Consider the following 46818-nt stretch of genomic DNA (forward strand, 5'->3'; position numbering starts at 1 on the left):
TTTCGCCAAGCCGCTGCACCGGCACCCCGAGGAATGAGGAAAAGCGCTCCTCCCCCGTTTCCGGCATGAACCGGAACCCCTTGGCCGAAGGCGCATCCGCTGTGTTCACCACCTTACCGGATTTGGCCACCCGGCCCACAAGGCCTTCGCCCAGACGCATCCGGGTCTGGTGAACCGCCTCGGGCGAGAGGCCCTCGGTCGCGCAAAGTTCAAGGGTTTCTTCGTCCCGGAACAGGTAGATCGAGCAGACCTCGCAACGAATGCTATCCGCAATCAGCTGCGTGATGCGGTCGAGACGCTCCTGACCGGCCGCCTCGCTCGCCATTTCCTCGCGCAGCCGAACCAGCAGCTTGCGGGATTCTGTTTCCGTACCGTCCGCCATGGGCCAACCCAATTAGTGCGTCAGGCGAAACCTTTGGCCGATCAGCTCAGGCCGCCTTGTCCAATTCAAACGCATCATGCAGTGCCTGAACAGCAAGTTCCATGTATTTCCTGTCGACGAGGACGGAAATTTTAATCTCGGAGGTTGTAATGACCTTGATGTTGATCCCCTCATCCGAGAGGATCTTGAACATCTTGGCCGCGACACCCGATTGTGAGCGCATGCCAATGCCTACAACCGAGACCTTGCAAACGTCTTCATCGGCCACCAGCTCGGCATAGTTCAGCTCACCCGCTTCCTTGATCGCCAGCAGCGCTTTTTCGGCACGCGCAACCTGATCGGTCGGGCACGAGAAGGTCATATCGGTGCGCCCCTCGTCCGAGATGTTCTGGACGATCATGTCCACATTCACACCCTCATCGCTGAGCGCAGTGAAGATGATCGAGGCGATACCGGGGCGGTCGGCCACGGAAACGACGGTCATCTTGGCTTCGTCGCGGGAATAGGCCACACCGGCCACAACATTGGATTCCATGATATCCTCCTCGTCGCAGACCAGCGTACCGGCCTCGTCGGATTGTTCTTCGAAACTTGAAAGAACGCGCAGTTTCACTTTATAGCGCATCGCCAGCTCGACCGAGCGGGTTTGCAGCACTTTCGCGCCCAACGACGCCAGTTCGAGCATTTCTTCGAACGAAATCCGGTCCAGCTTGCGCGCCTTTTCACAGATACGCGGGTCGGTCGTGTAGACGCCATCGACATCCGTGTAGATATCGCAGCGCTCAGCCTCAAACGCGGCAGCAAAGGCCACGGCAGTCGTGTCCGAGCCGCCCCGGCCCAGCGTCGTGATCCGGCCTTCTGGGCTGAGGCCCTGGAAACCGGCGACAACAGCCACTTTCATGCCTTCGCCGAACTTCTGGTTCAGGTTGTCGGTCGGAATTTCCTCGATCCGGGCCGACGAATGCGCGCCATTGGTCAGTAGCGGCACCTGCCACCCCTGCCAGCTGCGCGCCGGGATATCCATCTCCTGCAAGGTCAGCGCCATCAGGCCCGCGGTGACGTTTTCGCCAGACGACACCACCGCGTCATATTCGCGGGCGTCGAACAGCGGCGAGGTCTCATTCACCCAGCCCACCAATTCGTTGGTTTTTCCGGACATGGCCGAGACGATGACGATGACGTCATAGCCCTTTGCCACTTCAACGCCGATGCGTTTCGCTGCGCGGCGGATGCGGTCAAGATTGGCAACCGATGTGCCACCGAATTTCATCACGAGTACGGGCATGGGGGCAAGTGTCTCCGCGCCTTGGATTTAAAGTCCCGAGCCTCATATGCGAGGGGGACTGCAAGAGCAAGGGGCGCTGCATAACAGATATTGCGTCAAGGGGCCGCTTTACTTTCCGAAAACGCAATGCCAGCCTAGCGCCAAAGCAATCCCAAGAGGTTATTCATGCTTCGTTTCGCAACCATCCTTGCCGTGATCGCAACCCCAGCCCTGTCCCAGCAAGCCAGCGTGGCTGGCACCGATGGACAGAACGCGCTGGGTACGGTTCCCTGCGCCGGCAGAGCCGGTGATCCGCTGCAAAGCTGCAACGCCGAGCTGCGCCGCCGCGATGATGGCACCGCAACATTGGCCGTGATGTTGCCTGGCGGTGATGTTCGCAGAATTTACTTCACCGATGGCATTCCGGATTCCAGCAGCTCGCCCTCGCCGATCAAACACGAGGTACGGGGCGACATCATGGTGATTTTCATCGAGCCCGGTGAAGTTTACGAATTGCCCAAGGCCGCGCTGAATACTCAGTAGGCGTGGGGCTTCCCATCATAGGTTTCAAAACAACCTGTGCTGTCCAGCGACAGCGCGTCGAAACGCTCCATCAGGCCAGCGACGGCCTGATCCACATGGATGTCCGCCGCTAAGCCGCCCATGTCGGTCTTCACCCAACCGGGGTGATAAATGCCCACTGCAATACCATCCGCCTTCAAGTCGGCCGCCAGATTACGTCCCAGATTCAAGGCCGCCGCCTTGGAGGCGCGGTAGATGTAGCTGCCGCCCGGCGCGCGGGTGTGCGATGCCATCTGAGAAGACATGATCGCAATCCGCCCCTCTGTCGCCCGCAGATTCGGCAGCAACGACTGTACGGTTAGGAAAACGCCAGTGACATTGGCCGCAAAACTCCGCGCCCACATCTCGGCGGGGTAGTCATCAATGCTGTGACCTTTGTCCAGATAAACGCCCGCATTGCAAATCAACAGGTCGACGGGCTGCCCTTTTAGCTGGTCAGCCATGGCCGCTTGATGCGCCGGATCGGCTACGTCTAATTGAACTTCGGCACTGCCATCCCGCGCAGTTCCCGTAACCTCATGACCCTGCGCGCGATAGCCTTCAGCCAGAGACCGCCCGATTCCCCGGTTGGCTCCGGTAATCACGATATGCATGGGTCAGTTTGTCTTTCTGCTGGGAATGAATGGCAGCGGTGCAACCGGCACCCCGTCTTCGATCAGGGATTTCGCCTCATCCGGTTTGACTTCGCCATAGATCGAACGTTCGGGTGTTTCGCCCAGATGCATCTTGCGCGCTTCTGATGCAAATTTCTGGCCCACATAGTCAGAGTTTTCTTCAATCTTGCGGCGAAGCTCTGCCAAAATGTGCTCGGCATCTGTGGACGCGCTGGTCACGTTGATGTCGTCTGAGGCAGGCTCAGGCACCTCCAACGCTTTGTGCGCCGCGCGCGCAGGCCTGACACGCGGAGTCATGATTGCCTTCTCGACATGCCCGCATCCACAGACCGCGCATGTCACGAGGCCCGAGGCTGCCAGCTTGTCGTAGGCTTCGGCAGATTGGAACCAGCTATCGAATCTGTGGCCCTTGCTGCACTTCAACGCGTATTGAATCATAATCCGTCCAAAATGTCGGTTAGCAAATAGATACCGACCGAAACTGCAATATCAAGCCTTTCCAGATTAAGACTAGTGCATCCTGGGTGCAAATTTGCACAAAATTTCGGCAAGCCCTGGGGAATTGACCTTAGATGCGGCGATTTCCAATGCACTCCACTTGCGTTTTCGCTGCCCTTTCTCGGGAAATTTTTTCTGCACCTCATCCACGTGCAACGGAAAAACATCCACCGCGCACAGAACCGTTCCACGCTTGGCGCAAGTCTTCACCATCGAGAACTGGCCCACACTGACCTGCGCACATGTGCCGATCACGCCCGCCTCTTCCCAGGCTTCCTGAGCGGCAGTTTCCGAGGCGCTGAGGCCATCAATCAACCAGCCCTTCGGGATGATCCAGCGTTGCGCCTTGCGCGATGTGATCAAAAGAACCTCAGGACGGCCATGCGACAGCCGGTAGCACAAGGCCGCTGCCTGAGGCAGGATCGGAACCTGCCCCGAATCGAGGCCTAAACTGGACGCCCGAGAAACTTTCATCGCGCCGCACTCACTTCCGCATCAGATCGGTGCCTGTCTACCGCATGTTTGTTTGACTTTTGTATCGCGGCCAATTGCGTTCAGTGTACCACATCATGCGGCCGCGACCAACCAAAACCGCTACATGCGTGAGCTCAACTTGCGCAGCAGCGCCTCGTGCGGGATATCTGCATCCATCGCCAACCGGCGCAAACCAAAGTGGACATGGGCAATCTGCTGGTAGTAGCGGGTGTAGATGTAATTCGTTCCACCGCCCGCCAACGCGCCCAGGACCGGCACAGACTGCGCCGCCAGTTTCTGCCCCAACACAACCGATAGCTTTGGGGCAACGGCCGCAATCAGTTTCTGCATCGCGGGGCCCGTGAGCGTCAGGCGCACAGAAAAGAACCCCAGATCCGCTCCGTCATCGTGTGACAAGGGGCCCGCTGCTGCCAATACCCGAACACAGTCGAACTTTACGTTGTCCTCAGCCGGGTCAAAGCCTTCGCGCGCTGCAGCCCCCTGGATTGAACGCAAAAGCATAGCCGTGGTCGCTGGCAACTCGACCAAAGCGGTGGACAGTCCTCCCAATCCGCCCGCTGCCCCCATCGCCGTTGTCACGGCGGTGTTCACCCATGGCGCCTGATCCGGCACGACCTGCCGAGAGCTTTGCGCCGCCTGCATGGCCATCCAGATAGCCTGTTCGGTCGCTCCGGTCAGGCCGTCGCGTATCGGCTCCGGCAATTGTTCCAACAGGGATTCTGCAGATCCCCCTAAAGCGTTGAGTAATTTGACCCCAGCCCCACCGGCCGAACGATAGTGTTTCGCCAGGCGATCCAATTCTGCGTCTGCGTCAACACTGTCAATTAATATTACATCCTGCATCCGAACCCTCCGTTCCACAAAAGATCGGTATTTCGGCGCGGTGTTTCAATAGCTCAGCGCGTCCAGCGGGTTACGGCTCCGGTAATGTTGTCCCACTTTCCGGGACTCAGACCCATGCCCAAAACACGCTCTGGGTTGGTTGGCGGAGGCATCTCAACCCCCTTCAATGGCGTGAAGCCAAAACGGGCGTAATACGGCGCGTCACCGACCAACATGACCCGGTCCCACCCCTGCGCGCGCCCTGCTTCGACACCAGAGTGGATGAGGTAGCCGCCAAGCCCTTCGCCCTGATGCGTGGGGTGAACTGCGACAGGCCCCAATAGCAGGGCGTCGTGATTGCCCACATGGACTGGCCAGAACCGGATAGCCCCGGCCAGAATTCCCTGCCCGTCGCGCGCGACCAAAGACAAACCGGCCACCGGCGGCACGTCATCGCGCAATCGGTAAGAGGAAAGAGCCTCACGCCCAGGTGCGAAGCACAAATCGTAGAGGGCCTCGACCTCCCACCAATCCTGTGGCTCTTCCGGCCTGATCGCGAAGTGCTGCACACCTGCCCTCTTTTCCTAGCTGGCAATCGCCCTAGCACTTCGTTACGCCTTGGGCAAACGCTTGGAGACCATATGTTCTATCGCCCCGAAGACGGCCACGGCCTGCCGCACAATCCGTTCAATGCCATCATCACCCCGCGCCCCATCGGGTGGATTTCGTCGCGCGATGTAGACGGGATCAACAACCTGGCCCCCTACTCCTTCTTCAACGGGGTCGCCTACACCCCGCCGCAGGTGATGTTCGCCACAACTGGAACCAAGCACGATCAGGACGGCGGCAAGGACAGTATCGCCAATATCGAGGCGACAGGCATATTCTGCGTGAACGTTGTCGCCTTCGCCCACCGGGATGCGATGAATGCCAGTTCTGCCGGATTGCCAAAAGAAACTGACGAATTTGCCCATGCAGGCCTGTCGGCTGTCGACTGCGAAACAATTGACTGCTCTCGCGTTGGGGATGCGCCTGCGGCACTGGAATGCAGGCTGACCCAGATCGTTACTTTACCGGGTGAGGCAAATCGCGTTGTGTTTGGCGAAGTGACAGGCGTCCATCTGCGCGATGACTGCTTGAAGGACGGCAAGTTCGACGTGACAACCTTCCAGCCTTTGGCACGCCTTGGCTACCGGGACTATTCAGTTGTCTCCGAATTGTTTTCACTGAACAGACCTGATGATTGAGGTCTGCGTTCAGGGGGGCGCTGCCCCCGCCGCCCTTCGGGCGACTCCCCCGAGGTATTTTCGGCCAGATGAAGCAGGGGATCCACACTTCATCTGGCTATAAATATCTCGGAGCGCGAGGCAGAGCCTCGCCAATGCCTCAGTGGCCGCCCAGAATGCCGGTGCGGACTGAGTAATCCACGGCCAGGCCATAGTCTGGGTCATCGTCGCTATCGACCATCAGATGACCCGCCTTGTTCAGCAGCTTGTGGCAATCATGGGTCAGATGTCGCAACATGACGCGCTTGCCTGCAGCTTCATACTTGGAGGCGACATTTTCAATGGCCTGAAGCGCCGATTGATCGACAACGCGGCTTTCGGCAAAATCCACGATGACTACTTCAGGATCGTTCGAAACATCGAACAGCTCGACAAATCCATCCGACGAGCCGAAGAACAGTGGCCCCTGAATTTCATAGACTTTTGCACCCTGTTCGGTTTCAGATTCGCGGGTGACGGCATGGATCCGTTTGGCATTGTTCCACGCATAGGCCAGCGCCGAGACAATCACGCCGACGACAACCGCGACAGCCAGGTCTTCCATCACCGTCACAACGGTCACCAGAACAATTACGAAAGCATCCATCAAAGGCACCTTGCGCATGATCTTGAACGAGTTCCACGCGAAGGTGCCGATCACCACCATGAACATCACACCGACCAGCGCGGCCAGCGGAATTTGTTCGATCAAGGGTGAGGCGAACAGGATGAAGATCAGCAGGAACAGAGCAGCCGCGATGCCCGCGATCCGGGTGCGACCGCCAGATTTCACGTTGATCATCGACTGGCCAATCATGGCGCAACCGCCCATGCCTCCAAAGAAGCCGGTGGCGACGTTCGAGACGCCCTGCGCGATACATTCCTGCGAGGCTCCGCCGCGTTTGTTCGTGATCTCGCCCACCAGGTTCAGAGTCAGCAGGGACTCGATCAGGCCGATGGCCGCCAGAATGACCGCATAGGGCAAGATAATCTCAAAGGTTTCGAGGTTCAGCGGAACCATCGGGATGTGGAAGGCAGGCAAACCGCCCTCGATCGAGGCCAGATCACCGACGCGCGGGACATCCAGACCAAAGCCGATCACAAGCGCTGCAACGACCAGAATACCGGCCAAAGGCGCCGGAATGGCACGCGTAATACGCGGCATGACCCAAATCACCGCCATGGTCAGCCCCACGAGACCCAGCATTGTGTAAAGCTGAATGCCCGAAAGCCATTCACCCCCCGTCATTCCATGCCCGGTGTTTTCCATGGTTCCGGGGACCTTGAACTGGCCCATCTGCGCCAGAAAGATCACAATCGCCAGACCGTTCACAAACCCCAGCATCACCGGATGCGGCACAAGGCGAATGAAACGTCCCCAGTGCATCGCACCTGCGATTACTTGCAGAATGCCCATCAACACCACGGTTGCGAACAGGTATTCGACCCCGTGCTGCGCGACCAGAGCCACCATCACGACCGCCAGCGCACCCGTTGCGCCCGAGATCATGCCTGGGCGACCTCCGATCAATGCGGTGATCAGGCCAACCATAAAGGCTGCGTAGAGACCGACCAGAGGATGCACGCCTGCGACGAAGGCAAAGGCCACGGCCTCGGGCACCAGTGCCAGCGCGACGGTCAAACCTGACAGCAGCTCGATCCTCAGGCGTGACACGGTCAGGCCCTCGTCAGGCACCCAGCGGAGATCGGGCTTGGCTATACGGTTGGCAAAGCTTGCCAGCATGGCTCGGGGCATGGGACGGTCCTGTCGGTCTTTTTGTTCGCGCGAAAGGGGGCGTTCTACCTGTCAAATCCCCATCGAGATACCGCACCTGTCGGGACCCTGCTATGCTTGAAACGCATAGCTCATCAACACAACACGCCGCGAAATGGTACAAATAGCTGACACCACTTGCCAATTTCGCCTGTGACCCGCAGTGTTTTCCCGTATGGATTGAGCAGCGGAGACCCAACGTGACCCAAACAAAAATCGCCATTATCGGCGGATCAGGCATTTACGACATCGACGGGCTGGAAAATGCGGAGTGGGTCCGGGTCGATACGCCATGGGGCGCGCCCTCTGATCAGGTTCTGACCGGCTCATTGGAAGGGGTCGACATGGTGTTCCTGCCGCGCCACGGTCGCGGGCATATCCATTCACCCACCGAAGTCCCCTATCGCGCCAATATCGATGCGCTAAAGCGACTGGGGGTAACGGATGTCATCTCGGTCTCTGCCTGCGGGTCGTTCCGCGAGCATATGGCGCCGGGTGATTTTGTGATCGTGGATCAGTTCATCGACCGGACCTTTGCCCGAGAGAAAAGCTTTTTCGGAACCGGCTGTGTGGCCCATGTCAGCGTGGCCCATCCGACCTGCCCGCGCCTGTCGAATGCCTGCGAAGAGGCCGGAATTGCCGCAGGTATCACAGTGCATCACGGCGGCACCTATCTGGCGATGGAGGGACCGCAGTTTTCGACCCTGGCCGAGTCCAGAATGTACCGCGAACAGTGGGGTTGCGACGTGATCGGCATGACGAATATGCCCGAAGCAAAACTCGCCCGCGAGGCCGAGCTTTGCTATGCCTCGGTCGCGATGGTCACCGACTATGACAGTTGGCACCCCGATCATGGTGAAGTCGACGTGACCTCGATCATTGCAACCCTGACGGGGAATGCCGAAAAAGGCCGGGCTTTGGTCAAAGGGCTGCCAGCCTTGCTGGGCCCGATCCGCACGCCCTGTCCGCATGGGTGTGACCGGGCCCTGGACCACGCCATACTGACGGCTCCGGAAGACCGCGACCTGACCGTGTTAGCAAAACTGGATGCGGTCGCAGGGCGGGTTCTTTGACCCGCTTTTCATCCTTTCGCAGGCAAAGCCACCCGAAGTTTTGGATGTCTTCACTGAATTCGCAGGTCAGGAGCAAGCCGCCCGGATGCGCCGGCTAGAGCGCGATTTCTAGCGGTGTGCAGCATAGGTCTGGCCGATTTTCGGATCGCCGTCCATGTTCTGCCCGAACAGGATTGGGTATTGGTCCTGCCCCTGTATATCGCGCATCCTCTGATCGGAGCGGGAATACTCAAAATGCTTGCTTTGCAGAGGGTTCTTTGCCCGCCCTGCAGATCGCCGCCTGTGCGGGGCCGTTCTGTGGCTTATCATCCCTATTTTGCACGGCAGTCGGCAAGCCATTTCACGCGCAACCAGATTGAGGGGCTAATGCGCAAGGTGACGCATCCCGGAAGGTCTTGACGTTCGCGCCGGTTCACGTCCTTGTTCACCCGAGCAAGAGGAACAACACAATGGAATTTGATCTCTGGCTGGCTTTCGTGGCCGCATCGACGGCGTTGCTGCTGATCCCGGGGCCGACCGTGTTGCTGGTTCTCAGCTATGCGCTGTCAAAAGGGCGCAGCGTGGCCATTGCCTCGGCTACCGGCGTGGCTGTTGGTGATCTTGTGGCGATGACGGCGTCTTTGCTGGGGCTGGGTGCTTTGGTTCTGGCGTCTGCCACGTTGTTTTCCGTGTTGAAATGGATCGGGGCCGCTTATCTGGTCTGGCTGGGCATCAAACTGTTGCGCAGCGCGCCGTCGGGCGGGTTGAACACGGTTGAAACAGGGCGCGATGTCACCGCGCGCGGGGTCTTTGGACACGCGGCGGCGGTGACCGCCCTGAACCCGAAATCAATCGCCTTTTTCATCGCCTTCGTCCCACAATTCCTACGCCCGGCTGACCCCTTGGGCCCACAATTCGCAATTCTGATTGCAACCTTCGTGGGCCTCGCGTGGCTGAACGCACTGGCCTATGCAATTCTGGCGGATCGGTTTCGGGTCATGATCGGGCGTGCCAGTGTGATTCAGGCCACAACCCGCGCAGGAGGTCTGGCGCTTATCGGTATGGGCCTAGCAACGGCGGTTCTGCGGCGACCCGCCTAGTCGTCTGCGTGCTCTTTCATGAATCCACGGATAAAACGGCGGATTTCACGTGCGGCTGATGTGTCCAACTCTTTGCACAATTCAACAAAGGCATCACGTTCGTCCTTGTCCAGACGCAATACCAACTGACTGTTTTTCTTGGTAGAACCCTTACCGTCTTTCTTCGCCACGCGCATTATTCCCGCAAATTACTTGATTCTTTTCGCGATGCAATGTATATACATAGCATATTGGATGTAGATATCGGGCACCTAACAACAAAAAAAGGACTTTGGCAATGAACCTTCATGCGGCTCAGGCATTTCTTTTGCAAGACCAGCGCAACTGGCGCAAACCCCACCTGTCGTGGCTGCCAGCGACGCTGTACCGTTACTATGGGCTGGCCAAGGCCGTGCCGAACCGGCGCAGATAGGCGCAGGCGGCATTCTACCCTTGCAAGGCCGACCCCAATGGGCGAAACACCCCGGCGTGTTTTGATGTCAAAGGGGTGCCTCATGTCCAGAAACAGCTCGGTCAAGGATTACATCCGAACCATCGTCGACTTCCCCCACGAAGGGATCATGTTTCGCGATGTCACCACCTTGTTCGCAGACCCCCGCGGATTTCGGATCGCCATCGACCAGATGCTGCACCCCTACGCGGGCGAGCGGATCGACAAGGTCGTCGGGCTTGAGGCCCGCGGCTTTATTCTCGGGGGCGCCATTGCACACCAGTTGAGCGTTGGTTTCGTCCCGATCCGCAAGAAGGGCAAGCTGCCCGGCACCACGATCAGCCAAGACTACAAACTGGAATATGGCGAGGCGATCGTCGAAATCCACGATGATGCCATCCAAGCAGGTGAAAAAGTTCTGGTTGTTGACGACCTGCTGGCAACCGGCGGTACCGCTGGCGCTGGCATCAAACTGATCGAGCGGCTGGGGGGTGAGATCGTCTCTTGCGCGTTTATCGTCGACCTGCCGGAACTGGGCGGGCGCAAAGTGCTTGAGGATATGGGCATGGATGTCCACGTCCTGTGTGAATTTGACGGTCTTTAAGATCAAAATACTCACATATTATTGTATTGAAATTTGAAACAGCGTGGGCTTAGCGCTGTTTCGTGAACGTTCAAGGCAATTCTTTTGGCGCAAAACGTGATCCGTAAGCGTTACGCGCCGTATCCCGGTTGATGCTGCTTGAAGCATTTCTAACTTGGGAGACCTCAAAATGTTCCGCAAACTCGCAGTCGCCAGCGTCGCAACGATCCTGTTGGGCACATCCGCAATGGCAGACGGTCACGGGAAAGACATTGTCGACACCGCCGTCTCAGCCGGTAGCTTCGAAACCCTCGTTGCCGCCGTTCAGGCCGCCGAGTTGGTAGACACGCTGAAAGGCGAAGGTCCGTTCACCGTTTTCGCCCCCACGGATGAAGCCTTCGCGGCCCTGCCCGAAGGCACAGTGGCCGACCTGCTGAAGCCCGAAAACAAAGACCAACTGGTTGCTGTTCTCACCTACCATGTGGTGCCGGGCAAAGTGATGTCAGGCGATCTGTCGGATGACATGACAGCCGCTACGGTGCAGGGCAGCGATATCACGATCGATCTGGATTCCGGCGTAATGGTGAATGACGCCAATGTCGTTCAGGCCGATATCGAGACATCGAATGGCGTGATCCACGTAATCGACAAGGTCATTCTGCCCGCCTCGTAAAGCCCCCTGACACGGTCCGGATCGTCCGGGCCGTGTCTACACTTTAAGGACCGCACCGGGATTCATGATCCCTTTTGGGTCCAAAGCGGCCTTGATTCCTCGCATTGCCTGCAATTTGATCGGATCGCCATAGCGCTCCAGATCATCGACCTTCAACCGCCCAACCCCGTGTTCCGCACTGACCGAGCCGTCAAAGGCGTGAACCAGATCATGCACGGCGTTCTTCACCGCTCTGCGCTGACCCTCAAAGGCATCGCGGTTCTGCCCCTTGGGCGGGAAAACGTTGTAGTGCAGGTTTCCATCGCCCAAATGCCCGAAACAGTTGATCCGGAACGGACCCAGCGCGCCAATTACCTCGGCACCATGTCCAATGAACTCGGGGATGGACGAAATCGGAACCGATATATCGTGGCTCGAGACGGACCCGACAAGGCGGTTGGCCTCAGGTATCTGCTCACGCACAGTCCAAAGCGCGCGGCGTTGCGTCTCGCTCTGGGCAATCACACCATCGTGGACAAGGCCCCGAGGCTCCGCAGCGGCGAAAATCGCCTCCAAACGCTCAGACGCGGTCTGCCCGGCCGCCAATCCAAGTTCGATCAGCACGCTCCATTCGGGCGGCGTTGCGAATGGCTGGCGCACATCCGGCAGCACCTCGGTCAGGAAATCCAATCCTTGCCGGTGGATCAGTTCAAATGAGCTGACCGTCTCGCCCACCAAATCACGCGTAAGCGCCAGCAGGTCGATCGCTGCCTCGGGCGAGGCCACCTGAAACATCGCCGTCCCGACCTCGGCCGGACGTGGAAACAGCTTGAGAGAGGCGGCGGTGATGATCCCCAGCGTCCCCTCGGACCCGATCAACAGATTGCGTAGATCATATCCCGTGTTGTCTTTTCTCAACCGGCTCAGCCCATGCCAGATTTCGCCGCTGGGCAACACAGCCTCAAGCCCAAGGCACAAATCACGCGCATTGCCATATCGCAGCACATTGACGCCCCCGGCATTGGTCGCAAGGTTGCCCCCGATCCGGCACGACCCCTGCGCGGCCAGAGACAGGGGAAACAGCCTGTCCGCCGCCTCTGCGGCGGTCTGTACGTCCTCAAGAACAGCTCCGGCCTCGGCAATAAGAACGTTTTCGGTGGGGTAAACCGCGCGAAGGGCGGTCATACGCTCCAGCGAGATCAACAAAGGTGCCGGACCGGAGGTCATGACCTGCCCCCCCACCAAACCCGTGCCACCGCCATACGGCACAACCGGCACGCGCGCATCCGAGGCAAGTCGTACCAGCGCCGCCACGTCTTGCACGGTACGTGGCAGGGCCAACAGCCCAATTTCGCCCGCAAATCGGTTCCGCGGCTCTTCCAGGTAACGCTCAGCAACCGGACGCAGCACATCATCGCCCAATTCAGCGCGAATGGCGTCGGCAAGCTTGGCATCTGCGGGGTTCAAATCCATAGCCCTTCCTTGCCCAACCCACACGCGAGCGGCAAGCCCTATTCCAGATCGATCAGATATTGCGGCTCCAGCACGACAACTGTGGGCCGATCCGGCAAACTGCGCAAAGACACTGTCAACTCTGACACACCTTCCCGTACAACCGGGAAATCACTGCGAATATCGACAAGAAAGCGATCCAGCGAGAACCCCGAAAACCAATGCATGGGGACAATCACAGAACTCTTCAGCCGCCTCAGGACCGAGATCATCTCGGGCAGAGGCATGGTTGTTCCGCCATCCACGGCGGCCATCACAACATCCAAACGCCCCAACGCGGCAAACTGTTCGTCCGAAGGCACATGATGCAAATGCCCCAAGTGACCGATGCACAGCCCTTCGACCTCGAACACGAAAATCGAGTTCCCCTTCTCCTCGACCCCACCATAGGACGACCGGATATCGGTCGAGACATTGCGCACCAGCATCTCGCCCAGATCCAAATGATGGTCAATCCCCTGCCCGAACTCACCCCACCCCGGCAGCACATACGGAATGGCCGGGTCCGGATGCGCCGTCCAATGGGTGCTATGCGCGTGGTTCATCGTCACCACATCCGGGATCAGATCAGCACTGCCGATGAACCCGGTGAAATCCGTTACCGCATTCAGCCCACCCGCAGTCTGGATCAAAAAAGAGGCATGCGCGACATAGCTGATCCGTACCGAAAACTCCGGCACCGGGTCCTGCCAAGCGGCCTTGTGCAAATATTCAATCCCAGGGGCTGCATCGGCGATGGCGATGCAGTGGCTCGGCCGCCGCTCCTGCGCCGCAGCCGCACCCGAGAGAAACACCAAAACAGCCACAACCCAGCGCATAGGATGAGTGTAGCGCATCCCTCCGCCAAGTCATGCCCCTTGTTCATCTGGCCAAAAATACCTCGGGGGAGGCGCGGCTTGCCGCGACGGGGGCAGAGCCCCCTACCCTGCGTCCGTCCTGCCTCGCCGGTCCGACCGCAAGCAGGCATAAAGAACATGCGTCCGCCACCGTCCATTGATCTGCAGATATGACTGCGCCACGCCTTCGTATTTGAAGGCCGAACTTTCCAGCAACCCGCGTGAGGGCTTGTTTTCAGGCAAACACGCCGCCTCGATCCGGCTCAGGTCCAGACGGGTGAAGGCGTGGTGAACAACTGCGCCGATGGCCTCGCGCATATAGCCGTTGCGCGCGAAGCTCTGTCCGGTCCAATAGCCCAGCGTCCCGGCCTGCGCGGGACCGCGGCGGATGTTGTCCAGCGTGATCGCTCCCACCAGCACGTCATCTGAACGGCGGAACAGAAACAACGGTATCGCGGTTCCGCTGGCGACCGAGCGCTGCGCCCAATAGACCCTGTTGGTAAAGGACTTGCGGCTTAAATGGTCCTGCGCCCAGATCGGCTCCCAGGGGGTCAGAAACTCTTTTGAGGCGCGGCGCAGGGCAGCCCATTCGTTGAAATCAGAATGCACAGGCGGGCGCAGCCTTAGCCGCGCGGTTTCAAGTTTCAGCTTGCGCCTGCCCAACAGCATCACGCCGCACGCCTCTCCTGCAGTTCTGTTAAGGATGGCGCGTCTGAGACCGGACCGTATAGCGCCAACGCGGCCGGGGCCTGAACCGCCATACGTTCAGCGAAGGCTCGGACATCCTCGGTGCTGACGGCATCAATCTTGGTGACGGTATCTTCAAGCGAAGGCACACCCCCCCAGATCTGCACCAGACGCGCCAGACGCTCGGCCCGGTTCGAGGGGCTTTCCAGACCCATCAGCATCCCGGCTTTCATCTGCGCACGGGCACGAGCGACTTCTTCTTCGCTCATGTCTTCGGCGGCGCGCTTCATTTCGTCTATCGTGATGGTTGCCAGCTCTGCGACCTGATCTGCAGACGTCCCCGCATAAATCGTGGTCGTCCCGGTATCCGCATAGGCCCCGGTCTGCGCAAAAATCGTATAGCACAGCCCGCGCGACTCACGCACTTCCTGGAACAGGCGCGAGGACATGCCGCCGCCCAAAGCAGTGGTGTAGACCTGCGCCGTATAGATCGCATCGTCGCGATAGCCGGGGCTTTCCAGTGCCAGCGCAAAATGCGCCTGCTCCAACTCTTTTTCCTGCCGCGCCTCGCCTCCGGTAAAGCGGGCGGCTTCGGGGATCAGGCCCTTGCAAGGTTGCAAGTGGCCGAACATCTCTTCTGCCATTTTCATCAGCGCGTCGTGATCCACAGCGCCCGCCGCAGACAAGATCATTTGTTCGGGGCCATAGTGCTCGGACACAAAACCCGAAAGATCCTCTCGCGAGAAAGAGCTGACCCGCTCGGTCGGCCCAAGAATAGTACGGCCGAGTGGCTGGTCGTGATAGCTTTGTTCCTGCAGCCAATCGAAAATCACATCGTCAGGCGTGTCATAGGCCTGACCGATTTCCTGCAGGATCACGCCGCGCTCGACCTCGATCTCGCGCGGGTCGAAAACCGGGTTCAGCACGATGTCTCCGATGACATCCATCGCCAGCGCCACATCGTCCTTCAGGACGCGCGCGTAGTATGCCGTCACCTCGCGCGAGGTATAGGCGTTGATATATCCACCTACATCCTCGATCGCCTCGGCGATTTGCAGCGAAGAACGCCGCTCGGTTCCCTTGAACGCCATATGCTCAAGGAAATGCGCGATCCCGTTCTGTTCGATCCGCTCGTTCCGCGCTCCGGCGGTCACCCAGATGCCGATGGCTGCCGATTGCAGCCCCGGCATATGTTCACTGACGATACGAAAGCCGTTCTTCAGCTGGTCTTGTCTGACTGTCACTCAGCGATATGCCTTCTGATATGATCCTCAAGGGCACCCAGATCATTGGCAATCCGCGTCACCCGTTCCGGACGTTCATACAGATCAGACATGCGGGATGGAAGAGGCGGATGTTCCCCGCTCGCCTTCTCGACCGCCGCTGGGAATTTCGCTGGGTGCGCGGTGGCCAGAGTGATCATCGGCACATCCGCCGCGCGGTGATCCTCGGCCACCTTGATGCCAATGGCCGAATGCGGGCAGACCAGCTCGGCACTATGGGCCAGCGTGTGTTTGATCGTCTCTAGCGTCTCATCCTCGGACACGCGGCCCGAATCAAAGCTCTCGCGCAGGGCCTCCATCGCGCCTTGGCTGACGTTGAAGCCACCGGATTTCAGCTCATCCATCAACTGAGCGACCGCGCTGCCATCCTCGCCGTAAGCATAGTACAGCGCGCGTTCGAAGTTTGAGCTGACCTGAATGTCCATCGACGGGCTGATCGAGGGGATGGTTTCGCCCTTGAAATACCCCTCACCCGACAGGCAACGATGCAGGATGTCGTTCTGGTTCGTCGCAACGACAAGCCGGTCGATGGGCAGGCCCATACGTTTGGCCAGATAGCCTGCGAAGATGTCCCCGAAATTGCCGGTTGGCACGGTGAAGCTGACCTTGCGATGCGGCGCGCCAAGACTGACCGCCGCCGAGAAGTAATACACGATCTGCGCCAGAACGCGGGCAAAGTTGATCGAGTTCACTCCGGCCAATTTGACCTCATCCCGGAAATCGAAATCGTTGAACATGTCCTTCAATGCTGCCTGACAGTCGTCAAAATCGCCATCCACTGCCAGCGCATGGACATTGCTGTCCGCTGGCGTCGTCATCTGGCGGCGCTGCACCTCGGACACCCGCCCATGCGGGTACAGGATGAACACATCCACCGCATCCAGCCCCCGGAACGCCTCAATCGCGGCCGAGCCGGTATCGCCACTGGTCGCGCCCACGATGGTCACGCGGTCATTGCGGCGTTTCAGGGCCACCTGGAACAGCTGACCAATCAGCTGCATGGCAAAGTCCTTGAAGGCCAGAGTGGGCCCGTGGAACAGCTCCAGCAGGAAGTGGTTTTCGTTTAGCTGCTTTAGCGGCGCGCGGGCGTCGTGGCCAAAGCCTTCATAGGCGCGGGCGATGATCTGCTTGAACTCATCCTCGGCGAAAGAGCCGCTGACATAGGGCCACATGACGCGAAATGCGATTTCCTCGTAGGACAGACCGGCCATGGCGGCGATTTCGTCATGGCTGAGCGTCGGGATTTCAGCGGGCAGGTACAGGCCGCCGTCACGGGCCAGCCCGGTCAACATCGCCTCTTCAAAGCTCAGTTCAGGCGCCTGGCCACGGGTCGAGATGTATTTCATTGCGGGTCACTCTCAGAAGGGGCGCGATTGCGCCACAGGAAGTATACGGTCATCGCGGCCCAGACGAGGGCCAGTCCAAACCATGTGATTGCGTATTGCAGGTGATCATTGGGAATCCCGGCCGTGTCGACGGGCAGCGGCGTCACGCCCGGATCGGTTCGAGACCGGGCAATCAGCAAGATCGGCTCGGCCCCCAGAGCGGCAGCCAGATTGGGCACATCGCGGGCGAACCAGATGTTGCTGTCGATATCCGCCTCGGGCGTGTAGCTGTCGATCTCATCAGGCCAATGCAGGTTGCCGGTCACCTCCATCGGGCCGGTCAAACGGTCGGTCTGTTTGGCTGTGGTTGGCACAAAACCCCGGTCCACCAGAATGGTACGATCCTCGGTGCTGAACGATTGGATGATGCGATACCCGGCACCGACCTGCTTGACCGAGACCAGAACGTGAATCTCGCCCGGCTCCATATCACCCGAGATTGTAACAGGCAGATATTTGTCGGCATCCTCTGACACCTGTTGCGGCAGAGGAACCGGTTCGGTCGCGATGCGGCTGTCAATCTCGGAGAGGATCTCTTGCTTCCACGCCAGACGCTGGACTTGCCACGTGCCCAGCCACAGCAACACGCCCAAACCGGCGAGGCTGAAGATCAACAGAAACAGAGTGCGGCGCATGGCAGGACTATCGCTCGTTGCAGGAACCGGCGTCTTGTTAAGGGGGGCGGGCACGAGAATGCAACCACGCAATTGTATGGGGCGCAATCTTGCCTTCGAAAATGCGAAAAAGCCGCCCCGAAGAGCGGCTTTTGTAGTTCAAAACCAGTGTCGCTTAGAACAGCGGCGCCTGTCCCCAGATGTAAACTGCGAAGAACAGGAACAGCCAGACCACGTCAACGAAGTGCCAGTACCAGGCCGCGGCCTCGAAACCGACGTGCTTCTCGGGGGTGAAGTCCCCTTTCAGCGCGCGGATCAGACAGACAGTCAGGAAGATCGTGCCGATGACGACGTGGAAGCCGTGGAAGCCGGTTGCCATGAAGAAGTTCGAGTAGAACTGGTCACCACCAAACTGCCAGTCCTCATGCGCCAGAAGTTCATAATATTCAAACGCCTGAAGCGCAGTGAACAGGACACCCAGCACGATACCGATGGCCAGACCGTTGATCAGCGCCTTGCGGTCGTTGTCATGGACCAGCGCATGGTGCGCCCATGTGATCGCACAGCCCGACAGCAGCAAGACCAGAGTGTTGATCAGCGGCAGGTGGAACGGGTCAACCGCGTGGATATCCGGCTGGATGTATTCGGTACCCGCATAGTCGTACATCGGATACATGCGATGCTTGAAGAACGACCAGAACCAGGCGAAGAAGAACATCACCTCGGACATGACAAACAGGATGAAGCCATAGCGCAGGCCGATGCGCACGACCGGTGTGTGATCGCCCTGACGGCTTTCGACCACAACCTCGGACCACCAGGCGAACATGGTGTAAAGAACGGCGACGAGGCCGGCCCAGAACAGCCACGGCGTCACACCGTGCATCCAAAGGACGGCTCCGAACAGCATCACAAAGCCACCGACAGCGCCGATCAGTGGCCAGATCGACGGGGCCAGAATGTGATAATCATGGTTTTTAGCGTGTGCCATCAGCGTCCCTCACCTAAAGGCGTTAGTTCGTGTTTGTGTCTTCCTGCGTTTCAAGGGCGGCATAGCCCTCGGGCAGGTCAATTTCGTAGAATGTATACGACAGAGTAATCGTATGCACATATTTCGCTTCAAGGTCTTCGACCATTTCCGGGTCAACAAAGAAGCTGACCGGCATCTCTACCCGCTCACCGGGTTGCAGAACCTGCTCTTCAAAGCAGAAACAGGCGATTTTCTGAAAATACCCGCCTGCCGAGTACGGCGCGACGTTGTAGGATGCCTGTCCGGCAATCGGGCGATCGGTCGGGTTGTAGGCCTCGTAAAAGGCCAAACCGGTTTCACCGATGCGCACCTCCATCTCGCGTTCGACGGGTTTGAACTCCCACGCCATGTCCTTGGCTTTGGACGCGTCGAAACGGATGGTCACTTTGCGATCAAGGATATCTTCGGGCGCGGCTTCGGCGACGCCGGTCGTGCCTCCGAATCCTGTGACACGGCAGAACCAGTCGTAAAACGGCACGGCCGCCCAGGCGAGGCTGCCCATCAGGACAACCACACCCACGGTTTGCACAACAGTTTTCTGGGGACCGGACAGAGCCATCAGTTCTGCACCTCCTGCACGGGTTGCCCCAGGCTGGTGCCCGAGACCTTGACGATCGTGAGGCCGAAGATGATCACGATGAAAGCCGCAAGCGTCAGGCCAACACCCAGATTTCGGCTGAAACGACGTTCGTGAATTTCGTGGCTTTTGCGCAGGCTCATCACCACCCTCCCAAGCCGTAGGGTTTCAGCAGCGCCTCAACCAGAATCGCGCCGAAATGCAGGAACAGGTACAGCAGAGACAGCTTGAAAAAGCTCCGCTCGACCTTGAAATTGTCCATTTCGGCGTCGTCTTCGGTACGGCGCGAGATTTGCCATGCGCCGCGCAGGAACAGGGCGTTCAGCACCAGAGCTACCGCCAGATAGATCGGCCCGCCGATGCCCGAGAACGCAGTGCCAACGGCCAGAACAGCAAGAAGGCCAGTGTAAACGAGAATATGCTTACGGGTCGCGCGGCGGCCATGGGTCACGGTCAGCATGGGCACGCCCGCATCGTCATAGTCCGAACGCATGAACAACGCCAATGCCCAGAAATGCGGAGGCGTCCACATGAAGGTCAGGGCAAACATCAGCCACGGCTCAAGCGTCATCGAACCCGTCGCGGCAACCCAGCCGATCACCGGAGGGAACGCCCCTGCCGCGCCGCCAATCACGATGTTCTGCGGCGTCGAACGCTTCAGCCACATCGTGTAGACCACAACGTAGAAGAAAATGGTGAATCCCAAGAATGCGCCTGCAAACCAGTTGGTCGCAAGGCCCAGCATGATCACTGACAGGCCCGAAAGTGCCAGACCCAGCGAAAGCGCCTCGCCTTCCTGTACCTTACCGGCGGGAATCGGGCGGGCTTTGGTGCGCTTCATCACCCGGTCGATATCCGCATCCCACCACATGTTCAGCGCACCTGACGCGCCGCCGCCAATGGCGATGAACAAGATGGCGCAGAAGCCAACGAAAGGATGCACCGACACCGGAGCCGCAAGCAAACCGACCAGAGCCGTAAACACGACCAGAGACATCACGCGTGGCTTCAGCAGGGCAAAATAATCGCCAAAGCTGGCCTCATCCGCGTATGCCTTGGCGGTCGATGTGCTGGCATTGATGCTTGCGTCGGTCATCTCGGGTCCTTTTGGGGCGAAAGCTGCGCGGTTTAGCGCGCAGCCAACGAGTATTCTAAGGCGCGAACGCCCAGTCTACGCTCAGTTCGAGGCAACCTGAAAGTTCTGCGGGGTGCCCGCATATTCCTCAATTGCGCCGTTCAGCCACTGCTCATAGGCCTCTTCGCTGACCACTTTGACGGTGATCGGCATATAGGCGTGATCCTTGCCGCAAAGCTCGGAACACTGGCCGAAATAGATGCCCTCTTTTTCTGCTTCGAACCACAGCTCGGCCAGACGACCGGGAACGCCGTCCTGCTTCACGCCGAAAGACGGGATCGTCCACGAGTGGATCACGTCAGATGCGGTGACCTGCATTACGATGACCTTGCCGACCGGGACCACAACGGCGGTATCGGTGGCCAGCAGCCATTCATCATCGCTGTAACCCGAATCGGCCAATTTGGCGCGCATGGCGTCATCCAGAACGAAGGGGGTCACATCCGCATCTGCAGCGCGCGCACCCTCGTCAAGCGTGGCGGGGTGGCCTAGCAGGTAGCTGTCGAACGCGAAATCGTGATCAACATATTCATAGGTCCAGTACCACTGGTTGCCGACCACTTTGATGACAACGTCACCTTCGGGAATTTCCTGCTGCTTGAACAAAACCGGCAGAGAGAAGGCGCCGATGAACACCAGAACCAGGATCGGTCCCAAAGTCCAGGCAATCTCGACCGGGGTGTAGTGCGAGAACCGCGCCGGTGTCGGGTTGACGCGCTGGTTGTAGCGCACGATGCAATACACCAGCAGGCCGGCAACAAGCAGACAGATCACGGTGATGATCACCAAAATCATGTTGTCCAGCCGCTGAATACCGTCCGCAAGCTCGGTCGCTGCAGGCTGGAACCCAACGCCACCGTCAACCGGCTTACCAATTATCTCAAGCTCCTGGGCCATGGCGGGAAGGCTGGAGAGGGCCGTAGCAAGCCCGGAAAGCATCAAAGCATTCTTCATGTCTTGTCCTGATCGTTTGATCTTTGCGTCTCTGGCGAAAAGGTATGAATCGGTGAAACCACACCCGTTGTCTTTGGCCGCGTTAAAAACCATATTCCTGTCGGTAGATAAAGCAAAATGCTTGCGTCAAACAGACGCTATTTTTGATCTGGATCAAACCGGAAAGGCCGCAACCCATGACTCAAGCCCCGTTTCACCCCTTTGAAAGCGCCCTGCCGCATGATGAAGCGCTTGCCATTTTGCAATCTGCCACTGCCGGCGCCGAAGACGGAGAGCTGTTCGTTGAACGCCGGAAATCCGAATCTCTGGTCTTTGATGACGGGCGATTGAAGACTGCGTCCTACGATGCGTCCGAGGGATTCGGGCTGCGCGCTGTACAGGGTGAGGTCGCAGGCTATGCACATTCAACCGACGTTTCGATACCCGCGTTGAAGCGCGCGTCCGAGACGGCCCGGCTGGCCGTTGGCAATGGGGGCGGCACTCTGGCCGAAGCCCCGATGGCGACCAACAAGCGCCTCTATACCGATGAAGACCCAATCGAAACCGCCAGCTTTCCGGTCAAGGTCGAGACCCTGCGCGAGATCGACGCCTTCGCCCGCGATCTGGACCCCCGCGTCGTGCAAGTCAGCGCCACGATCGCCGCTGCGGTGCAAGAGGTCGAGATCCTGCGCCCCGACGGCGTGCTGGTGCGCGACGTGCGCCCGATGACTCGAGTGAATGTCTCGGTCATCGTCGAGCAGAATGGCCGCCGTGAAAGCGGCTCGGCGGGTGGTGGAGGTCGCGTCGGCCTGAGCGGGCTGATCGACCCCACCGACTGGCAGAACAAGGCGCGCGAGGCCTTACGGATCGCGTTGGTCAACCTCGAAGCTGTCCCCGCCCCTGCCGGAGTGATGGAGGTCGCCTTAGGCCCCGGCTGGCCCGGTATCTTGCTGCACGAAGCTATCGGGCACGGGCTGGAGGGAGATTTTAACCGCAAGGGCAGCTCGGCCTTTGCGGGTCTGATGGGGCAGCAGATTGCCTCGAAAGGTGTGACCGTTGTGGATGATGGCACGATTGCTGACCGGCGCGGCTCGATCTCTGTGGATGACGAGGGAACGCCAAGCTCTCGGACTGTGCTGATCGAGGACGGTATCCTGACCGGGTACATGCAGGACCGCCAGAATGCGCGCCTGATGGGCGTCTCCCCAACTGGCAATGGACGGCGGCAGAGCTACGCGCACAAACCGATGCCGCGCATGACCAATACGGTGATGTTGGGTGGCGATGCCGACCCGGCTGCACTGGTTGCTGATATCAAGGACGGGATCTGGGCCGTTGGCTTCGGCGGCGGTCAGGTCGACATCACCAACGGCAAGTTCGTCTTTTCCTGCACCGAGGCCTACCGCGTTGAAAACGGCAAGATCGGCGCGCCGGTCAAAGGCGCGACGCTGATCGGGGATGGCCCTTCTGCGCTGAACCGCATCCGTGGGTTGGGCAACGACATGGCGCTGGATCCGGGGATGGGCACCTGCGGCAAGGATGGTCAATGGGTGCCCGTGGGCGTCGGCCAGCCCACGGTTCTGATGGACGGGCTGACCGTCGGAGGCTCCGCCGCCTGAGACGGAATCACATGACATTGGAAAGGCGCAGGGTTAACACTGCGCCTTTTTTGCGTGAGAGGTTGGCGTCGGTTGAAAATTCGGCTTACGCATCTCGGTAAAAATTTTTATCCAAACAATTCATTTTGTTAGCGGCATTCTTCAAGAAACCCACCAAGAAAATTGCACCTAATTTTCAACGATTCACAGGCTGTTAACCCCGACACCCGTAAACCAGTTCTGCAATCAGGCGGAGCATCGGATGACCGAAGAGCAGCATTCTTCCAATCACCCCCCACTCCCACCCACCACGGAAGAGGATCGGTTTTCATGGCTCCGCCTGTTGCGCTCACGCAAGGTTGGTCCGGCGACGTTTCGTCGGCTGCTAAGCGAACATGGTTCAGCGCAGAACGCGCTGGCCGCGCTGCCGGAAATGGCACGCGCCGCCGGAATAAACGGGTACGAAATCTGCCCTCCCGGCGTGATTGAGGCGGAACTCAAGGCCGCACAAGCCGCCAAAGCGCGGCTTGTCTGCCTTGGGTCCGCTGATTTTCCAAAAGCTTTGCAGGATATATCTGACGCGCCGCCACTTCTATGGGCTGTTGGCGATCTTACGATGCTGCAGAAACCAGCCATCGCAATGGTGGGCGCGCGCAATTGTTCCTCGCTCGGGGCGCGTATGGCCCGTGGTCTGGCGAAAGAACTGGGGGATCTGGGCCATGTCATTGTCTCAGGCCTTGCCCGAGGGATCGACACTTCGGCCCATCTGGCCGCGCTGGACACCGGCACCATCGCCGTGATGGCCGGAGGTGTCGATGTGATCTACCCGGCCGAAAACGCTGAACTGGCGCATAAAATCGGCGAATCCGGCCTGCGCCTGTCGGAACAACCCATGGGACTGACACCACAAGCCCGCCACTTCCCGCGCCGCAACCGGATTATATCCGGATTGGCGCAGGCGGTTGTGGTGGTTGAGGCCGCAGCTAAATCAGGCAGCCTGATCACCGCTCGGGACGCGTTGGACCAAGGGCGCGAGGTTCTGGCCGTTCCCGGCCATCCATTCGATGCGCGGTCCTCTGGATGCAACCTGTTGATTCGGGACGGAGCGACCCTGGTCCGTTCCGCCGAAGATGTGATCGAAGCCCTGCCCAAGAGAGAAGACCTTTTCCAAACGAGCAGTGAGCCCCCTGCACTGGCAATACCGACGCCCGCTGTGGCACTGCACGATCAGATCCTGCAACGACTCGGCCCATCGCCCATCGCCGAGGACCAACTGCTGCGCGATATCGCAGCTTCGGCCGGTGATCTTGGGCCCGCTTTGGTAGATCTGGAACTTGAGGGCCGAATCCAGCGCCAACCCGGCGGACTTTTGTCGCTGGCAAGCTGACTTTGGTATTCGGCCAGGCGGCCCCCCTGTAAGGCTTTGCCTGCCTCAAAGACGCATAGGACGCTGAAATCTTGGGTTTTTTCACACTGCAAAAGGAACGCATTGACATTCCGGCCTTGCCCCACACATTTTGCACGACCATAACAGGCGTCCTATTCGTCGAGCGAGGTTTTCCCTTAAATGCCCGTAGTTGTTGTAGAATCTCCGGCCAAAGCAAAAACAATCAACAAGTATCTCGGCCCCGACTACACGGTTCTGGCCTCCTATGGCCATGTGCGGGACCTGCCGCCCAAGGACGGATCCGTCGATACCGACCACGAATTCGAGATGAAGTGGGAGGTCGGCAATGACAGCAAAAAGCACGTCAAAGCGATTGCCGATGCGCTGAAAGAAGACAACGCGCTGATCCTCGCAACCGACCCCGATCGCGAGGGGGAGGCAATCAGCTGGCACTTGCAGGAAGCTCTGACCAAGCGGCGCTCGATCAAGAAAGACACCCCGGTCAGTCGCGTGACGTTCAACGCGATCACCAAAGAGGCCGTCACCCAGGCGATGCAAAACCCGCGTGAGGTCGACATGCCACTGGTCGAGGCCTATCTGGCCCGCCGCGCACTGGACTATCTGGTGGGCTTCAACCTGTCGCCGGTTCTGTGGCGCAAGCTGCCCGGCGCAAAATCAGCAGGTCGGGTCCAGTCTGTCTGCCTACGCCTGATCGTTGAACGCGAGATGGAGATCGAGGCCTTCAAGCCAGTTGAATACTGGTCGGTCAAGGCCCTGTTCGAAACCCCGCGCGGCCAAACCTATGAGGCGCGGTTGGTCACCTATGCTGGCAAAAAGCTGGACAAGCACGATCTGAAAGACGCGACACAGGCGGAACTGGCGGTGCAGGCCATCACCAGCCGCGCGCTGAGCGTGACCTCGGTCGAGGCGAAACCTGCAGCACGCAACCCCAGCGCACCCTTCATGACCTCAACCCTGCAACAGGAGGCCAGCCGCAAGTTCGGCATGGGTGCGCGGCACGCGATGCAGGTGGCGCAACGCCTCTATGAGGCAGGCTACATTACATATATGCGAACCGACGGTATCGACATGGCCCCCGAAGCGGTCGCCGCCACGCGCGATGCGATCTCGGACCGTTTTGGCGCCGAATATGTGCCGGACAGCCCGCGCATCTACAAAAACAAGGCCAAGAACGCGCAGGAAGCGCACGAGTGTATCCGCCCGACGGACATGACGCGCGATGCAAAAGAACTGAGGGTGACTGATGAAGATCAGCGCAAGCTTTATGATCTGATCTGGAAGCGCACCATTGCCTGCCAGATGGCTGCTGCGCGCCTGGAACGCACAACCGTTGAAATCGGCAGCGACGATGGTCAGGTTGGCCTGCGCGCGACCGGTCAGGTAGTGCTGTTTGACGGCTTCATGCGCGTCTACGAAGAAGGCCGTGACGATGTGGCTGACGACGACGAAAAGCGCCTGCCTCAGATCATGCAGGGCGATCCCGCGCGGTTTGCCAAGGGCTCATTGGTAAGCCAATTCGAAAAGGCGACGGGTGAGGCTCAGGTCACAGAGAGCGCAAAAACTGCAAAACAGGCGATCCTGTCTGAAAACGAAGCGGTTCTGGCGCTGCAGCACCACACGCAGCCGCCTCCGCGCTACACTGAGGCAACATTGGTCAAGCGGATGGAGGAGCTGGGGATCGGCCGTCCTTCGACCTATGCCTCGATCGTGACCACGATTCAGGACCGCGAATATGTGCGCAAGGACAAGAACCGCCTGATCCCTGAAGAAAAGGGCCGGATCGTCACCATCTTCCTGCTGAATTTCTTCCGCCAATACGTGGGCTATGAATTCACGGCGAATCTGGAAGAAGAGCTGGACGATGTCAGCGCCGGCGAGCGCGACTACAAGGATCTGCTGGGCAAGTTCTGGCGCGATTTCTCGGCTGCGATTGGCGAGACGTCTGAACTGCGCATCTCGGAAGTGCTGGACAAGCTCGACGATGCACTGGCGCCGCAATTGTATCCGCCTCGTGAGGACGGGTCGGACCCGCGGGTCTGCCCCAAATGCGGTGTCGGGCAACTGCACCTGAAAACCTCGCGCACCGGCGGGTTTGTTGGCTGCGGTAACTATCCCGAATGCACCTATACCCGCCCCATCGCGGGCGAAGGGGCCGAAGGGGATGAGCGTCTTCTGGGTGACGATGCAAGCGATGAGATCTGGCTGAAATCTGGTCGTTTCGGTCCCTATGTCCAGCGCGGAGAGCCGACGCCCGAGAACAAAAAGCCCCCGCGCGCCTCTCTGCCCCGTGGCTGGAGCAAGGATGACATGGACCTTGAAAAGGCCCTGACCCTATTGTCCTTGCCTCGCCAGATCGGCGAACATCCCGAAGGCGGTATGATCAGCTCGAACTTCGGGCGGTTCGGGCCGTATATAATGCACCAGCTGCCGGAAGAGGCGAAACCGGTCTACGTCAACGTCAAAGACCCCAATGACGTGTTCGAGATCGGCATGAACCGCGCGGTCGAGATGCTGGCAGAAAAGCGCGCCAATCCGGGACGTGGCAGGCGCACGGCGGCGGCCCCCCTCAAAGAGCTGGGCGAACACCCAGATGGTGGTGCGATGCAGGTTCTCGATGGGCGTTATGGGCCATATGTGAAGTGGGAAAAAGTCAACGCCACCATTCCCAAGGACATCAAGCCCGAAGATGTGACACAGGAAATGGCCATCGAACTGGTCAACGAGCGCGCCGCCAAGAAGGGTACGAAGAAAAAGGCTGCCCCAAAGAAAAAGGCCACTGCCAAGAAGACAACAAAGAAGACGGCAAGCTAGGGTTGGATAGGTAGAAATACCACCAGCCCCTTGGATTCGTTGACTTCCCCCTGACGCGGCGGCACAACCTGCCCATCACCATGTCATTGGGGGAGTTTTCCATGAAGAAAATCTATGCCAATGCCTCTGACGCGCTCGACGGAGTGCTGTCGGATGGCATGATGATCGCGGCGGGCGGTTTCGGCCTGTGCGGCATCCCGGAACTGCTGCTCGAGGCGATCAAGGAATCGGGTGCTCAGAACCTGACCTTTGCGTCAAACAATGCAGGCGTCGACGATTTCGGTATCGGCATCCTGCTGCAGACCAAGCAGGTCAAGAAAATGATCAGCTCTTACGTGGGCGAAAACGCGGAATTCATGCGTCAGTACCTAGCCGGAGAGCTTGAGCTGGAATTCAACCCACAGGGCACTCTGGCCGAGCGGATGCGCGCAGGTGGCGCAGGCATCCCTGGTTTCTACACCAAAACCGGCGTGGGGACTGTGATCGCGGAGGGCAAGGAACACAAAGACTTCAACGGCGAGACCCATATTCTGGAAGAAGGCATCTTTGCCGATCTGGCCATTGTCAAAGCCTGGAAGGCCGATGATACCGGCAACCTGATCTTCCGCAAGACCGCCCGGAACTTCAACGTGCCTGCTGCGACATGCGGCAAGATCTGCATCGCCGAAGTCGAAGAGATTGTCCCCCGAGGCTCAATGGACCCGGATGCGATCCACCTGCCGGGCATCTATGTCCATCGGATCATTCAGGGCGATCACGAAAAGCGCATTGAACAGCGCACCACCCGTAAGAAGGAGGAAGCATAATGCCTTGGGATCGGAACCAGATGGCCGCCCGTGCGGCGCAAGAGCTTGAAGACGGCATGTATGTAAACCTCGGCATCGGTATTCCGACGCTGGTGGCAAACTATGTGGGTGACAAGGACATCACCCTGCAATCCGAGAACGGCATGCTGGGCATGGGCCCCTTCCCGTTTGAAGGTGAAGAAGACCCCGACCTGATCAACGCGGGCAAGCAGACCATTACAGAATTGTCACGCACCGCCTATTTCGACAGCGCGACCTCTTTCGCCATGATCCGTGGCGGAAAGATTGCCGCCGCAATTCTGGGCGCGATGGAAGTGGATGAAGAAGGTGACCTTGCCAACTGGATGATTCCCGGCGTGCTGGTCAAAGGCATGGGCGGCGCGATGGACCTTGTGGCTGGCGTGGGCCGTGTGATCGTTGTGATGGACCACACCAACAAGCACGGCAAATCCAAGCTGTTGAAGAAATGCACCCTCCCGCTGACCGGGAAAAAGGTGGTGAATCGCATCATCACCAACCTTGGGGTTCTGGATGTGGTTGAAGGTGGCCTGAAGATCGTCGAAATCGCAGAAGGCGTCACCGAAGACGAGATTCGCGCCGCGACCGAGGCAAACCTCGTCAACTGATGCACGACTAGGGCCTGCTGCGACAGGCGGGCCCTATAGCGTTTCGGGTTAGTTCAGCGTCTGAAACACGCACCCGTCCGAGGCATAGACCGGCGGCGTCGCGCAAAGCGCGCGCGCAACCTGAAAGGCCGCAAGCACTTTGGGCACATAGTCCCTAGTCTCTGCATATGGCGGTACACCGCTGTGTTTGCGAACGGCCCCCTCACCTGCGTTATACCCAGCCAGCGCCAATATCGGGTCATTGCCGAACTCACCCATCAGCCAATCCAGGTATTTCACTCCACCCGAGATATTCTGAGAGGGCTGGAAACTGTCCTGCACGCCAAACCGCTCGGCTGTTGCGGGCATCAGTTGCATCAACCCCTGCGCCCCGGCCGAGCTGACCGCGTCGGCCCGCCCGGCCGATTCCACCGAGATTACCGCCAGCACCAGCGCAGGAGACACGTTGGTCCCGATGGTCGACCGCAGGATATCGCGGCCCTGATTGCTCACGATGCCCTGTAATGTCTGCAACCGGGGTGTGGACACGCTTGTGGCCGCCAAGGCATCGATCGCCGAATCCAGCCGCCCCGGCCCAGCCTGTGCGAGTTCGGGCGAAATCTTCTCCCAAAACGCTTGATGAGCACCTTTGGGTGGCGCTTTGGCCACAACTTCGGGGGCATCAGGCGACGGCACTTTGGCGCGTTTGATGATATCGGGGACCACAAGCTCTGATCCCGTGCTGGGGGCCGATGGGCGGGCTGCATGCTCTTCGGAGGTAATTCGAATGTTGACCTTTGGCCGCTGACCCGGCTGAGGCGCCTTGACCCTTTTATAGACACCACGCGGTTCGACCTCATCGGCGCGTACGGTTTCTGGAGTGCATACCAGAAAAGCCAATACGCCGGCGCATGTGACTGCGTCCCGGAGATTCATTTGCCTGCCTCATGTTTTCGTTTTGATTGATTTGAACCCCGAATCTGCGCGCAAAGCCAGAAAATCCAGGCAAATTGGGGCAGTTTTGCCTCATTTGCCGCAAATTTGCATCGCTACAAAACGGCCAACAACAACTCGATGAACTTTTTTTTATTTATATTCAATAGCTTAACAATTTAATGACCGAAAAGTTAAGCATCGGGCGAAATTTTCCCTGTTTGGCCCAATTCCTGCCACGCACAACAGGCAAACATAGATGCATACCGAGACGATCGGGAGCGGACTGAGAGAGGAAGCTCTGAAAAGACGCCGAGGTTTAGAAGACTTTTTTAGATCCTTTAGGAGGGACATAACATGATCAAGTTCATCAAGAACTTCCGCAAAGACGAAGACGGCGCAGTAACAGTTGACTGGGTTGTTCTGACCGCAGCAGTCATCGGCCTGGGCACCGTTGCTTACACCCAGATTTCGGGCGGCGCAGTTGGCCTGGCCACAGACGTAAACTCGGCTCTGTCGGGCGCAACCGTCAGCACTGGTACTAACAGCGGCACCGCAGGTGGTATCACCACAGCTGGTACCAACACCAACTAATACAAGATTACTCAATCTTGCGAGCATAGCGTCGCGCCGGAAATCGGCGCGACGTTTTTTTTCTTCTGGAATACATCGGACGAATATCTAAGCAAAACACTTGCACCCTTCTACTTTTTGCTTTGCCACCGCAAATCCAGCAGAGAATGCGGCATACAAATCACTTTTTCGCCCAAATCGCGCCACTAGGACGCAGCAAAAATGGAAGGCGCGTCTGGAAACGTGTATCTTCGGATGCTCATTCGTATGCCAAAGTCAAAACCCGACGGCCCTAGTAGGTGTAAGATGAAAAAGTTATTTGGGACATTTAAGACCTCTGAAGATGGTGCGGTTACCGTCGACTGGGTTGTTTTGACAGCGCTCATCATAGCCCTGGCTACACTTCTTTACTTCGCCATCCAAACGGCAACAATCAGCCTGAGCGGGAATACGAGCCAGGCGCTTAGCAGCTCAACCGTCAGCACAGGCACATCGACAGGCGGCGGCGGTGGGTTTTCAACGGCTGGCACCGCGGGCGGCAACTGACCGCTACTCATCTCGACTATACGTCTGAATCTATCAATCGTTACCAACTGGTAACGGTTTCAACTATTGCGTGCGCCCAACCCGCAATGGTCAAACACAGCCAGACATCGGCGTATCTCACCCTCAAAAATAGGCGCGAAAAACCTGATTTGTCCCACATTTCGACACAATTACGATTTACGCATTGCAAGACTGAAATTTATCCTCTGGCCTTTGAAAAACAAAGCCGGACAGAAATATGAGGTGGATGTATGCGAGCGGTATTCGGACTTGTCCTAATTGTTGGGCTAGCTCTGGCTGGCGGCGCTGTCTACATGGCGCGAAACTATATCTCAGCTTATCAGAACGAACTCGCCCGCGAGCGGCAGGCGACGGCCGCCGCGTTGGAGGCAGCTGCAGCCGAAAAAGCCGAGGTCGAAGTGATCCCGACAGTCAGCGTTATCGTTTCCAATCGAACCCTGAAATACGGCGAGCGCCTGGCAGAGGAAGACGTGCGCGTCGTTGATTGGCCGGAAAACGCGATCCCGGAAGGCAGCTTTACAGACTTGGCGGTTTTGTTTCCGCCATCCAGCGGCAAAGACCGTTTCGTTCTTCGCACGATGGAAAAAGACGAAGCCCTGATGGAAGTCAAAATTACCAAGCCCGGAGCAGGTGCAGGCCTGACCTCTCAGTTGGAAAAAGGCATGCGCGCGTTCGCGATTCGGGTCGATGTCGCCTCGGGCGTATCGGGCTTCTTGCGTCCGGGTGACTTTGTCGACGTCTACTGGACCGGCTCGCGCCGCGGGACAACCGCCGAAGCGAACGGCGAAATCACCCGCCTGATCCAGCCCCGGGTCGAGCTGATCGCTATTGACCAGCTCGCCGGGACGGACGTGACTGGCACAACTATTGCGCGCACGATCACCGTTGCGGTCACACGTGAACAGGTTGCCGTACTTACTCAGGCACAGAACACAGGCCGATTGACGTTGGCCCTTGTCGGAGTCGAAGATGAAACCGTGTCATCGGAAGTCATCGAAATCGACCAACGCGCACTGCTGGGAGTCGTCGAGGAAGAAGCCGCCCCGACCCCTGAACGTGTGGAAAAACCAGTGTGCAAGACCCGTATTCGCCGCGGCAACAGCGACGTTGCCGACAGTGTGATCGCCTGCACAAACTGACGCCAATTCAGGACGTTACACCTGCTGAGCCGCGCACTTTGCGCGGCTCTTTTCATTCTTATGTTGCCGATTACCCACATAAGGAAACTTCCGGAAACCCTTGATTATTGCAATAAATTCGGTTTTCGCGCAGAGTTTCGCCTATAGGGCATAAGACCCAAAAAAATGAGGCGTGATCGGAGAGGCAGGTCACATGAAAATACGTTCCTGGATCAGCGCAACCCTGCTGGGGTTGTCGCTTGTAGTTAGCCCAATCGGCGATGCCGCTTGGGCAGAAACTCTTCGCGTGGTTAAAAAGGGCACAGTGGAAACGCTGGAAGTTCCTGTAAACCGCGCGATCGTTGTTGAAAGTGAAGAACCGTTTGCCGAACTCAGTATCGCGAATGCCGGCATTGCCGACATCTCGTCGCTTTCAGAGCGCACGATTTATGTGTTGGGCAGAGCACCCGGCCTGACGACACTTACACTGTTCGATGGCGCCGGTATGCTTTTGGCGAACGTCCGCGTGCGTGTATCGCCGGACGTGACTGAATTCAAAGAGCGCCTAAGGCAGATTTTGCCTAACGAACAAATCGAAGTGCGCACTGCCAACGACGGCATCGTATTGTCCGGCACAGTTTCCGGGGCGGCCAAACTGGCCCGGGCATTGGAACTGGCCGAACGCTATGCCCCCGACCGGGTCTCGAACCTGATGTCGGTCGGCGGTGTGCAACAGGTCATGCTGAAGGTGCGTTTCGCCGAAATGAACCGCTCGGTTGCCAAAAACCTGTCGACATCGCTTGGCTTCGGTGGCGGTGATGTTACAGCGGGTTTCAACACCCTCAACACTCAGGGTGCGTTGTCCAACGCACTAGCCAACAACATTCCGATTGCTCAAGCAAATACGGGCGCAATTCTGTTCGGTTTTGGGGCTGGATCAACGCAAGTAAGGCTGCTGATTGAAGCCCTTGAAACCAAGGGATTGGCACGTACTTTAGCAGAACCAAACTTGTCTGCCCTTTCGGGTCAGCAGGCGACCTTCCTCGCCGGTGGCGAGGTCCCGATCCCAGTGCCCGCAGATGACGGTGTTGTCGCCATCGAATACCGCGCATTCGGCGTTGAAATCGACTTCATTCCGCGCGTGGTCGACGGTGATCTTATCAACCTGGAACTTGGTACAGCGGTATCGAGCATTGATGAATCCTCGAACTTTACGATCAACGGCGATTCGGTCCCAAGCTTCATTACCCGACAGACCTCAACCACCATTGAACTACGCGACGGTGAGAGCTTTGCAATCGCCGGCCTGATTCAGGATGACTTCTCGGATCTGAGCAACCAGGTTCCGTGGCTGGGAGACGTACCTGTTCTGGGTACCCTGTTCCGCAGCGCGCAGTATCAGCGTGAACAGAGTGAGTTGGTTATCATCATAACCGCGCATCTGGTCTCACCCACCCGTGGGGAAACGCTTGCTTTGCCGACAGATCGGGTAAAACCACCAAGTGAGTTTGATCTGTTCTTAAACGGTCAGGTCGCTCGGACCGAGCGCGCAGGCGCAGGTGGCGCATCGGAAGTGGCCAAGCAAGATTTTGGCAGTTCCTACGGCTATATTCTGGATTGATGAGGAGGTTAGGACCAATGAAAACGTTGATACTCACCTTAGGTCTTTCGGTCGCAGTCGCCGCATGTACGCGCGAAGCCGGATATGAAATTGATACGGGAACCTTTGGCAACGCGACGCTGAACAACTCGCAGGTCATGAACGGTGAACTGACATACGCTCAGATTCTGAGCCGCAGGTTCGCCGCCGAAGTCCCGAGCCAGGTGAACTTTGCCTTCAACAGTTCGCAGTTGGATGCATCGGCGCAACGCATTCTGTTGCAACAGGCGGATTGGATCAAACAATTCCCCGAAGCACGGTTCCGTGTATATGGCCACACTGATGCGGTCGGCTCCGCCGGATACAACAAGAGCCTTGGTTTGCGCCGGGCGCAGGCCGTTGTGTCCTTCTTTGCGCAACAGGGGATCTCGCGATCTCGGCTTGAGGCGGTGGTTTCTTTCGGCAAAACCCGACCGCTGGTTGCAACAACGAATCGCGACCGCCGAAATCGCCGGACAGTGACCGAGGTTTCGGGTTTTGTGGACCGCGCACCGCAGACACTGGATGGTAAGTACGCCGAGGTCATCTACCGCGAATACGTCGAAAGCGCTGTCGCCGGATCGAGTATCGAGCAGGTCGATGCGACTGATGGCAGTGGTGGATAATCCCATCTGAACGGGCGACATCGTCGCCCGTTTCCCTACAATTGGTTCTTTTGCGCCAAATTCTCGCCCAACTTCCAAGCCACATTGTGAACAATAGGGTGACCTGCGGCCAAAATTGACCGCATTGGGGCGACAGCAAATCTACCCGAGCGTTCACGTTCGCATGAAATGCCAAGCCCTCTCTACGAGGACTGTGTATATGAGTAGCGCGACGCCGCAAGACAACGACTCGGGAATTCTGGCCTGTACAATCAGCCGGGACGTCCAGAACTTTGATCTATTGATCGAAGACATGGAAACCATTCTGGGTGAGCGTTGGGGCGATCTTGGTTTTGCCGAAGCTCTCGCGTTTTTCAGCCAACCCGAAGCGGAAACACTGGAATTCGTTGCTCTGGCTATTGATGGTGAGGATGAAGACAACCTCTCGATGATGGGTGAAATCATCACCCAGGCAAAAGACAAGAAGATCAAAGTCGTGCTGATTGCCGAGGACGTGTCCCCCGCCTCGCTACACCAGCTTTTGCGCAAAGGCGCGGATGAATTTGTCCCCTACCCGCTTCCCGAAGGTGAGCTGAACGAAGCGATCGAGCGAATGAACAAGCCCGATCCTGTCGTTGCAGCTCAAGCAGCCGCTGCCACTCTGACCGGTGGAGAATCAAAAGAAGGCGCTCTGTTCGTTGTGCAAGGGCTGGCGGGCGGCGTTGGCTCCACGACACTGGCTGTGAATCTGGCTTGGGAACTCGCAACGATCTCGGACAAGGATGCGCCTTCTGTCTGTCTGATTGACTTGGACCTGCAATATGGCACGGTCTCGACTTATCTGGACCTGCCCCGCCGTGAAACCGTGTTCGAGATGCTGTCCGACACGGCGTCAATGGATGATGAGGTCTTCTCGCAGGCCCTTCAAAGTTATGAAGAAAAAATGCAGGTTCTGACCGCTCCGTCCGACATGGTGCCGTTGGATCTGATCACACCCGAAGACATCCAGCGCGTGATAGATACGGCACGCAAGCACTTCGACTATGTGATCGTGGACATGCCCAAGACATTAGTTTTGTGGTCAGAAACCGTTCTGCAAGCCGCACATGTCTATTTCGCCATGATCGAGCTTGATATGCGTTCGGCCCAGAACGCGTTGCGCTTGAAACGCGCCTTGCAAGCCGAAGAGCTGCCGTTCAACAAGCTGCGGTTCGCCCTGAACCGGGCCCCGAAGTTCACCGATTTGAACGGAAAGGGACGCATCAAACGAATGGGCGAAAGCCTTGGAATTTCAATCGACCTGCAATTGCCCGATGGGGGCAAGCCGGTGATGCAAAGCGGCGATCATGGCCTGCCACTGGCCAGTTCCGCCGCCAAAAACCCGCTGCGCCGCGAAATCGCCAAGCTTGCAAAATCGCTCCACAGTCTCGGCAGCAACGACGCCGAAGCCGCGTAAAACAATCCCAAAGGGAAGTAGCCGCCATGTTTTCCAGATATAAGAAAGCGTCTGATGCGCAGCCGGTCGAAACACCAGCCAAAGCGCCCGAGGCGGCCCCTGCAGCACCGACTGCAACAGCGGTTGCGCGCAAGCCCGTTCAGAAGAAAGCTGGCGAGGTCACGAGCGCGGACCGCGATCGCAAACGCAAAGAGCGCTTGAGCGAAATCAAGATTGAGCTGCACCGAGAGTTGTTGGAAAACCTGAACCTGGCGGCCCTTGAAAACGCAGGTGAGGCTGAGCTTCGTACCGAGATCAGCGCAATTGCCAGTGAGGTGCTGGAAGCAAAAAGCATCGTTTTGAATCGAGACGACCGGGCACAGCTGAACAAAGAGCTTTATGACGAGGTTACAGGCCTCGGACCACTTGAGGCTCTGCTACGCGACGATACCGTCAACGATATTCTTGTGAACGGCCCGCAACAGATTTTTGTCGAACGTGCGGGTAAGCTGGAAATCAGCGACATCACATTCAAAGACGAAAAGCACCTGATGCGGATTATCGACAAGATCGTCTCCGCAGTGGGTCGTCGTGTCGATGAATCCAACCCTTATGTTGATGCCCGCTTGGCGGATGGTTCGCGTTTCAACGCGATGGTTCCGCCGATTGCGGTTGACGGGTCGCTGGTTTCCATTCGTAAATTCAAGAAAGACAAGCTCGGCATCGACGATCTGGTTAATTTTGGTGCCTTTACTGAAGAAATGGCCGCATATCTGCAAGCCGCCGTGTCGACGCGCCTGAATATCATCGTTTCGGGCGGTACAGGTTCTGGTAAAACCACCACTTTGAACGCCCTGTCCAGTTTCATTGACGACGCCGAACGCATTCTGACCATCGAGGACACGGCGGAACTTCAACTGCAGCAGACTCACGTCGGCCGCATGGAAAGCCGCCCCCCCAACGTCGAAGGCAAGGGCGAGGTTAGCCCTCGCGACTGTCTGAAAAACGCCCTGCGGATGCGTCCCGACCGAATCATCGTGGGCGAGACGCGTGGCGCCGAGGTGATCGATATGCTTCAGGCCATGAATACCGGCCACGACGGCTCGATGACCACGATCCACGCGAACTCAGCACGGGACGGGATCTCGCGTCTGGAAAACATGATTGCGATGGCCGGGATCGAGATGCCGATCAAGGCGGTTCGCAGCCAGATCTCAAGCGCCGTGAACCTGATCGTTCAAGCCAGCCGTTTGCAGGATGGCTCGCGTCGCATGACCTCGATCACGGAAATTACCGGGATGGAAGGCGATGTGATTTCGATGCAGGAAATCTTTCGTTTTCAACGTGTTGGCCTGACACCCGACAACAAGATCATCGGTCACTTCACCGCCACCGGCGTGCGCAGCCACTATTCCGAGCGCTTCCGTCTGTGGGGCTTTGACCTGCCCTCGTCCATCTACGACCCAACTACAATGTAGGAGATCACGACATGCAATTGCCTACAGAGGCTCTCATCTATGTCGCCATCTTCGTGGGTGTCCTCGCCCTGGTGGAAGGCATCTATCTTGTGGCATTCGGCAAGTCCATCAGCCTGAACAGCCGGGTCAACCGACGTCTCGACATGCTCGACAAGGGCGCGGGCCGCGAGCAGGTTCTGGAACAGCTGCGCAAGGAAATGCAGCAGCATATGAAAACACAGAGCATCCCTCTGTATTCGCTGCTCGCAGACAAAGCCCAAAAAGCCGCCATCGCGTTTACCCCAAGACAGCTGATCATGATCATGGGTCTTGTGTCAGCTGCGGCTTTTGTCGGCCTAAGCATTGGTACGTCAACAGACACGGTTTTGCGCACCGCCATTTCAATCGCTATCGGCGTCGGCGCTGTTTTCATGTGGGTTAGCAGAAAAGCCAACAAACGCATGAGCATGATTGAAGAGCAGCTTCCCGACGCAGTCGAGCTGATGGTTCGATCCCTGCGGGTCGGCAACCCTTTTGTCTCGTCTGTTCAAATCGCAGCGAACGAGGTTCAGGATCCCCTTGGGACTGAACTGGGCATCATCGCAGATGAATGCGCCTATGGTCGCGATGTCGGCGAGGCACTTAAAGACATGGCCGAGCGGTTGGACATGCAGGATTTGCGCTTTCTCGCGGTCGCCGTCGGTATTCAACAACAATCAGGTGGCAACCTGGCCGAAATTCTGGCCGGTCTGGCACAGGTGATCCGCGCTCGTTTCCGCCTATTCCGCCGGGTCAAAGCAATCACGGCCGAGGCGCAATGGTCCGGAAAGTTTCTGTCGGGATTCCCACTAGCGTGCCTTGTCTTCATTCTGGTCAAGGACCCCGGCTACTATGACGATGTATTGGATCACCCGTGGTTCATTCCGCTGTGTTTCTTTGTCGGCATCATGCTGACACTGAACCTGATCGTCATGAAGATCATTACCAACATCAAGGTCTGAGGTCAGTTCAATGGAATTCCTATCCTCCATCAACAATGTCCTAACGCAACACCTTGGTGAGTTCGGCCCCCTGATCGTGGTTGGCGTACTTGGTTTTGTGTTGATTGCCGTGGCTGTTCTTCTGATGCTGAACCAGCCAGAAGATCCACTAAAGAAGCTGCAACGCAACACGACGGCTCCGCGGAAAGAGAAAAAACCCAAGAAAGACCAACTGCGAAACGGCGGTCGAAACGAGCAACTCGAGAAGTTCGCCACCTTTCTTGAGCCCAAGAGTGAAGAGGAACTTTCCGCTGTTCAGTTGACGATGCGGCAGGCTGGTTACCAGTCGAAAGATGCGGTTCGTTTCTATCACTTCGCACAGTTCGCGCTTGGCATCATGGGAATTTTGTTCGGAGTGCTGTGGGTAACAGTGTTCTCGGGTGGTCAGGAATTTACCGGAACACAATTGATTATCCGCGTTCTGATCCCCGGTGCGATTGGCTACTACATCCCCAAATATTGGATAACCCGCCGCGTGGAAGAGAGAAAACAGGCTATCACAGCGGCCTTTCCGGACACGTTGGACTTGATGCTGGTCTGCGTCGAAGCCGGGCAGTCTTTGGATCAGGCCATTGTGCGCGTAGCGGCCGAAATGAAAAGCTCCTACCCCGAGATTTCGCAGGAATTCGAGGTTGTGGCTTACGAAATGAAAGCTGGTAAAGACAAAGACACAGTCCTGCGTGATTTCGGAACCCGCTGCGGGGTTCAGGATGTCAGGGCTTTTGTGACCGTGATGATCCAATCCGCTACTTTCGGCACCTCCATTGCCGAAGCTCTTCGGGTCTATGCCGGTGAAATGCGTGACAAGCGCGTGATGCGCGCGGAGGAAGCCGCAAACAAGTTGCCTACCAAGATGACTCTGGTCACAATGGGACTGACGGTACCACCGCTACTTGTAATCCTGGTCGGACCGTCTGCAGGTGTGATTGCTGACTTCGGAAGATGAGTTAACTTCGATGCGACCAAAAAAAGGCTGCGCCCTGCGTGGGCTTCGCCGAAGTTTTCAGGCCATCATGGTTTTCGCCATGGTGGCCTCTTGCACGGAAGGGAACCTGTCTGATGACCTCGACGCGCCGGGTATAGATCCGACAGGGCAGGCCGAAGACAACATCACCGTTGGAAACCGCCTGATGGCCGCCGGAGAATATGAGCTGGCCCTCGACAGCTTTACCCGCGCCGCGCTGGAACAAGGGATGACACCGCAGGTCCTGACCTCATTGGGGACGGCCAATCTCGGGCTGCGTCGTTTGGGTCAGGCGGAAACTCTGCTACGCCGCGCGGTCGAGGATGACACAGACTGGCCGATCGCCTGGAACAATCTGGGTGTTCTACTGATGGAAACCCGACAATACCCCGAAGCAGAACTGGTGTTTCGACGGGCCTTTGCGTTGGACAATGGCGAAAGTGACGCAATCCGCGACAATCTTCGCTTAGCTATCGCAAAAATGGAAAACCCTGTTAATAATACTGTCCAAGAACAAGAATATACGCTGGAGCAGCTAGGCGACGGGCAATTTTCGCTACGCAAAATCCAGTAACCGAGGCAAGAGCAGTAAAAGGACGCAAAAATGCGCCAACAATTCTTGATTCCGTCACTCGTGGTCACTGGGTTGATCCTGTCCGCCTGTGCAAAAGAAACCGAAGAGGAAAAGGTTGAACGTACGTTTCAGGAAGTGAACGTCATTGACGAAACCAACCTGAACGACGTGCTTCTGACCGCGGCCGACCCTAATGAGGCGGTCACCTATTTCCATAACGCCGCCGCTAAGAATCCGGACCGGATTGACCTGCAGCGCGGGCTTGCGATCTCGCTGGGTCGCGCCAAGCGCTCGACCGAAGCGGCCGCCGCGTGGAAACGCGTAACGGCCATGAAAGGGTCCAATGCAACCGACCGGGTCGAATACGCGGATGCGCTGGTGCGCAATGGGGATTGGAACACAGCACACACGGTTTTGAACTCGGTCCCGCCGACGCATGAATCGTTCAAGCGCTACCGGCTTGAAGCCGTCGTCGCCGATTCACGCAAGGAATGGAAACGCGCCGATCACTTCTATGAAACGGCCGTGGGTCTGACCACGCGCCCGGGTGGAGTGATGAACAACTGGGGCTATTCCAAGCTGACCCGCGGACAATATGCCGAGGCCGAACGCCTGTTCACCGAAGCTGTTCGGCAGGACAAAAGCCTGTTTACAGCCAAGAACAATTTGGTTCTGGCCCGGTCGGCGCAGGGGAATTACAGCCTGCCGGTGGTGCCCATGACACAGGTTGAACGCGCCCGGCTGTTGAATACGATGGCGATTTCCGCGGTGAAACAAGGGGATACGACAACCGGCAAGAACCTCCTCCGCGAGGCGATTGCAACCCATCCCCAGCATTTCGATGAAGCCGTCCGCTCGCTTCGGGCGCTTGAGGAAAGCTGAGACATGGCGATCCCAGCCTATGTGGCGGCGTGGTTTCTGCCCTTTGTGTTGCCGATCTGCTTTTACGTCGCCTTCACGGATATGCGTGAAATGAAGATCAAGAACCACGCCGTCACGGCGCTGGTTCTGGTCTATATCGTTGTTGGGTTGTTTGTGCTGCCTCCGTGGTCGACGGGGCTGATTGGCGGGCAGATCGGGCCTTTCAACGTCGCATTACCGATCTATATATGGCAATTCCTGCACATTTTCGTCGTTCTCCTTGCCGGTATCATCCTGAACGCCGCCGGTGCGATGGGCGCGGGCGATGCCAAGTTTCTGGCGGCAGCCGCCCCATTCATCTGGCTTGCGGATGTGGTTCTGCTGATGGCTGTTTTGATGGCCTGCGTTCTTGGTGCCGTGTCGACCCACCGTTTGGCCAAGCACACAAGGCTGCGCACGATTGCCCCGCATTGGGATAGCTGGGACAAGGGCAAACAGTTCCCGATGGGGCTGGCCCTGTCCGGTTCGCTGGCCATGTATCTGATTCTCGGGACTGTTCTCGGATCGTAAACTATCATCTGCGCGCCTTGTCGCTGCCTTGGTCCCGCCACAAAGCTGCGCCAGATTTCACACAACTGGCCCGCTTTGGGGCCTTTGGTGCGACATCAGAACAGACGAGTCCCGCTCATGAATATGCAGACCTCCGCAGTTATGGCGCCCCCTACCCCTAAGGGTTTGGGTGAAATGCAGCTCCCGTTGGTGATGATGCGGGATATTTTGCTGAAGACGATCTTTCGCAAGAATGCCAGCACCGTAACCGAAGTGGCCGAGGCTATCTGCCTGCCCGGTTCTGTCACGCAGGAACTGATCGACATTGCGCGTGACCAAAAACTGCTTGAGGCCACGGGTACCCTGAACGCCAATAGCGGCAACGAGATGGGATATCAGCTGACTGACGCCGGCAAGGCCCGTGCGTTGGACGCGCTCAGCCAGTCGGAATATTTCGGCGCAATGCCCGTGCCACTGGATGTGTATCGAGAGCAGGTCAAACGCCAGTCGATCCGCAACATTCAGGTCACACGGGACCAGCTGACCAATGCGATGGGACATCTGGTTCTGCCCGACAGCCTGCTGGATCACCTCGGCCCCGCGGTCAGCGCAGGCCGTTCAATCCTGATGTATGGCCCTCCGGGGAATGGTAAGTCCTCGATCTCGAACGGTATTCGGGATGCGTTGGGTGACAATGTCTATGTCCCCTACGCCATCGAATATGCCGGTCAGGTGATCACCGTTTATGACCCGATCGTACATACCGCGATTGAGCAGGAGCCTGACGACCCCAACAGCCTGCGCCGCCGCAAGAGGTTCGATTCGCGCTATGTTCAGTGTGAACGTCCAACCGTTGTGACCGGTGGTGAACTGTCGCTGAGCATGCTGGACTTGGTCTACAATCCAACCGCGCGGACTTATCAGGCCCCGCTGCAGCTGAAATCGACCGGCGGCATCTTTATCGTGGACGACCTTGGACGTCAGGCCGAACCCCCGCAGGCCCTCGTCAACCGCTGGATTGTTCCGCTGGAAGAGAACAAGGATATCCTCGGCCTGCAATCGGGTGAAAAGTTCGAAGTTCCCTTCGACACGCTGGTGATCTTCTCGACCAACTTCCACCCGAATGAGATCTTCGACCAAGCGGCCCTGCGCCGGATCTTCTTCAAGATCAAGATTGATGGTCCGAACCAAGAGAATTTCCTGAAAATCTTTGCCATGGTCGCGCGCAAACGCGGTATGCCGCTGGATGAGGCCGCTCTGGTTCATCTGTTGAAAGTGAAATACCCGACTATCGACAACATCTATGCGAACTACCAGCCGATCTTCCTGATCGACCAGATGATCTCGATCTGTGAGTTCGAGGGCATTCCATATCAGATGACCCCCGATCTGATCGAACGTGCCTGGGCCAACATGTTCGTCAAGGACGAGAAAATCGTCAAATAACGCCGTGCCATTTGCGGGATGACAGGGGTAGTCTGCGCACATGACGCAGATTCCCGCCCGGATCGGCACTTGGTTCAGCACCAGGGGCTGGACCATCCATCAACATCAGCAGGACATGTTCGACCGGGCACAGGACCCTGCCACGTTGCTGATTGCACCCACGGGCGGCGGCAAAACGATGGCGGGGTTTCTGCCCTCATTGGCCGAGCTTGCGGACGGTACGCATACCGGATTGCACACGATCTATGTCTCGCCTCTCAAGGCCCTTGCTGCGGACATCAAACGCAACCTGCGCACACCCGTGGACGAAATCGACCTGCCCATCCGCATCGAAGATCGTACCGGCGACACCTCGGCCACGCAGAAAAAACGCCAACGTGCCGACCCACCGCATATCCTGCTCACCACGCCCGAGAGTCTGGCTCTGCTGACGTCATATGAGGACGCTCCGCGCATGTTTGATGGGGTGCAACGTGTGATCGTCGATGAAATCCACGCTTTGGCCGAAAGTAAACGCGGGGATCAATTGATGCTGGCGCTGGCGCGGCTCCAGACCCTGTGCCCGAACATGCGCCGTGTGGGTTTGTCGGCCACGGTCGAGGACCCCAAGGCCATTGCCCGCTTTCTGGCCCGTCACCCCGACCCGTGTCAGATCATTCAGGCCGATCCCGGCCCCGATCCCGACATCGCGATGCTGGAAACTGCCGAGATGCCGCCATGGTCGGGCGGAGGTGCGGCTTATGCGATCCCGGCGGTGCTGGACCAAATCCGGCGACACAAGACGACACTGATCTTTCACAACACCCGCGCGCAGGCTGAGATTTTCTTTCATAATCTATGGCTTGCCAACGAAGACAGCCTGCCTATCGGCATCCATCACGGCAGTCTGGATCGCCAGCAACGCGAAAGGGTCGAGGCCGCCATGGTCCGGGGCGACCTGCGTGCCATCGTTTGCACTGGCTCTCTCGATCTGGGGATCGACTGGGGTGACGTAGATCTGGTGATCCAGATCGGCGCGCCCAAGAACGTCAAACGGCTGGTGCAACGAATCGGACGGGCAAATCATCGCTACAACGCGCCATCCAAAGCCCTGCTGGTACCGGCCAACAGGTTTGAAGTGGTCGAATGCGTGGCCGCCCTTGAGGCCGCAAAAGCCCATGATCTGGACGGAGAACCACGCGGCGCAGGCCCCCGAGACGTACTGTGCCAACATATCCTGATCGCAGCATCTGCAGAGCCGTTCGACGCGGATGCTCTGTTCACCGAGATGACCTCGGCTGGGCCATTTGCGCATCTGACGCGGCCCGAGTTTGACGACTGTCTCGATTTCTGCGCGACCGGCGGCTATGCCCTGCGCGCCTATGACCGGTGGCAACGGCTGCAGCAATGCGCCGACGGTTTGTGGCAGCTAAGAGACCCGCGCGCTGCGGCCCGCATTCGGATGAACCTCGGCACCATTCAGGACACCGATACCCTTAAAGTTCGCCTGAAACGCAGCAGAGGCGGCAAGCCGCTGGGCGAAGTTGAGGAGGCTTTCGCAGCCACTCTGACCCCCGGCGATACCTTCCTGATTGGCGGCCAGATCGTCCGCTACGAGGGTCTGCGAGAGCTTGTGGTCGAAGTCAGCCGCCGTGCTGACAAGAAACCCAAGATCGCCACGTTTGCAGGGACCAAGTTCGCCACCTCAACACAGTTGAGCGACCGAATCCTGCGCATGTTCGCGCAGTCCGATTGGCCCCAGTTGCCGCAGCACACGGCCGATTGGCTGAAACTACAGCGGCATGTCTCTCGCCTGCCCCAACGCGACCGCCTGCTGGTCGAAAGCTTTCCCAGCGACGGGCGCGAGCATATTTGTGTCTATGGCTTCGCCGGACGCAACGCACAACAAACCCTGGGCCTGCTCCTGACGAAACGGATGGAGGAAACTGGCCTTGCCCCTCTTGGCTTTGTTGCAACCGACTACGCGACCCTCATCTGGGGCTTGGACGCAGTGACCGATCCAACGCCTCTGTTTCGGCTCGATGCGTTGCGCGACGGATTGGACACATGGCTGGCTGGCAATGCCGTCATGAAGCGCACCTTTCGCGCCTCGGCCACCATCGCCGGCCTGATCGAGCGCAACACCGGCGGGCAACGCAAAAGCGGGCGGCAGGCCACGTTTTCGTCAGATATCCTCTACGATACGCTGCTGAAATACGACCCCGATCACCTATTGATGCAGATCACCCGAGAAGAGGCTATGCGCGGCCTGGTTGATTTCGGTCGGATCGAGGCGATGGTCGAACGGATTGGTGACCGCATTGATCTGATGCGGCTGGACCGTGTGTCACCGCTGGCTGCGCCCTTGTTCCTTGAGGCCGGAAAAGTTCCGGTCAAAGGGGCCGCCGAAGAACGCTTGCTGGCAGAGGAAAGTGCGCGATTGCTGCGGGAAGCCGGGCTGGATACACTCTGATCCACCTTGCGCGGATGCGCAAAATGCGCGAAGAACGTTCCATGAACAAGGTTGAGTTTTCCTTTGCTGGGCAGAACCTGTACGCTCTGCCCTCGGGCGCATTGTGGTGGCCCGAGCGGCAATTGCTGTGCGTATCCGACCTTCACCTTGGCAAGTCCGAACGTATGGCCCGGCGCAGCGGTGCGATCCTACCGCCCTATGACAATCGGGACACATTGGACAGGCTGGCCCAGGATCTAGAGCATACGGGCGCCACAACGATGATCTGCCTGGGGGATAGCTTTGATGATCTGGATGCGTCCCGGTCGCTATCCGATCCCGAGAGGTTGCGTATTGCCACCTTGCAAGCCGGGCGTCGCTGGATCTGGATCGAAGGCAATCACGACCCCGGCCCAGTAGAACTCGGCGGTGCGCATCTGGCCGAGTGGACCTGCAACACGCTCACCTTTCGCCATATTGCGCAGACCAAGGCGCAAGGCGAGGTTTCGGGCCATTACCACCCCAAGGCGACACTACGCGCACGGGGTCGCAGCATCACGCGACCGGCTTTCCTGTGCGATTCACATCGTCTGATTCTGCCCGCTTTTGGCACCTATACCGGTGGCTTGCGAAGCTCGGATCAGGTTCTGAGCGATTTGATGAGGCCCAGAGCGCTGGCTATCCTGACCGGTCCTAAACCACAGATGATCCCAATGCCTCGATCACACGGCTAGAGCGTTTCGGATTTTACCTGAATCGCCAAGTGATACAAATGTCCCGAGAACGCTGAAAGCGCCGCAGAGTATTCGTGTCGCAGGTTTAACCCGAAACGCTATAGGCGTCATGCTGCGCCTCAGATCAGGCCATCCTCTTCCAGCTTCGGCCGGTATTTTCGGCTGACCGGCACCACATCGCTATTGGCCAGACGCAGGAAAACCTTGCCCTTGGACCGCTCGACGTCCACCACAGCCGCATCGCACACCCAATGCGACCGATGGGCACAATGGCCTGCGACAGGCTCCATCTCTTCAATGGCGTCGACAAAGCGTGAACGGATGGTAAAGATCCCCTCAGATGTAACGACGTCCACATTGTGGTCGCGCACGGTCAACCGGTAGAATTCACCCTGAAATGACTCAGGCAAACGGCGCAGAATCCGTGGCGCTGGCTTGGCTTCAGGCTCGGTCTTGGCCGCGTCATCGCGCCATTCGGCCCGTCGCACCAGCAACAGACCGGTCGCAAACAAAATGCCGTAGCTGGCAACAGTCACCATCTCAGGCGCCATATGACCACCCAATGTGAACAGCATCCACGCCAATAGCCATAGGGTCGGAGTGAACATCAAAAGAATCACGACCGCATAGGCCAGGTCACGCGCAGGCAACTGCACAAATATCTGATGTTTTTCCACCACTTTCCGCGCGACCCAAACGGCGGTCAGCGCCAGTACAATCACACCTGCCCAGAACAGCAAACGCAGAGAAAAGGACAAATCCGCAACCAGAAAAGGTGGGAACACATTGGCCAACAAGGGCAGGAAAACGAGGCCTGCGACCACCCGAAGCCGGGTAAAATGAGAACGCAAGAAAGCGAGGCGTAAGGTCATACTCACCATAAAACTGCCCAAGACCCAGTCAGGACATCTTGGACGGTCTCAATGTTTACTTGGCAACTGACTGGAAAAAAACAACTATCATGAATTGAGAAACTGTAAAATACAATTCACGCATAGACGCGAACGCAGGCCAAGGACCCGGCTCGTGTGTGGTCGGGGTCGGACCGCGTAGCACGGTCCGACGCAGCGTTTGCTCAGGCTGTCAGGCCTTCGGGCTCTGGCAGTTTGTTTGCGCGGCATGCTGCTGTGACGGTGTTGGCCAGCAGGCAGGCGATGGT

The 46818-nt window shown here is 58.1% G+C and carries 49 protein-coding genes (1 of these 49 running past the window's edge); 27 read left to right on the forward strand and 22 right to left on the reverse strand.

Annotated features, from left to right (window positions below; all coding sequences use genetic code 11):
- Nucleotides 1–382 carry the 5' portion of a phosphoenolpyruvate--protein phosphotransferase gene (gene ptsP, locus AC2FD8_RS16600; RefSeq protein ID WP_496857939.1) on the reverse strand. Its footprint begins 1862 nt before the window's first position, so the window shows 382 of its 2244 coding nt (coding positions 1–382); the start codon lies at nucleotides 380–382; its stop codon lies off the left edge, out of view.
- A 46-nt stretch (nucleotides 383–428) separates the two neighbouring features.
- The gene (locus AC2FD8_RS16605) at nucleotides 429–1667 is read right to left on the reverse strand and encodes an aspartate kinase (protein ID WP_496857940.1); all 1239 of its coding nucleotides are present in this window, start codon (nucleotides 1665–1667) and stop codon (nucleotides 429–431) included.
- Between the two features lie 165 nt (nucleotides 1668–1832).
- Here AC2FD8_RS16605 and AC2FD8_RS16610 point away from each other — a divergent pair, with 165 nt between their 5' ends.
- Complete coding sequence (locus tag AC2FD8_RS16610) at nucleotides 1833–2189, forward strand: hypothetical protein (protein ID WP_496857942.1); 357 nt, start codon at nucleotides 1833–1835, stop codon at nucleotides 2187–2189.
- On the opposite strand, the gene AC2FD8_RS16615 is transcribed toward AC2FD8_RS16610, so the two are convergent.
- The 5 genes from AC2FD8_RS16615 to AC2FD8_RS16635 form a co-directional block, all read right to left on the reverse strand.
- Entirely contained in the window at nucleotides 2183–2821 is a 639-nt protein-coding gene (locus AC2FD8_RS16615) for an SDR family NAD(P)-dependent oxidoreductase (RefSeq protein WP_496857944.1), read from the reverse strand. The genes AC2FD8_RS16610 and AC2FD8_RS16615 overlap by 7 nt on opposite strands.
- Nucleotides 2822–2824: 3 nt before the next feature.
- Nucleotides 2825–3280, reverse strand: coding sequence for a DUF1178 family protein (locus AC2FD8_RS16620; protein ID WP_496857945.1), 456 nt, complete (start codon nucleotides 3278–3280; stop codon nucleotides 2825–2827).
- 72 nt (nucleotides 3281–3352) lie between these two features.
- Nucleotides 3353–3814 (reverse strand): NUDIX hydrolase, encoded by a 462-nt coding sequence (locus AC2FD8_RS16625; protein ID WP_496857947.1) that lies wholly within the window; start codon nucleotides 3812–3814, stop codon nucleotides 3353–3355.
- A gap of 120 nt (nucleotides 3815–3934) precedes the next feature.
- Nucleotides 3935–4678, reverse strand: coding sequence for an EcsC family protein (locus AC2FD8_RS16630; protein ID WP_496857949.1), 744 nt, complete (start codon nucleotides 4676–4678; stop codon nucleotides 3935–3937).
- Nucleotides 4679–4731: 53 nt separating this feature from the next.
- Nucleotides 4732–5226, reverse strand: coding sequence for a GNAT family N-acetyltransferase (locus AC2FD8_RS16635; RefSeq protein WP_496857951.1), 495 nt, complete (start codon nucleotides 5224–5226; stop codon nucleotides 4732–4734).
- Nucleotides 5227–5298: 72 nt separating this feature from the next.
- Here AC2FD8_RS16635 and AC2FD8_RS16640 point away from each other — a divergent pair, with 72 nt between their 5' ends.
- Nucleotides 5299–5904, forward strand: coding sequence for a flavin reductase family protein (locus tag AC2FD8_RS16640; RefSeq protein ID WP_496857953.1), 606 nt, complete (start codon nucleotides 5299–5301; stop codon nucleotides 5902–5904).
- Nucleotides 5905–6043: 139 nt separating this feature from the next.
- Here the strand turns inward: AC2FD8_RS16640 and AC2FD8_RS16645 are convergent, their stop codons facing one another.
- On the reverse strand, nucleotides 6044–7678 hold the full coding sequence (locus AC2FD8_RS16645; RefSeq protein WP_496857955.1) for a SulP family inorganic anion transporter: 1635 nt from the start codon (nucleotides 7676–7678) through the stop codon (nucleotides 6044–6046).
- Nucleotides 7679–7896: 218 nt separating this feature from the next.
- Between AC2FD8_RS16645 and AC2FD8_RS16650 the strand changes: the two genes are divergently transcribed.
- Both AC2FD8_RS16650 and AC2FD8_RS16655 read left to right on the forward strand, forming a co-directional pair.
- A complete protein-coding gene (locus AC2FD8_RS16650) occupies nucleotides 7897–8769 on the forward strand; it encodes an S-methyl-5'-thioadenosine phosphorylase (RefSeq protein WP_496857956.1) in 873 nt (290 codons plus the stop codon).
- Nucleotides 8770–9218: 449 nt separating this feature from the next.
- Nucleotides 9219–9848, forward strand: a complete 630-nt coding sequence (locus AC2FD8_RS16655; RefSeq protein ID WP_496857958.1) for a LysE family translocator — start codon at nucleotides 9219–9221, stop codon at nucleotides 9846–9848.
- On the opposite strand, the gene AC2FD8_RS16660 is transcribed toward AC2FD8_RS16655, so the two are convergent.
- A complete protein-coding gene (locus AC2FD8_RS16660) occupies nucleotides 9845–10018 on the reverse strand; it encodes a hypothetical protein (protein WP_170377890.1) in 174 nt (57 codons plus the stop codon). The two genes, AC2FD8_RS16655 and AC2FD8_RS16660, sit on opposite strands and share 4 nt — an antisense overlap.
- Before the next feature lie 107 nt (nucleotides 10019–10125).
- Here AC2FD8_RS16660 and AC2FD8_RS16665 point away from each other — a divergent pair, with 107 nt between their 5' ends.
- The 3 genes from AC2FD8_RS16665 (at nucleotide 10126) to AC2FD8_RS16675 (ending at nucleotide 11534) form a co-directional block, all read left to right on the forward strand.
- Nucleotides 10126–10260 carry a hypothetical protein gene (locus AC2FD8_RS16665; RefSeq protein WP_496857960.1) on the forward strand — a complete coding sequence of 45 codons (135 nt, stop codon included), beginning with the start codon at nucleotides 10126–10128 and terminating at the stop codon, nucleotides 10258–10260.
- Between the two features lie 82 nt (nucleotides 10261–10342).
- Nucleotides 10343–10882, forward strand: a complete 540-nt coding sequence (locus AC2FD8_RS16670; RefSeq protein WP_496857962.1) for an adenine phosphoribosyltransferase — start codon at nucleotides 10343–10345, stop codon at nucleotides 10880–10882.
- A gap of 169 nt (nucleotides 10883–11051) precedes the next feature.
- Complete coding sequence (locus tag AC2FD8_RS16675) at nucleotides 11052–11534, forward strand: fasciclin domain-containing protein (RefSeq protein ID WP_496857964.1); 483 nt, start codon at nucleotides 11052–11054, stop codon at nucleotides 11532–11534.
- A 36-nt stretch (nucleotides 11535–11570) separates the two neighbouring features.
- Here the strand turns inward: AC2FD8_RS16675 and AC2FD8_RS16680 are convergent, their stop codons facing one another.
- The 11 genes from AC2FD8_RS16680 to coxB all read right to left on the reverse strand — a co-directional run bounded on the left by AC2FD8_RS16680 (nucleotide 11571) and on the right by coxB (nucleotide 21526).
- Complete coding sequence (locus AC2FD8_RS16680; protein WP_496857966.1) at nucleotides 11571–12986, reverse strand: FAD-binding oxidoreductase; 1416 nt, start codon at nucleotides 12984–12986, stop codon at nucleotides 11571–11573.
- A gap of 38 nt (nucleotides 12987–13024) precedes the next feature.
- The gene (locus AC2FD8_RS16685) at nucleotides 13025–13861 is read right to left on the reverse strand and encodes an MBL fold metallo-hydrolase (protein ID WP_496857968.1); all 837 of its coding nucleotides are present in this window, start codon (nucleotides 13859–13861) and stop codon (nucleotides 13025–13027) included.
- 84 nt (nucleotides 13862–13945) lie between these two features.
- On the reverse strand, nucleotides 13946–14530 hold the full coding sequence (locus AC2FD8_RS16690; protein ID WP_496857969.1) for a GNAT family N-acetyltransferase: 585 nt from the start codon (nucleotides 14528–14530) through the stop codon (nucleotides 13946–13948).
- Nucleotides 14530–15792, reverse strand: a complete 1263-nt coding sequence (locus tag AC2FD8_RS16695) for a M16 family metallopeptidase (protein ID WP_496857971.1) — start codon at nucleotides 15790–15792, stop codon at nucleotides 14530–14532. The genes AC2FD8_RS16690 and AC2FD8_RS16695 overlap by 1 nt, the downstream gene beginning before the upstream one ends.
- Nucleotides 15789–17177 (reverse strand): threonine synthase, encoded by a 1389-nt coding sequence (thrC, locus tag AC2FD8_RS16700; RefSeq protein ID WP_170554654.1) that lies wholly within the window; start codon nucleotides 17175–17177, stop codon nucleotides 15789–15791. The genes AC2FD8_RS16695 and thrC overlap by 4 nt, the downstream gene beginning before the upstream one ends.
- The gene (locus AC2FD8_RS16705; RefSeq protein WP_496857974.1) at nucleotides 17174–17851 is read right to left on the reverse strand and encodes an SURF1 family protein; all 678 of its coding nucleotides are present in this window, start codon (nucleotides 17849–17851) and stop codon (nucleotides 17174–17176) included. Before AC2FD8_RS16705 ends, thrC begins: the two co-directional genes overlap by 4 nt.
- A gap of 154 nt (nucleotides 17852–18005) precedes the next feature.
- Entirely contained in the window at nucleotides 18006–18821 is an 816-nt protein-coding gene (locus AC2FD8_RS16710) for a cytochrome c oxidase subunit 3 (RefSeq protein WP_496857976.1), read from the reverse strand.
- A 22-nt stretch (nucleotides 18822–18843) separates the two neighbouring features.
- On the reverse strand, nucleotides 18844–19419 hold the full coding sequence (locus AC2FD8_RS16715; RefSeq protein ID WP_496857978.1) for a cytochrome c oxidase assembly protein: 576 nt from the start codon (nucleotides 19417–19419) through the stop codon (nucleotides 18844–18846).
- On the reverse strand, nucleotides 19419–19580 hold the full coding sequence (locus AC2FD8_RS16720; protein ID WP_170377873.1) for a cytochrome c oxidase system small membrane protein: 162 nt from the start codon (nucleotides 19578–19580) through the stop codon (nucleotides 19419–19421). Before AC2FD8_RS16720 ends, AC2FD8_RS16715 begins: the two co-directional genes overlap by 1 nt.
- Nucleotides 19580–20533: a heme o synthase gene (gene cyoE / locus AC2FD8_RS16725; RefSeq protein ID WP_496857979.1), complete on the reverse strand. Its 954-nt coding sequence runs from the start codon at nucleotides 20531–20533 to the stop codon at nucleotides 19580–19582. The genes AC2FD8_RS16720 and cyoE overlap by 1 nt, the downstream gene beginning before the upstream one ends.
- An 81-nt stretch (nucleotides 20534–20614) precedes the next feature.
- Complete coding sequence (gene coxB / locus AC2FD8_RS16730) at nucleotides 20615–21526, reverse strand: cytochrome c oxidase subunit II (protein ID WP_496857981.1); 912 nt, start codon at nucleotides 21524–21526, stop codon at nucleotides 20615–20617.
- Nucleotides 21527–21702: 176 nt separating this feature from the next.
- On the opposite strand from coxB, the gene tldD reads away from it, so the two are divergent.
- The 5 genes from tldD to AC2FD8_RS16755 all read left to right on the forward strand — a co-directional run bounded on the left by tldD (nucleotide 21703) and on the right by AC2FD8_RS16755 (nucleotide 28754).
- On the forward strand, nucleotides 21703–23124 hold the full coding sequence (tldD, locus tag AC2FD8_RS16735) for a metalloprotease TldD (protein ID WP_496857983.1): 1422 nt from the start codon (nucleotides 21703–21705) through the stop codon (nucleotides 23122–23124).
- Between the two features lie 241 nt (nucleotides 23125–23365).
- Nucleotides 23366–24490 carry a DNA-processing protein DprA gene (gene dprA / locus AC2FD8_RS16740; protein ID WP_496857985.1) on the forward strand — a complete coding sequence of 375 codons (1125 nt, stop codon included), beginning with the start codon at nucleotides 23366–23368 and terminating at the stop codon, nucleotides 24488–24490.
- Between the two features lie 180 nt (nucleotides 24491–24670).
- Nucleotides 24671–27322, forward strand: a complete 2652-nt coding sequence (topA, locus tag AC2FD8_RS16745) for a type I DNA topoisomerase (RefSeq protein WP_496857987.1) — start codon at nucleotides 24671–24673, stop codon at nucleotides 27320–27322.
- A gap of 101 nt (nucleotides 27323–27423) precedes the next feature.
- Entirely contained in the window at nucleotides 27424–28128 is a 705-nt protein-coding gene (locus tag AC2FD8_RS16750; protein WP_496857989.1) for a CoA transferase subunit A, read from the forward strand.
- Nucleotides 28128–28754, forward strand: a complete 627-nt coding sequence (locus tag AC2FD8_RS16755) for a CoA transferase subunit B (RefSeq protein ID WP_496857991.1) — start codon at nucleotides 28128–28130, stop codon at nucleotides 28752–28754. Before AC2FD8_RS16750 ends, AC2FD8_RS16755 begins: the two co-directional genes overlap by 1 nt.
- Nucleotides 28755–28802: 48 nt before the next feature.
- Here AC2FD8_RS16755 and AC2FD8_RS16760 read toward each other — a convergent pair whose 3' ends face one another.
- Nucleotides 28803–29669, reverse strand: coding sequence for a lytic transglycosylase domain-containing protein (locus AC2FD8_RS16760; RefSeq protein ID WP_496857993.1), 867 nt, complete (start codon nucleotides 29667–29669; stop codon nucleotides 28803–28805).
- A 354-nt stretch (nucleotides 29670–30023) separates the two neighbouring features.
- Here AC2FD8_RS16760 and AC2FD8_RS16765 point away from each other — a divergent pair, with 354 nt between their 5' ends.
- The 15 genes from AC2FD8_RS16765 to pdeM all read left to right on the forward strand — a co-directional run bounded on the left by AC2FD8_RS16765 (nucleotide 30024) and on the right by pdeM (nucleotide 45659).
- Nucleotides 30024–30260 carry a Flp family type IVb pilin gene (locus AC2FD8_RS16765; protein ID WP_496857995.1) on the forward strand — a complete coding sequence of 79 codons (237 nt, stop codon included), beginning with the start codon at nucleotides 30024–30026 and terminating at the stop codon, nucleotides 30258–30260.
- 285 nt (nucleotides 30261–30545) lie between these two features.
- Nucleotides 30546–30785, forward strand: coding sequence for a hypothetical protein (locus AC2FD8_RS16770; RefSeq protein WP_496857997.1), 240 nt, complete (start codon nucleotides 30546–30548; stop codon nucleotides 30783–30785).
- A 251-nt stretch (nucleotides 30786–31036) separates the two neighbouring features.
- Nucleotides 31037–31945: a Flp pilus assembly protein CpaB gene (cpaB, locus tag AC2FD8_RS16775; protein ID WP_496857998.1), complete on the forward strand. Its 909-nt coding sequence runs from the start codon at nucleotides 31037–31039 to the stop codon at nucleotides 31943–31945.
- Nucleotides 31946–32138: 193 nt separating this feature from the next.
- Nucleotides 32139–33545: a type II and III secretion system protein family protein gene (locus tag AC2FD8_RS16780; RefSeq protein WP_496858000.1), complete on the forward strand. Its 1407-nt coding sequence runs from the start codon at nucleotides 32139–32141 to the stop codon at nucleotides 33543–33545.
- A 17-nt stretch (nucleotides 33546–33562) separates the two neighbouring features.
- Nucleotides 33563–34189, forward strand: a complete 627-nt coding sequence (locus AC2FD8_RS16785) for an OmpA family protein (protein ID WP_496858002.1) — start codon at nucleotides 33563–33565, stop codon at nucleotides 34187–34189.
- A 199-nt stretch (nucleotides 34190–34388) separates the two neighbouring features.
- Nucleotides 34389–35624: a CpaE/TadZ family protein gene (locus AC2FD8_RS16790; RefSeq protein ID WP_496858004.1), complete on the forward strand. Its 1236-nt coding sequence runs from the start codon at nucleotides 34389–34391 to the stop codon at nucleotides 35622–35624.
- Between the two features lie 26 nt (nucleotides 35625–35650).
- On the forward strand, nucleotides 35651–37081 hold the full coding sequence (locus tag AC2FD8_RS16795) for a TadA family conjugal transfer-associated ATPase (RefSeq protein WP_170471971.1): 1431 nt from the start codon (nucleotides 35651–35653) through the stop codon (nucleotides 37079–37081).
- A gap of 11 nt (nucleotides 37082–37092) precedes the next feature.
- Nucleotides 37093–38061, forward strand: coding sequence for a type II secretion system F family protein (locus tag AC2FD8_RS16800; protein ID WP_496858006.1), 969 nt, complete (start codon nucleotides 37093–37095; stop codon nucleotides 38059–38061).
- Between the two features lie 10 nt (nucleotides 38062–38071).
- Nucleotides 38072–39046, forward strand: coding sequence for a type II secretion system F family protein (locus AC2FD8_RS16805; RefSeq protein ID WP_496858008.1), 975 nt, complete (start codon nucleotides 38072–38074; stop codon nucleotides 39044–39046).
- Between the two features lie 10 nt (nucleotides 39047–39056).
- Nucleotides 39057–39638: a tetratricopeptide repeat protein gene (locus tag AC2FD8_RS16810; RefSeq protein WP_496858010.1), complete on the forward strand. Its 582-nt coding sequence runs from the start codon at nucleotides 39057–39059 to the stop codon at nucleotides 39636–39638.
- A 30-nt stretch (nucleotides 39639–39668) separates the two neighbouring features.
- Nucleotides 39669–40520: a tetratricopeptide repeat protein gene (locus tag AC2FD8_RS16815; RefSeq protein ID WP_496858012.1), complete on the forward strand. Its 852-nt coding sequence runs from the start codon at nucleotides 39669–39671 to the stop codon at nucleotides 40518–40520.
- Nucleotides 40521–40523: 3 nt separating this feature from the next.
- Nucleotides 40524–41069: a prepilin peptidase gene (locus AC2FD8_RS16820; protein ID WP_496858014.1), complete on the forward strand. Its 546-nt coding sequence runs from the start codon at nucleotides 40524–40526 to the stop codon at nucleotides 41067–41069.
- A gap of 117 nt (nucleotides 41070–41186) precedes the next feature.
- Complete coding sequence (locus tag AC2FD8_RS16825; protein WP_496858016.1) at nucleotides 41187–42494, forward strand: DUF8689 domain-containing protein; 1308 nt, start codon at nucleotides 41187–41189, stop codon at nucleotides 42492–42494.
- A 40-nt stretch (nucleotides 42495–42534) separates the two neighbouring features.
- Nucleotides 42535–44946 carry a ligase-associated DNA damage response DEXH box helicase gene (locus AC2FD8_RS16830; protein WP_496858018.1) on the forward strand — a complete coding sequence of 804 codons (2412 nt, stop codon included), beginning with the start codon at nucleotides 42535–42537 and terminating at the stop codon, nucleotides 44944–44946.
- Nucleotides 44947–44987: 41 nt separating this feature from the next.
- On the forward strand, nucleotides 44988–45659 hold the full coding sequence (gene pdeM, locus AC2FD8_RS16835) for a ligase-associated DNA damage response endonuclease PdeM (RefSeq protein WP_496858026.1): 672 nt from the start codon (nucleotides 44988–44990) through the stop codon (nucleotides 45657–45659).
- A 119-nt stretch (nucleotides 45660–45778) separates the two neighbouring features.
- On the opposite strand, the gene AC2FD8_RS16840 is transcribed toward pdeM, so the two are convergent.
- Nucleotides 45779–46483: a LytTR family DNA-binding domain-containing protein gene (locus AC2FD8_RS16840; protein WP_496858020.1), complete on the reverse strand. Its 705-nt coding sequence runs from the start codon at nucleotides 46481–46483 to the stop codon at nucleotides 45779–45781.
- Nucleotides 46484–46818: the final 335 nt, after the last annotated feature.

The organism is Ruegeria sp. YTSC192, assembly GCF_059609705.1.

Bases quoted from the DNA above. Each gene is read 5' to 3' on its own strand.
- AC2FD8_RS16605 (WP_496857940.1), bottom strand. From the start codon at position 1,667: ATGCCCGTACTCGTGATGAAATTCGGTGGCACATCGGTTGCCAATCTT.
- AC2FD8_RS16610 (WP_496857942.1), top strand. From the start codon at position 1,833: ATGCTTCGTTTCGCAACCATCCTTGCCGTGATCGCAACCCCAGCCCTG.
- AC2FD8_RS16615 (WP_496857944.1), bottom strand. From the start codon at position 2,821: ATGCATATCGTGATTACCGGAGCCAACCGGGGAATCGGGCGGTCTCTG.
- AC2FD8_RS16620 (WP_496857945.1), bottom strand. From the start codon at position 3,280: ATGATTCAATACGCGTTGAAGTGCAGCAAGGGCCACAGATTCGATAGC.
- AC2FD8_RS16625 (WP_496857947.1), bottom strand. From the start codon at position 3,814: ATGAAAGTTTCTCGGGCGTCCAGTTTAGGCCTCGATTCGGGGCAGGTT.
- AC2FD8_RS16630 (WP_496857949.1), bottom strand. From the start codon at position 4,678: ATGCAGGATGTAATATTAATTGACAGTGTTGACGCAGACGCAGAATTG.
- AC2FD8_RS16640 (WP_496857953.1), top strand. From the start codon at position 5,299: ATGTTCTATCGCCCCGAAGACGGCCACGGCCTGCCGCACAATCCGTTC.
- AC2FD8_RS16645 (WP_496857955.1), bottom strand. From the start codon at position 7,678: ATGCCCCGAGCCATGCTGGCAAGCTTTGCCAACCGTATAGCCAAGCCC.
- AC2FD8_RS16655 (WP_496857958.1), top strand. From the start codon at position 9,219: ATGGAATTTGATCTCTGGCTGGCTTTCGTGGCCGCATCGACGGCGTTG.
- AC2FD8_RS16665 (WP_496857960.1), top strand. From the start codon at position 10,126: ATGAACCTTCATGCGGCTCAGGCATTTCTTTTGCAAGACCAGCGCAAC.
- AC2FD8_RS16670 (WP_496857962.1), top strand. From the start codon at position 10,343: ATGTCCAGAAACAGCTCGGTCAAGGATTACATCCGAACCATCGTCGAC.
- AC2FD8_RS16675 (WP_496857964.1), top strand. From the start codon at position 11,052: ATGTTCCGCAAACTCGCAGTCGCCAGCGTCGCAACGATCCTGTTGGGC.
- AC2FD8_RS16680 (WP_496857966.1), bottom strand. From the start codon at position 12,986: ATGGATTTGAACCCCGCAGATGCCAAGCTTGCCGACGCCATTCGCGCT.
- AC2FD8_RS16685 (WP_496857968.1), bottom strand. From the start codon at position 13,861: ATGCGCTACACTCATCCTATGCGCTGGGTTGTGGCTGTTTTGGTGTTT.
- AC2FD8_RS16690 (WP_496857969.1), bottom strand. From the start codon at position 14,530: ATGCTGTTGGGCAGGCGCAAGCTGAAACTTGAAACCGCGCGGCTAAGG.
- thrC (WP_170554654.1), bottom strand. From the start codon at position 17,177: ATGAAATACATCTCGACCCGTGGCCAGGCGCCTGAACTGAGCTTTGAA.
- AC2FD8_RS16705 (WP_496857974.1), bottom strand. From the start codon at position 17,851: ATGCGCCGCACTCTGTTTCTGTTGATCTTCAGCCTCGCCGGTTTGGGC.
- AC2FD8_RS16710 (WP_496857976.1), bottom strand. From the start codon at position 18,821: ATGGCACACGCTAAAAACCATGATTATCACATTCTGGCCCCGTCGATC.
- AC2FD8_RS16715 (WP_496857978.1), bottom strand. From the start codon at position 19,419: ATGGCTCTGTCCGGTCCCCAGAAAACTGTTGTGCAAACCGTGGGTGTG.
- AC2FD8_RS16720 (WP_170377873.1), bottom strand. From the start codon at position 19,580: ATGAGCCTGCGCAAAAGCCACGAAATTCACGAACGTCGTTTCAGCCGA.
- cyoE (WP_496857979.1), bottom strand. From the start codon at position 20,533: ATGACCGACGCAAGCATCAATGCCAGCACATCGACCGCCAAGGCATAC.
- coxB (WP_496857981.1), bottom strand. From the start codon at position 21,526: ATGAAGAATGCTTTGATGCTTTCCGGGCTTGCTACGGCCCTCTCCAGC.
- tldD (WP_496857983.1), top strand. From the start codon at position 21,703: ATGACTCAAGCCCCGTTTCACCCCTTTGAAAGCGCCCTGCCGCATGAT.
- dprA (WP_496857985.1), top strand. From the start codon at position 23,366: ATGACCGAAGAGCAGCATTCTTCCAATCACCCCCCACTCCCACCCACC.
- topA (WP_496857987.1), top strand. From the start codon at position 24,671: ATGCCCGTAGTTGTTGTAGAATCTCCGGCCAAAGCAAAAACAATCAAC.
- AC2FD8_RS16750 (WP_496857989.1), top strand. From the start codon at position 27,424: ATGAAGAAAATCTATGCCAATGCCTCTGACGCGCTCGACGGAGTGCTG.
- AC2FD8_RS16755 (WP_496857991.1), top strand. From the start codon at position 28,128: ATGCCTTGGGATCGGAACCAGATGGCCGCCCGTGCGGCGCAAGAGCTT.
- AC2FD8_RS16760 (WP_496857993.1), bottom strand. From the start codon at position 29,669: ATGAATCTCCGGGACGCAGTCACATGCGCCGGCGTATTGGCTTTTCTG.
- AC2FD8_RS16765 (WP_496857995.1), top strand. From the start codon at position 30,024: ATGATCAAGTTCATCAAGAACTTCCGCAAAGACGAAGACGGCGCAGTA.
- AC2FD8_RS16770 (WP_496857997.1), top strand. From the start codon at position 30,546: ATGAAAAAGTTATTTGGGACATTTAAGACCTCTGAAGATGGTGCGGTT.
- cpaB (WP_496857998.1), top strand. From the start codon at position 31,037: ATGCGAGCGGTATTCGGACTTGTCCTAATTGTTGGGCTAGCTCTGGCT.
- AC2FD8_RS16780 (WP_496858000.1), top strand. From the start codon at position 32,139: ATGAAAATACGTTCCTGGATCAGCGCAACCCTGCTGGGGTTGTCGCTT.
- AC2FD8_RS16785 (WP_496858002.1), top strand. From the start codon at position 33,563: ATGAAAACGTTGATACTCACCTTAGGTCTTTCGGTCGCAGTCGCCGCA.
- AC2FD8_RS16790 (WP_496858004.1), top strand. From the start codon at position 34,389: ATGAGTAGCGCGACGCCGCAAGACAACGACTCGGGAATTCTGGCCTGT.
- AC2FD8_RS16795 (WP_170471971.1), top strand. From the start codon at position 35,651: ATGTTTTCCAGATATAAGAAAGCGTCTGATGCGCAGCCGGTCGAAACA.
- AC2FD8_RS16800 (WP_496858006.1), top strand. From the start codon at position 37,093: ATGCAATTGCCTACAGAGGCTCTCATCTATGTCGCCATCTTCGTGGGT.
- AC2FD8_RS16805 (WP_496858008.1), top strand. From the start codon at position 38,072: ATGGAATTCCTATCCTCCATCAACAATGTCCTAACGCAACACCTTGGT.
- AC2FD8_RS16810 (WP_496858010.1), top strand. From the start codon at position 39,057: ATGCGACCAAAAAAAGGCTGCGCCCTGCGTGGGCTTCGCCGAAGTTTT.
- AC2FD8_RS16815 (WP_496858012.1), top strand. From the start codon at position 39,669: ATGCGCCAACAATTCTTGATTCCGTCACTCGTGGTCACTGGGTTGATC.
- AC2FD8_RS16820 (WP_496858014.1), top strand. From the start codon at position 40,524: ATGGCGATCCCAGCCTATGTGGCGGCGTGGTTTCTGCCCTTTGTGTTG.
- AC2FD8_RS16825 (WP_496858016.1), top strand. From the start codon at position 41,187: ATGAATATGCAGACCTCCGCAGTTATGGCGCCCCCTACCCCTAAGGGT.
- AC2FD8_RS16830 (WP_496858018.1), top strand. From the start codon at position 42,535: ATGACGCAGATTCCCGCCCGGATCGGCACTTGGTTCAGCACCAGGGGC.
- pdeM (WP_496858026.1), top strand. From the start codon at position 44,988: ATGAACAAGGTTGAGTTTTCCTTTGCTGGGCAGAACCTGTACGCTCTG.